The following is a 57,671-nucleotide window of genomic DNA, read 5'->3' on the forward strand; positions in this document are numbered from 1 at the left end:
GCCTTGCGTCAACCCATGCTGCGGCCGGACGTGGCCGTCTTGCAGAAGGAATCCCAGTCCTTTAGGACCGCGAGGACGTCAAGCCCCCATTACCGGCAGCGCTCAATCGCGCTCGAACAGCGCAATCGATTCGACATGCGATGTATGCGGAAACATGTTCACCACGCCCGCGCCCTTCATGCGATAACCGGCGTCGCGCACGAGCAGACCGGCGTCGCGGGCGAGAGTTGCTGGATTGCAGGAGACGTACACGATCCGCTTCGGCAATACTCCCTCGCCACTCTGCGCAATCTCTCCAAGCGCCTTCGACACCGCCAGCGCACCTTCACGTGGCGGATCGATGAGAACTTTGTCGAAGGGGCCTAGCGCGCGAAAATCGTCCGCGGTGATCTCGAAGAGGTTTCGGCATGCGAACGTCGTATGTCCATCGACGCCATTTGCCTTGGCATTCTCGAGCGCGCGTTCGGTCAGGCCCTCGCTGCCCTCTATGCCCACTACCTCGCGCGCCACCCGCGCAAGCGGCAGCGTGAAATTGCCGATGCCGCAAAACAGATCCAGCACCCGATCCGTACGCCGCGCGCCCAGCAGCCGCAACGCGCGACTGACAAGCACCCGGTTGATCTGATGATTGACCTGGGTGAAATCGGTCGGCTTGAACGGCATGCGGATGCCGAATTCGGGCAGCGTGTAAGCCAACTCCTGCCCGAGCGGATAAAACGGATAAGCCGTCTCCGGTCCCTTCGGCTGCAGCCAGAACTGGACGCCATGTGCATCGGCGAAAGTACGCAGCAGCGCTTCGTCCGCCTGCGTCAACGATTCAAGAATCCGCAGCACCAGCGCTGTCACTTCCGCGCCCACGGCCACTTCGATCTGCGGCAGGCGATCGCGAATGGACAAATCGCGGACAAGCGAACGTAGCGGCATAAGCAGCGCCGACACATGCGGCGGCAGCACTTCGCACGTTTCCATGTCGGCGACGAAGCTGCTCTTTTTCTCGTGAAATCCCACCAGCGCCCCGCCCTTTCCCGCGATAAGCCGCACAGCCAGCCGCGCCCGATACCGGTATCCCCACGACGGCCCATGAATAGGCCGGTAAATCGTTTCCGCGCGCAGTTTGCCGATGTGCTGAAGGTTGTCCTCAAGCACGCGCTGCTTGACGGCGATCTGCGCCCGCACGTCGAGGTGCTGCATGGAGCAGCCGCCGCATTTACTGAAATAAGGGCATTTCGGACGCGTGCGCATCACGCTTTCCCGCAGGACCTTGATCAACAGCGCCTGCTCAAACGCGGCCTTCTTGCGAAAGCTTGCATACAAGACACGTTCGCCCGGCAGCGCGCCTTCCACGAAAATAACCTTGCCGTCCGAGCCGTCTTCGGTCGTCGTGCGGCCGACGCCTTGCGCGTCCATATCGAGCGATTTGATTTCGATCTCGAGCGGAGCGGCCGAAGGGTCTAGGGGAACGATTCGAACCGGGAAATTCCGGCGATTACGCGATTTTTTTCGAGCGTGAGACACCTGCGGACTTCCTGGCTAATGTGAAAAACCAATGTGAAAAACGAGCGTAACGACGAAGCGAAACGACGAAGCGAAACGTAGGGGGAAAACCCAGGGGAAAAAAGAGCAGCAAAGGCGAGATTGTAGACGATGCCGGGAGAGCCCCGGCCCGACGCTCAGCGCTCGAACGCCGCGAGATATTCTGCCCAGTGCGCCGCCGGTTCAAGCGCCAGCGCATTCTTCACGAAGCTGATCTCGTCGGCATATTCTTCGGCGGAAAAACCGCCTCGCATCAGTTGGAAACGGCAGTACATCAGGTACGTGTTGACCACGTCCGTCTCGCAATAGTTGCGAATTTCTTCTATGCGCCCTTCCGCATAAGCCTGCCAGACCATGCCGCCGTCCATACCGAGCTTACCGGGAAAACCGCAGAGCTTGGCGAGTGCATCGAGCGGTGCGTTTGCGCGCGCCTGGTACATCGCGAGCACGTCCATCAGGTCGGTGTGGCGCGCGTGGTAACGGCTGATGTAGTTGTTGTAGCGAAACTCGCGGTCGTCGTTGCCGAGGTCCCAGTAACGCGACGCCGTCACACCATGCACCAGCGCCCGATAGTGCAGCACGGGCAGATCGAAACCGCCGCCGTTCCATGAAACGAGCTGCGGTGTGTACTTTTCGATCACGCGAAAAAACGACTGGATCAGCGTTGCCTCGGAGTCCGTCGTAGTGCCAAGCGAGCGTACGCGAAAACCGGTGTTATCGCGGAATACGCACGAAATTGCGGCAACGCGCTGCAGATGATGCGGCAGGAAGTCGTTGCCGACCCGCTCACGGCGCGCGGCGAACGCGTGCTCCGCAACCTCGATGTCGGTGAGCGTGGCGGGAAGGTTGTCGAGACGGCGAATACCGTCGACATCGGGAATCGTCTCGATGTCGAATACGAGAATTGGAGTCATTGTTTTTTGAGGGCAGCGTTACAACCGGCAGCGCCTAAAGCACGGCGTCTTTTCGCACACCGTTCGATGCAAAGAAGCGCTTGAGCCGGACCAGTGCTTCTTGCTGGATCTGGCGAACGCGTTCGCGCGTCAGCCCCATTTCGTCGGCGAGTTCTTCGAGTGTGGCCGGTTCGATATGGTTCAGGCCGAAGCGGCGCTCGATGACGTGCCGGTGTTTGTCGGAGAGACGGGAAAGCCACAGCTTCGTCAGCGTTTCGAGTTCGCGATGCTGAACTTCCGAATCCGGTGACTGGCTGGCGTCGTCGGACAGGAGGTCGAGCAGGCTGCTCGCCGGATCGAGATCCAGCGGAGCGTCGAGCGACGCCGTGTGTTCGTTGAGCGCGAGGATGTCTGTCACTTCCTCGGGCGTTTTCCCGGTGAGATGCGCGATGTCGTCAATACTCGCGTCGCGCCGATCCGGTGCAATGGCTGCCGTCGAATTCGCCGAGCTTTTTTCAAGATGACGTTTCGCGCGCAGCACCTGGTTGAGTTCGCGAATCACGTGCACGGGCAAACGCACCGTGCGCGCCTGATTCATGATCGCGCGCTCGATGCTCTGGCGGATCCACCACGTGGCATACGTCGAAAACCGGAAACCGCGCGTGGGATCGAATTTTTCGATAGCGTGCATCAAACCGAGATTGCCTTCCTCGATCAGATCGAGCAACGGCACGCCGCGATTCAGATAACCCTTCGCGATACTGACCACGAGCCGCAGATTGCGCTCGATCATCACCTGGCGTGCTTCGAATTCACCGGCTTTCGCCAGCCGCGAATAACGCTGCTCTTCCTCCACAGTCAGTAGCGGCTTCACGCTGATGCGGTTCAGGTAATGCTGGATTGTGTCGGCCGTGAGTTCGGCCTGCAGTATCGACTTGAAATCGTCGACGTCGGGCACGGAATCGTTTGCGCCTTCGCCTGGATCCTTGCCGTTCACACCACTTTCTTCGTCGGAATCGAGTTCGGCGTCCGCCGTTTCAGTTTCAGCCTCGTCTGCCTGGCTCGAAGCGCCGTCTTCCACCGTTGTCTGCGTGGGTCGGCTGATTGTCTCAGTCTCGGCTTGCGGCGCGCGGCGCTTCGATTTAGGCATGATGATTTCGCTTATTGCGGCGGCAAATACTTCAGAGGGTCGACAGGTTTGCCCTGCCGGCGAACTTCGAAATGCAACATCACGCGGTCCGAATCGCTGTTGCCCATCTCGGCGATTTTCTGCCCTTTTGTCACCGCGTCTCCCTCTTTTACCATCAAAGCGCTGTTATGTGCGTATGCGGTAAGAAAAGTTGCGTCGTGCTTGATGATGATGAGATTGCCGTATCCGCGCAGACCGTTGCCGGAGTAGACGACCCGTCCATCCGCCGATGCGTTGACCGGTTCTCCGGCCGCGCCGCCAATGTTCAACCCTTTGTTCTTCGCCTCGTCAAACGTGCCGAGAATCGGTCCGCGCGCCGGCCAGATGAACGTAGGCTGAGCTGCTGCGGCACCGTTGTCGACACCCGTTGCCGGCGGCTGCGTCATGGCCAATCCGGGCGCCACGGCGCCGGGCGTCGCCGTCCCCATGCCGGACGACGTGCCGTAGTTCGGCGGCGGCGGAACGCTACCATTCGTGTAGCCATTCGCGCCGGGTTGCGCACCCTGCGTGTTGGTACCGTACGTACTGTTCAGCGGCTGGGCTTGCACACCGCCACCAACAATAGGAGCGGTAGAAACGCCCGGTGTCGCGGCGGCGAGATTGGCGCCCGGAGGCGCCACGCGCAGCAACTGATCGACTTCGATCTGGTTCGGGTTCGTCATGTTGTTCCACGACGCGATATCCCGATAATTCTGGCCGTTTTCCAGTGCGATCCGGTATAGGGTGTCACCCGGCTTCACCCTGTAGTAACCCGGTGGCGGCGGACCCGGCGGTAACACGGACCCGTCCTGAGCGGCTTGCGTGCCGATAGCGGATCCAGTCCGGTCGACGACGGGCGCCTGATCCATCCGGGTCGCGCACGCGGCCAGTGCGGACAGCGCCACGACGCATACACCGCGCTGAACCGCCGTCAAACCGGGGTTCGCGCTCACTTCTCGTTTAGCACGCAACATACTCATCGGTGTCAAATCACTCCGGATTTTAAAGGTACAAAGAAAACCCGATCAAGCTGCGACTCGCGCCATTGAGTGGGCGAAACGCGCTCGACGAGCGTCAGTATCTGCGCTTGCGCCGTCTGCGATCCAACAGGCGCAACAAGTCTGCCGCCGATAGCGAGTTGATCAAGCAACGCCTGCGGAACGTCGAGTCCGGCGCAAGCGATCACGATAGCGTCGAACGGCGCTGCCGCCGGCAGTCCGAGGCGGCCATCGCCGTAATGCAACCGGATGTTCGGCACGCGCAACGGCCGCAAATTCAGCTTCGCACGCTCGGATAACGGCCGGATCCGCTCAATGGAATACACGTCGGTTGCTACCTGCGACAACACCGCCGCCTGATAACCGCAGCCCGTGCCGATTTCCAGCACGCTCTTGAGCGTGCGCCCGGCCGCGACCAGCTCGATCATCCGCGCGACCACCGACGGCTTCGAGATAGTTTGATGATGCCCGATGGGCAGCGCAGCATCCTCATAAGCCTGCGCAGCAAGTCCGGGATCGACGAACATATGGCGGGGCACGACGGACATGGCGGCAAGCACGCGCGCATCCGTAATGCCGTTAGCGCGCAGCCGTTCGACCATGCGCTCCCGTACACGTTCCGATGTCAGCGCGTGGGTGCTCTGCTGTCCCGCCTGGGAAGCGGCTTTTCGGGCGGGGGGCGGTTTGATGTCGTGCTGCGGCGTCTGCTTGATATCCGACTTTGCGTGCGGCGGCTGAAGATCACGCGTTTCGTTCGAACGCGCACCCGAGCGCAGCGCGCCGGGCTGATGATGCGCGACAACCGTCGAAGGCTTCGACGCGGTATGCAATCTTGCAGGCGAACGATGTGCATTGCTCGTCGATGCGGCAGAACTTCCCGCCACGCCTCGCGCCGCCGTGTTGCCCGCCAGCGCGGGCGATTTAGGTTTCGCCGCAGCACTTGCCTTCGTAGCGGAATGCATGGCCGTGGACGGTTTTGCTGCCTTGCCGTCCGCCGGTTTCGTTGTGGCCACGCCAGCCTTGTGCGTGGTCGATGCGGATTTCAAAACACTGCTGCCGCCCGGAATCGCCTTCAATGCCGGCTTGATCGCCGGTTTTGTCCCTGGCTTGCTGCGCGCATCGGGACGCGCAGTCGCCTTGCGCGGCTCGCGCACCAGATCGGCGAGCGCCAGCGGAAAGCGTTTCGCGCGCTCGTCCGTCATGAACGCCGGCTCCGCGCCTCTGCCCACTCGCGCGTGGCGGGCAACAGCTTGGTATGCGTCAGATCGAGTTGCAGCGGCGTGATCGAGATGTGGCCATTCGCCACCGCGTGAAAGTCGGTGCCCTCGCTGGCATCGAGCGCGTCGCCGGACGGCCCGATCCACCAGATCGGATTACCGCGCGGATCGATTTCCCGTATTACCGGCTGCGATGGATGGCGCTTGCCGAGCCGCGTAATACGCCACTCGCCCATCTCGTCATACGGCAGACTCGGAATGTTTACATTGAGCAGCGGATGGCCGGGCATGGGATGCGCGAGATAGTGCGCGACGATGTCCGCGGCCACGCGCGCTGCGTCATCGAGATGCAGCCAGTCGCGGCCGACAAGCGAAAACGCAATCGCCGGCACGCCGAACATGAACCCCTCAGTGGCGGCCGCGACCGTGCCGGAATACAGCGTGTCCTCGCCCATGTTCTGACCGTTGTTGATACCCGATACGACCAGATCCGGCTGCTCCGCCAGCATGCCCGTCAGCGCAATGTGCACCGAGTCCGTTGGCGTGCCGTTCACGTAGTTGAAACCGTTCGGCGCGGTGTGGATGGTGAGCGGCCGCGAAAGCGTCAGCGAGTTCGAAGCGCCGCTGCAGTTTTGCTCGGGCGCCATCACGGTGACTTCGCCAAGCGGCTGCATGGCCGCATGCAGCACGTTGAGGCCGCGGGCCAGATAACCGTCGTCGTTACTGAGTAGGATTCGCATCCGACGATTGTAACCGAGGAAGGAAGGCCCGCGGATCGACGGCGGGGCACTCGGCCGAACGGCCTGCTCCATCGTGTAACGGTCGACGATACGCATGCGTTTTATAGGCCTTTCGGCCAACGACGCGGGCGCAAACGTGCGCTCATGCATCCCTGATCTACACTGCCAGATCACGAAATTTTCATAGGGAGACACCATGCGCGCCATTCGATGCAACCAGTACGGACCACCGGAATCACTCGTTCTGGAGACGCTGCCCGATCTCCAGCCCGGGCCTGGCCAAGTGGTGATCGACGTACGCGCCGCCAGTGTGAATTTCCCCGACGTCCTCGTGATCCAGAACAAGTATCAGATGAAACCCGAACTGCCGTTCACGCCGGGGTCCGAATTCGCGGGTGTGGTACGGGCAGTGGGTCCGGACGTCAAGCGGCTGAAGGCCGGCATGCGGGTCGCCGCCTACACGGCGCAAGGCGCATTCGCCGAGCAGGCGCTGGCGAGCGAGGCGGCCTGCATGTCGTTGCCCGACGACATCGACTTTGCAAGCGCTGCCGCCATCACGCTCGCGTATGGCACGTCTCACCACGCGGTGGTCGACCGGGGGGCGCTGAAGGCCGGCGAAACCATGCTCGTGCTGGGGGCGGCGGGCGGCGTCGGGCTGGCTGCGGTGGAAATTGGCAAGGCGCTCGGGGCGCGTGTCATTGCAGCGGCATCGAGTCCGGAAAAGCTCGCGTTGTGCGTGGAGCATGGCGCGGATGCCACCATCGACTACAAGAGCGAAAACCTGCGCGAACGGATCAAGGCACTGACGGACGGGAACGGGCCCGACGTGATCTACGATCCGGTCGGCGGCGAGTACGCGGAACCGGCTTTTCGCAGCATCGGGTGGCGTGGGCGGTATCTTGTGGTCGGGTTTGCGAACGGCGAGATTCCGAAGCTGCCCCTGAACCTCGCGCTGCTCAAGGGCGCGAGTATTGTCGGCGTGTTTTGGGGTCAGCATATCCAGCGTGAGCCGGAACTGGCGAGCGCCGCACTGCAGCAGATTTTCGGCTGGATCGGGGACGGCCGGGTGCGGCCTCACATCACGAAGCGCTACACGCTAGAACAAACCGCCGAGGCGTTGACCGATATGGCGAGCCGGCGCGTGTCTGGAAAAATTGTGATCGAACCTTGATGAATCGGGACGCGGTGGATGGCACCAAGAAACCGTCCGCCGCGCCTCACATTTTTTCGGTATCGGCCGCGCTCGGCTGCCATTTCATCAGGCGCCGCTCGACCAGCGTGACGATACCGTCCAGCACCAGCGCAAACGCAGTGAGCACGAGAATCCCGGCGAACACCGTGTTGATGTCGAAGGTACCTTCAGCTTGCAGGATCAGATATCCCACCCCGCGCGCCGAGCCCAGGTATTCACCCACAACGGAACCGACGAACGCCAGTCCGACCGATGTATGCAGACTGGAGAACACCCAGCTCGTGGCACTTGGCAAATAGACGTACCGCAGCAATTGTTTGCGATTCGCGCCGAGCATCCGGGCGTTCGCGAGCACGACCGGACTCACCTCCTTCACGCCCTGATACACGTTGAAGAACACGATGAAAAACACCAGCGTGACGCCGAGCGCCACTTTCGACCAGATGCCGAGTCCGAACCACACCGCGAAGATCGGTGCGAGGATCACGCGCGGCATGGAATTGGCGGCCTTGATGTACGGATCGAAGAGCGCGCTCATCACGGGCGCGAGTGCGAGCCATAAGCCAATGCCGAGTCCGAAGACCGTTCCGATCACAAACGCGAGCACGGTTTCTATCAGCGTGACCCACAGATGCACATAGATCTCGCCGGTCGTGAACCACTGCCAGATGCGCAGCAGCACCTTCTGCGGTTCGCCGAAGAAGAACGCGGCCTTGCTGGAGTCGTCGAAATAGAAAGCCGGCAGCAATGTCGGACTGGTCAGGACATACCAGAGCACGAAACAAAGAACGAGCAGCAGCCACTGCCAGAGCACCAGGTTCGCGCGGTTCGGCGCCAAGGTTTTCCACATGATCGATTGACTCTTCCCGGCAATTTAAACGGCTGCGAGCTGTTGCTTGTAGCCCTTCAACACCTCTTCCCGCAGCACACCCCAGATCTGCGCGTGCAACTCGACAAAGCGCGGATGGGTACGGATTTCGGCTACGTCGCGCGGCCGCGGCAGGTCGATGACAAATTCGCCTATCGGATGCGTGCCCGGCCCTGCCGACAGCACCACCACTCGGTCGGACAACGAAATCGCTTCGTCCAGGTCGTGCGTGATGAAAAGCACGGCTTTGCGCTTGTCGGCCCAGAGTTCGAGCAATTCGTTCTCCATGAGCTGGCGCGTCTGGATATCGAGGGCGGAAAACGGCTCGTCCATCAGGATGATGTCGGGATCGAGGATCAGGGTCTGCGCCATGCCCACGCGCTTTCTCATACCGCCGGACAACTGGTGCGGGTAACGGTCGCCGAAACCACCCAGGCCAACGCGCTTCAGCCACTCGTCGCCCTTCGCGCGTGCCTCGTCTTTTGGCACGCCGCGAAACGACAACCCCGCGGTGACGTTGTCCAGTGCCGAGCGCCACGGCATCAGCGCTTCGGCCTGGAACATGTAACCCGCGCGGCGGTTGACGCCGCGCAGCTCTTCGCCAAAAACGCTGACCGTGCCCGAGGAAGGCGCGAGCAACCCGGCGCCCACGTTCAACAGCGTGGATTTGCCGCAACCCGTTGGTCCGACGACCGAGACGAACTCGCCGGGCGCCACGCGCAAGCTTGTGTCCTTGACGGCCGTGTAACGCGAGTTGTGATCGTCGCGCGAGGCGAACGTGCAAGTGACGTTTTCCAGCGCGAGAGCGGGGACTTGGGCAGAAGTGTGCGACATCGATCAGGCCTTGACCGTGGCCAATGCCTTCTTCACGAAGTCGTTGGTCCAGGTCTTCGACAAATCGATCGGCTTGCCTTTTATGGTTTCATCGAAGGCTTGCAGGGTCTTGAGCGACGTGGCGGGACCGTCGGCGGGTATCATTCCATCCGGCGACATCGCTTCCTTCACGTGCTGCCATGCATCGAGATAAAGCGCGCTGTCGCCCAGCAAATAACCTTCGGGCACCGTCGCGATCAGGTCCTTGCCGGACGCGGTCTGCAGCCACTTCAGCGCGCGCACCATCGCGTTGGTCAGCGCCTGCGTGGTGTTCGGATTTTTCGTGATGAAACTCTGCGATGCGTACAGGCACCCGGCCGGCATATTGCCGCCGAACACGGTGCGGGTGTCGTTAAGCGTGCGTGTGTCGGAGATCACCCGGATATCGCCGGAACGCTCCAGCTTGGTCATCACCGGATCGAGGTTCGCAAGCGCGTCGATCTGGCCCGACTGCAAGGCGGCGATCGCGCCCGCTCCGGCACCCACGCCGATGAACGACACATCGCTCGCCGTCAGCCCCGCTTTGGCCAGCACGAAACTCGCCATGATGGACGTCGACGAACCCGGCGCGGTCACGCCGATCTTCTTGCCTTTGAGATCGGCGATGCTCTTGTAGTTGGGCATTGCCTTCTTCGATACCGCCAGCACAATCTGCGGCGCCCGCCCCTGCAACACGAATTCGCGGAACATCTGGCCCTTCGCCTGCAGCAGCAGCGTATGTTCGAACGCACCGGAAACCACATCCGCGCTGCCGCCCACCGCTGCCTGCAACGCTTTCGCGCCGCCGGCAAAGTCGGATATCTCGATATCCAGCCCTTCGTCCTTGAAATAGTTGCGACGCTCGGCAATGGTGAGCGGCAAATAATAGAAAAGATTCTTGCCGCCGACCGCGATCGAGACCTGCGGATGTTCCAGCTTAGCTTGCGCGAACGCGAATGGGGTTTCGATCAGTGCACCGGCGGCAAGCGCCGCACCGCTCGCGATGAATGTCCTGCGTTGCATCCTGTCTCCTTGGCTTTTTATTTTTGGCGGCCTTATTTGCGGCTCGAAGAGTTAAATCGCCTTGTTCGCCCGCAGCCGCGCAATCTCGTCAGGATCATACCCGAGCGATCGCAGGACTTCATCGGTGTGTTCACCGAGTTGCGGGCCGAGCCAGCGTGTCTCGCCGGGTGTTTCCGACAGCTTCGGCGTGACGTTCGGCAGCGGAATCTCCCGGCCGTCCTGCCACGGAAAACGCTGGATCATCTGACGCGCAATGTATTGCGGATCGGTGAACATATCGGCCACACTGTAGATACGGCCTGCTGGAACATCGGCGGCGTTCAGCACGGCGAGCGCCTCATCGATGGACCGGGTACACAGCCATACGCGAATCGCATCGTCTATTTCCCGTGTGCGCGGCACGCGCCCGTCATTCGATGCGAGCGTGGGATCGTTGCCCAGATCCTCTCGGCCAATGGCGAACATCAGCCGCTTGAAGATCGGATCGCTATTGCCGCCGATCACGATGCTGCCGTCGCGGCAAGGATACGTATTCGACGGCACGATGCCCGGCAGCGAGGCACCCGTGCGCTCGCGGATCATTCCGTACACGCCGTATTCCGGCACGACGCTTTCCATCATGTTGAACACGGCTTCATACAGCGCAACATCCACCACCTGTCCCTTGCCGCCATTCGCTTGCTTATGATGCAGCGCCATCAACGCTCCGATCACGCCATGCAGCGCGGCAATGGAGTCGCCAATGGAAATACCGATGCGCGGCGGCGGCAGATCGGGATAGCCCGTGATGTGGCGCAACCCACCCATCGATTCAGCGATAGCGCCAAAACCCGGCCGGTCGCGATACGGCCCGGTTTGCCCGTAGCCGGACAGGCGCACCATCACGAGCCCCGGATTTTCGGCGGACAAAACCTCGTAGCCCAATCCGAGTTTTTCGAGCAAACCCGGCCGGAAATTTTCCACGACGATATCGGCTTCCTTCGCCAGCCGCCGGACGATTTCCTTACCTTCCGGATCCTTGAGATTGACCGTCACCGATTTTTTATTGCGTGCCTGGACGGCCCACCATAGCGACGTCCCGCCCACTTCGGGATAAAGCTTGCGCCATTTGCGCAGCGGGTCTCCGCCGTTCGGATCTTCGATCTTGATCACATCGGCGCCGAACTCGCCCATGAAGCGCGCGGCGAACGGCCCGGCGATCAATGTACCCAGCTCGAGCACCTTGACGCCGGCGAGCGGTCCCGTGGATGCACTCATGGTGTCTCCTTCGTTGTTGTCTTCACAGCGGTTTGCGCAGCGGCTTGACGTAGCTTACTGACGTAGCTGATGGACGTAATTTAAGCAGCCCTTACAGCGCAATATCAAGCGCCTGGAATCGCGGCGAACCGTCGGCAAGCGTGCCGTTGAACAGTTCCGCGGGACGCACCCACAAACCGTGATCGTGCGGCCAGAGATGTTCGTAGACAATCATCGGCTCTTCCGTCTCGGAATGCCGCGCCACGCCAATCACGCGATACAAACCGCCCTTGTAATGCCGGTGCGTGGCGAGCGCCAATGCTTCTGCTTCGGTCATGTCCTTGCCTTGTTGCGGTGTAAATGCGGTCTAAACCGAGGCTGTCTAAACCGAGCGCCGGTCCAGCATCGCACGCGCGATCGTGCCTGCATCGACATATTCGAGTTCGCCGCCCACCGGCACACCGCGTGCGAGGCGCGTCACCTTCAGACCCTTCGATTTGAGCGTCTGCGCGAGGTAATGTGCGGTCGCCTCACCCTCGTTCGTGAAGTTCGTGGCGAGCACGATTTCCTTCACGAGACCGTCGGTGGCACGCTGGATCAGGCGATCGAAATGGATCTCTTTCGGCCCGATGCCATCAAGCGGGCTCAGGCGTCCCATCAGCACGAAATACAGTCCACGGTACGTCAGCGTCTGTTCGAGCATGATCTGGTCGGCGGGCGTTTCGACCACGCAGAGCAGTTCGGGATCGCGTTCGGGGTCACTGCAGAGCTCGCAGATTGCCGCCTCGGTGAATGTGTTGCACTTCTCGCAGTGCTGCAAATGCTCGGTCGCGAACATCAGCGAGCGGCCGAGTTTTTCGGCACCCGGCCGGTCGTGCTGCATCAGGTGATAGGCCATGCGCTGCGCCGACTTGGGACCCACGCCCGGCAACGCGCGCAGCGCTTCGACGAGCGCCGACAAGGCGGAAGGTTGTTTCATGCGCTAAGGCCGTATGCTCTGAGGGTTGTCGTGTTTGGAACGGTTTAGAACGGCAGCTTGAAACCCGGCGGCATCGGCATGCCGGCCGTCATGCCGCTCATCTTTTGCTGCGTGGTGGCTTCGGCTTTACGCACGGCGTCGTTGAACGCGGCGGCGACGAGGTCCTCCAGCATGTCCTTGTCGTCGGCGAGCAGGCTCGGGTCGATCGATACGCGGCGGACATCGTTCTTGCACGTCATCGTTACCTTCACGAGACCGGCGCCGGACTGTCCTTCCACTTCGACGAGGGCGAGTTCGTCCTGCATCTTCTTCATGTTGTCCTGCATCTGCTGAGCTTGCTTCATCAAGCCGGCGAGTTGGTTCTTCATCATGGTCGGGCTCCTTGCGGGAAACGAGGTAAAGAGAATGAATGGCGTGCCGCGCGCTTCAGGGTTAGCTCAAGTCCGCGCTGACTGTGGTTGGATGATGTATCTGCTTTGCGTGCTTTATCTGCTGTACAGCGATATTTCGATGCTCGTTCAAGTCGTCCGGCATGTAAGGGCTTTCTTCACCTTCGCGCTTGCTCGACTCTCTCAATCTGATGCTCAGACTCGTTAGTTCTGCGGGGGTTCTGGCTTTATTGCTTCCTGCCTTCCCACCGCGTCAGCGTCCGTGCGCCAACCCAAAAATCGTCAGTTCATCGATGCCGCATTTTGACCGCCGCCCTTCGCGCTATCCGATGCAAGCGGCTTGATCGAACCCTGCACGATACTCGCGCCAAAATCGCGGATCAGAGACTGCACGAACGGGTTCTGCGTGATCTCCTGCTCTGCCTGCTGCTGGCGCTCGGCGCGAGCAGCAGCGTCGAGCGCGGCGGCCGTACGACGCGTCGGTCCGACACTCACGCTCACTTCGAGCGGCCGGCCGAGCTTATCGGCGAGCGCAGCCTTCAGCTTCGCGACCTGCGCGCTTTCCGCGTATTGCGGAACGGGCACGGTAAGCGTAATGGATGCAGCATCGCAGGCCGTCAATTCGCTATTGAAGGCGAGTTGATAAGCGATCCCCTTCAACGGCAAGTCCACAGCAAGCGATGGCCAGTCACCACTCACACCGATGACATCGAGCGGAACGGCAGGCGGAAGCGGACGTGCATCGACCTTGAGCGCGGGCTTGGCGGCGGGCGCATCGTTAAAGCGCAGGTCATCGGGACCGCTGTCAAACGCCGGCATGAAACCGTCGTCGGGCGGCATGAAATAGCCCTCTTCCGACGATACCGGTTGATAGTCGTCCAGCGGCATTTCTTCCCACGGAGGGGTTGCGCCGCCGGTGTTTCTACTGGCAACAGCACCGCTGCCGCTTGCGTTGCCAGCGCTCGCGCTCTGCTGGTTACTGCCGGACCTGGATTCGCCCGCTGCCGGCGCCGCGCTTCGATCCGGCGAAGCAGCAGGTCGACGGGGCACCGGAACCTGCACGGTAGGCGTGGCCTTCGGGGCCACAGGTTTGCGCACAGGTTCAGGAGCGCGTACACCGCGATCTGACGATACCCGCATGCCGGCGCTGCGCAACACATCGAGCGCTGCGCTGGCGCCGCCCGGCGCCCGTGGCGATACGCTTTTTTCAGCCGGCGGCACGGCCTGGTTTTCCGTCCGATCTGCAACGGCGCGTTCGGCCAGTTCGTGGAGTGGTACGGCAAGCGACGCCGGGTTGGTGTCTGGTTCGAATGCAGGAATAGCCGATTCGTCGACATCGGCTAGTGAAGAAGGGGTATCAGTGGAAGGCTGCGGCGCTGCAGATAAATCGGTCGGTTCAGGCAAGTCGGGGCCAGCGGAAATGACAGTCGACGCACTCGATGCACCAGCAACGCCTTCTTCCGCATTCGCCGTGTCCACGCCGCCAACATCGGCAGCCGCTTCACGCCCGGCGCCAAGGGTTTCTCTCGGCAAAGAAACGGCGGTGTTATCGATAACCCCAGCGGTTTGCGCAGGCGCCGGCTCAACAACGACGCCCTCATTGCTGCTCGCGGCAAGACCCTCGAGCAATTCCGGCGTCGACGCGGAAGCCAAACCGCGTCCCTCTCCGGCGACACTACGCTCGAACACCACAGCCTGACTTGCATCGTTTGAGAGCGGCGTTTTCACCCGATCCGAAGCCGGCGCTGCGGCTCCCTTCGAAGCGACATCGGCTACACGATTCATCACCGGTTTTGCAGCGCCAGCGCTCGAAGAACCCGCGGCGCCAGCTGCGACACCGCTCGGCGTCGATTCACGCGTACCCGCACCAGACGAACCCGCAACCACCGGCCTCACCCGCGCGCCGCCCCCGCCTCCTCCACCCGGTCCACCGGCGGGTTCGAACGCAAGCATGCGCAACAGGGTCATCGTGAAACCGGCGTATTCATCGGGTGCGAGACCCATCTCGCCGCGCCCGATAGTCGCGATCTGATAGAACAGTTGCACGTGCTCGGCGCTGAGCAAGTCGGCGAAACGACGAATGTCCGCGGCTTCCGGCCACTCGTCCAGCACCGAAGCCGGCGCAAATTGCGCCCACGCGATCCGGTGCAACAAGCCAGCGAGATCCTGTAGCGCCGTGGAAAACGACAAACTCCGCAAGGCCATCTCATCTGCGATGCCAAGCACGCCCTGCCCGTCGCCGGCTGCAAGCGTATCGAGCAAGCGGATCAGATAACTCTGGTCGAGTGCGCCGAGCATGCCGCGCACCGCTTCTTCGGTAACCTGGTTCGCCGAATACGCGATGGCCTGATCGGTGAGCGAAAGCGCGTCGCGCATGCTGCCGTCGGCGGCCCGCGACAAAAGTCGCAGCGCCTGCGGCTCGTAAGGAATTTTCTCTTCGCCCAGCACATGCTCAAGATGCCCGACGATATGTCCCGCCGGCATCTGCTTCAGATTGAACTGGAGGCAGCGTGACAGCACGGTGACCGGAATCTTCTGCGGATCGGTGGTGGCCAGGATGAACTTGACGTGCGCGGGCGGCTCTTCGAGCGTCTTCAACATCGCGTTGAACGCATGGTTCGTGAGCATGTGCACTTCGTCGATCATGTAGACCTTGAAGCGCGCGTCGACCGGCGCGTACACGGCGCGTTCGAGCAGCGCCGCCATTTCGTCCACGCCGCGATTACTGGCCGCGTCCATCTCCACATAATCGACAAACCGTCCCTCGTCGATCTCCTTGCACGCCCGGCATACGCCACACGGCGTGGACGTCACGCCGGTCTCGCAATTGAGCGCCTTCGCGAAAATGCGCGACAGCGTTGTCTTGCCGACACCGCGCGTGCCGGTGAACAGATAGGCGTGGTGCAGCCGTCCGCCGTCGAGCGCGTGCGTGAGCGCGCGTACCACGTGCTCCTGGCCAACGAGCGAAGCGAAAGATTTGGGCCGCCACTTGCGTGCGAGAACTTGATAGGTCATGCCGAAATTGTATCAGCAACGTCAAGAGGCAAAAGCGTTTCCCCAAGCTCCGGATGCCGACCGAAGCCGGGCGACGAAACCTGCACTGCATGCGGGCGGGACGGTTTCGTCGAAGGCAAAAACTCCCGGGAAAAGCGCGCGAAAAACGCGGAACTTGAAAGACTTAACACCAGACTTAATGATCCGGAAAGCGGAACCCGAAAGTCGAGAAGTTTGAAACGGGGGACAAAACGGAGGGGACGACGAAGAAACGCTGAGAAGAATCTGGAAAAACGAGGGGAAATAAAACGAAGAAGACTGACGACGAAAAGCGAAGGTGACGAGCCCGACCCTCGGCACTGGTAGAAAACGGCTGTGGCTGCTTCGTTCCCGACCTGACCAGGTTGACCGCGCCACCATGCGAGGAGGCCCGTCACATCGAATCATATCAGAGAAGGATCGCCGCGCCCACCACCAAGCTGCTCGCAATCACGATTCCCGGGCATTGGACCGGGCGGCTCGCTTATGTCCACTATACAAATGCCCCGCTAAATCGCGCTTCGGAAATTCGTCCAGAGGGGACCTATCGGCAACCGGCAACAGATAGCAAAGTAAGCTAAGATGACAATTTGAAGCACCGGTTAGATACCGTGTGACGGGCAAAACGCGGCTTATTCGGCAACGTTTCCGCGCCCACCCAAGCGAGCGGTTCTACACCCCGCAGCGCGGCGAACTATTTTCTGTTTTGGTGTATCGTGGCGAGCATTCCAACGCGGGCCTCGAATTCATAGAGGTATTCTCATAATGAGCGAATCGATCAAACATATTAGCGACGCATCCTTTGACCAGGACGTCACGAAATCGGATAAACCTGTCCTGCTCGACTTCTGGGCAGAATGGTGCGGCCCCTGCAAGATGATTGCTCCGATCCTGGACGAAGTGGCCAAGGACTACGGTGATCGCCTGCAGATCGCGAAGATCAATGTGGACGAGCATCAATCGACGCCTGTGAAGTTCGGAGTGCGCGGCATCCCCACGCTGATCCTGTTCAAGAATGGTGCAGTGGCCGCGCAGAAGGTCGGCGCATTGTCGAAGTCGCAACTGACCGCGTTCCTCGACAGCAACCTGTGATCCTGAGCCGGGACGCCCGCAACGGCGTTTCCGGCTTTCGTGGAACAGTTGCCCTCCGGCACCCCGGCGGTACGACCCGAGGTCTGAGCCGGGTTATCCGGATCGCAGCGGGGTAATACCAGGTAGTACAAGTAAAGACGATAAAAGCAATTAGCTGCGCGTGAGATACCCGCAAAATGTTGTGATGTCACAACATGCATGAATCAGGCTGTCATCACGGCCACCCGAGGCCCTGCCTGCGTGTGCTATGCTAGAATCCTAAGACTGCAAGACGTTTCTTAAGACGGCAAGACGTTTAGGTCCTTGAGCGTTCAGCTCACTTCTCCTCCCAAATTCTCTGTTGTACCTCTTCTCCCTGGCGGGAAATCCGTATGCATTTATCCGAGCTCAAGTCTCAGCACGTCTCCGCATTGATCGAAATGGCCAATGGCCTGGAGATCGAAAACGCCAATCGACTGCGCAAGCAGGAATTGATGTTCGCGATTCTTAAAAAGCGCGCCAAGACCGGCGACACAATTTTCGGCGACGGCACGCTTGAAGTACTACCGGACGGCTTCGGCTTTCTCCGGTCGCCCGAGACCTCTTATCTCGCCAGCACAGACGACATCTACATCAGCCCGTCGCAGATCCGCCGCTTCAATCTGCATACCGGTGACACCATCGAAGGTGAAGTGCGTACGCCGAAAGACGGCGAGCGCTACTTTGCACTGGTCAAGGTGGACAAGGTCAACGGCCAGGCGCCGGAAGCCTCGAAGCACAAGATCATGTTCGAAAACCTGACGGCGCTGCACCCGAACAAACCTATGCCGCTCGAACGCGAGATGCGCGGCGAAGAGAATGTGACGGGCCGGATCATCGACATGATCTCGCCTATCGGCAAGGGCCAGCGCGGGTTGCTGGTGGCATCGCCGAAATCGGGCAAGACCGTGATGCTGCAGCACATCGCGCACGCGATCAAATCGAACCATCCGGATATCGTGTTGTTCGTGCTGCTGATCGACGAACGCCCGGAAGAAGTGACGGAAATGCAGCGCTCGGTGGCCGGCGAAGTGATCGCCTCCACCTTCGACGAACCCGCCGCGCGCCACGTGCAAGTCGCGGAAATGGTGATCGAAAAGGCCAAGCGCCTGGTCGAAATGAAGCACGACGTGGTGATCCTGCTGGACTCCATCACGCGTCTCGCGCGCGCCTACAACACGGTTGTGCCGGCGTCGGGCAAAGTGCTCACCGGCGGCGTGGACGCGAATGCGCTGCAACGCCCGAAGCGGTTCTTTGGGGCTGCTCGCAATATCGAGGAAGGCGGTTCGCTGACCATCATCGGCACGGCGCTGATCGAAACCGGCAGCCGCATGGACGACGTGATCTACGAAGAGTTCAAGGGCACGGGCAACATGGAAGTGCACCTGGAACGCCGTCTCGCGGAAAAGCGCGTCTACCCGTCGATCAACCTCAACAAATCGGGCACGCGCCGCGAAGAATTGCTCATCAAGCCGGACCTGCTGCAAAAGGTCTGGGTGCTGCGCAAGTTCATCCACGACATGGATGAAGTCGAATCGATGGAATTCCTGCTCGACAAGATTCGCCAGACCAAGAACAACGCCGAGTTCTTCGACCTGATGCGCCGCGGCGGTAGTTAAGCTCGACCCTTAAGTTCACCCCTTAAGCTCAAGCCTTAAGCTCAAGCCTTAAGTTCAAGCACCGGTTCAAGAAATGAAAGCCGCCCGCATTCGCGGGCGGCTTTTTTTCGTCTGCCGAAACGGGCGAAGCAATTGACAACATAAACGTGAACGTGAACGTTCATGTTAGTCTATAATTTCGAAACCGTTCCATTCGCCGATAAACCCATCGGCCAGCACCATGTCCAGCGAACTACTAACCGTACGCGACGCCGCCGAACGTCTCGGCGTCACCCCGCGCACGCTGAAGTACTACGAAGAACGCGGTCTCGTTACGCCCAGCCGGAGCGAGGGGCGGTATCGGCTATATGACGAAAATGACCTGGAACGCTTCGGGCGGATTCTGCGGCTGAGATCGCTGGGGTTTTCACTGCATGGCATTGTCGAGATGCTCAAGCGGCCGCTGGAGAAAACCGAAGCGGGCCAGAACCGCTACTCGCCGGATTCGCTGGCGGATATCCGGCAGGGCTTGCAGCAGCAACTCGATTCGATCGATACCCGCATAGAGTCGGTGCGCCGTGAGCTAAAGGAAGCGCAGGCCGTGCGCGCCGAGCTGCGCCTGGATCTGGATTATGTGGAAGCGAGGCTCGCCGGCCAGCCTGCCGACGCCCTGCTCGAGCAGCGAAAGGCAAGCGCCAAAGCCGGGAGCAAGAAGTAATGAGCGCTCGGGCGCCGGTGTTCACCGTCGAACGGTTGCGCGGTGACTTCTTCCCGTGGGTGCTCGCGCTCGTGACCGGGCTGGACTACTTCGACAACGCCATCTTCTCGTTTTTCGCCAGCTACATTGCGGGCGGCATCAATGCATCGCCGGATGAACTCGTGTGGTCATCGAGTGCTTACGCGGTCGCGGCTGTGCTCGGGATCCTGCAGCAACAATGGTGGGTCGACCGTCTCGGGCACCGGCGGTACGTGGCCGGCTGCATGCTGCTGTACGCGTGCGCTGCGATGATGTCGGCGCTCACCGAAACCTCGCTGCAACTGATGTTCACACGCGGTCTGCAAGGCTATTTCATCGGTCCGATGATGGGCGCTTGCCGGATTTTGATCCAGGTCAGCTTTACGCCGCAAAAGCGCGCCGGCGCCACGCGTGCGTTCCTGATGCTGATCGTGGGCAGCAGCGCGCTTGCGCCCTTGCTCGGGGGCTGGCTGGTGTTGCATTTCGCCTGGCGCGCATTGTTCGCCTGCACCGCGCCCGCCGGACTTGCGTTCGCCGTACTGGCAATGCTCGCATTGCCCGATTCGGGGAACGTCGTGCGGGAGGAACGTAGCGCGACGAGTTTCTGGCCGTATCTGTTGTTCGCGTTTGCGCAAGGCGCGCTGCAGATCGTGATGCAGCAAGTGCGCTTCGTGCACTTCAGTACATCGCCGGCGCTCGTGTTGCTCACGGTGGCGGGTATCGGCGCCCTCGCCTGGTTTGCGTGGCACCAGTGGCATCACCCGGCACCGCTCGTGCGCCTTCACGCACTGCGCGAACGCTCGTTCCAGATTGGCCTCGTGCTGTACATGTTCTATTACTTCGAGTCGACAGGTTTCAGCTACCTGATCTCGCGATTCCTCGAACAGGGGCTCGGCTATCCGGTCGAAAACACGGGCCGGCTGGTCGGCATCACCTCGCTGATCTCGGGTTCCGCGCTGTTCCTGTATTTCAGGTACACGAAGTACGTGCCGCGCAAGAAATGGATCATCGTGCCGGGTTTTGCGATCGCGGCGCTGGTCGGATGGCTGATGACGCGAATGTCGCCGGGCGTGGCCCAAAGCGATCTGATCCTGCCCATGCTGCTGCGCGGACTCTTGCTGCTTTTCATCGTGTTGCCCGTCGCCAACCTGACGTTCAGGATCTTCGAGATCGAAGAGTTCACGCACGGCTACAGGCTGAAGAATATTGTGCGGCAGTTGACGCTGTCGTTTGCGACGGCGGCGGTGATTATCGTGGAGCAACATCGGGAAGCGTTGCATCAGTCGCGTCTCGCCGAAGCCGTGAATCCGTACAATCCTGAGTATCAGAACGCCGCAAGCGCGCTCGCGAACGGCTTCGCGGCGGCTGGTCATTCGGCTGTCGATGCCCACGCGCTTGCTATTGCGACCATCGCCCGCACGGTCACGCAGCAGGCGAACTTCCTGGCTTCGCTCGACGGTTTCTATTTCCTGATGGGCGTCGCGATTTGCGGCGGTATGTTCGCTTTGTGGCAAAAACAGATCGATTGAGTTCGACAGAACGGAAAGAACGATACGGACCTCATGGCCAATTTCCTGACCCGGCTGATTAGCGGGAATCGTCGCGAGCGGGCGTTGCGCAAGTACGCCATCGACGACGCGCTCTGGCAAACCACGCTCGATCGCCTGCCGTTTTTCGGCCATCTCGACGATGCCGATCGCGCTCGCCTGCGTGAAAGCACGACGCTTTTTATCGCGGAAAAGGAGTTTTCGACGGCCCACGATTTACCCCTGACCGACGCGATGATCGTCGCCATCGCAGCGCAGGCTTGCCTGCCCGTGCTGAACCTGAGCCTGGAGTTGTATCGCGGCTGGGTGGGCGTGATCGTGTATCCGGGCGAGTTCGTGATCCGCAAGACGGTGGAGGATGAGGACGGCGTGGTGCACGAGATCGAGCAGGATGCGAGTGGCGAAGCGTGGGAAGGCGGGCCGGTCGTGTTGTCATGGGAAGACGCACAGATGACCGATGGCGAGGACGCCTACAACGTGGTGATCCACGAGTTTGCGCACAAGATCGACATGCTGAACGGCGAGGCGGACGGCCATCCGCCGCTTTTTCGTCGCTGGCACGCGCCGCTCGATTCCAACGCCTGGAACGACGTCTTCGATCACGCCTACGACCATTTCTGCGCCCAGGTCGATGCGATTCCAGCCCGCCGCTGGGGGCGGTTCGAACGTGAATCGCTGATCGATCCTTACGCCGCCGATCATCCGTCGGAATTTTTCGCGGTCTGCAGCGAGGCGTTGTTTGTCCAGCCGGCGGCGTTCGAGCGCGAATATCCGGAGTTATACCGCCTGCTCGCGCGCTATTACCGGCAGGATCCGGCGGGCATTGGCGCGCTCACGCAATCGTGAAGGCCGTAACGCCCTGAAAACCCGTAACGCCCTGAAAACATGCCAAACGACTGATTTTCTGGCATAATCGCCGTTTTTCGACCTCAGGCAAGTGGCTCGCGCTCGCAAGATCGGCTTGTAAAAACGCGCAAAACCCGCAATCGGGTGGGCTGGCTACCAACAGATACCAAGGAAAGACCATGAAAGAAGGCATTCACCCGAATTACCGCGAAGTGCTGTTCGTCGACATGTCGAATGATTTCAAGTTCATCACGCGTTCGACCATCAACACGCGCGAAACCGGCGAGTTCGAAGGCAAGACGTACCCGCTGGCAAAGATCGAAGTGTCGTCGGAATCGCATCCGTTCTACACCGGTACGCAAAAGATCATGGACACGGCAGGCCGCGTCGACAAGTTCAACAAGAAGTTCGCAGCGTTTTCGACGAAGAAGTAAGTCGAGTAAATCGATTAGTACCGGAAGACAGCCGCAAAGCTGGATTCGAAGAAAGGCAGCGAAAGCTGCCTTTTTTTCGTCTGTATTTTCGTCCATACCTCGCAGGCCGGTTTGGAGCCAATCCGATGGACTCAGCCCGTCGAACGCACAAGGCAGACACCCGCCGCAATGACGCGCGCGACGCCACCCGTCTACAATGCCGGATTCGGTAAAAATCGCACAACCCCTAAAGCCACGAAAAACGCGCGCCATACAACCATCTGGCGCTGCCACGTCGCTCCATCGCTCCATCAGTCTTGTTCCCTGTCGCCAAACGCATGCGAAATGTCGTCCGTCTGACCGCCTCCGCCACCAGCGCCCTGCCACGCTGGATGCTGCTTGCCATTTGCATCATCTACGCGTCGTTTGGACTGTTCGGCCGCGATCCGTGGAAAAACGAGGACGCGGCGGGCTTCGGCGTGATGTGGACGATGGCCAACGGCGGCGTGAAGGACTGGCTGCTGCCGAACCTGGTAGGCAAGGCGCTCACCGCCGACGGCCCCTTCATGTACTGGTTCGGCGCGGGTTTTATCCGCCTGCTTAGCCCCTGGGTCGATGCAAGCAATGCATCGCGCGTGGTAACCGGATTGTTGTTTTGTATCGCTTGCGCGTTCGTCTGGTATACGGCCTATCTGCTCGGCCGGCGCGACGAAGCGCAACCGTTCAAATACGCATTCGGCGGCGAACCTGAGCCGCGCGATTACGGCCGTACGCTCGCCGATGGCGCACTGCTGATCCTGCTCGCCTGCTTCGGCCTGGCCGAACGCGGGCACGAAACCACGCCCCAGCTTGCCCAGTTCGCCGGCACCGCCATGCTGCTCTACGGCCTCGTGCGCAGTTGCGACAAACCGGTCCAGGGAGCGCTCATCTGGGGCGCGGCGATCGGCTTTGTGGGCTTGTCGAGCAGTCCGGTGCTGGTGCTCGCGCTGCTCCTCTGCACCCTGGCGATGACCGTCATTGTTCGGGAAGTGCGGCCGTACCATATGCTCGCGATCGGCGTGCCGGTTGCGGTGATCATGATCGGCGCCTGGGTGTGGACGGTGCTGCATTTCTATCCCGACGATGGCGAATGGTGGTTGCGCCAATGGTGGCGCAACAGTTTCGACGCCTTCTCCGGCTCGCCGATCCTGGCGCTCGCCTACGCCTTCAAGAACCTGCCGCTGTTCACCTGGCCCGCGTGGCCGCTTGCGATCTGGACGTTCGTCAGCTGGAGCGGTCTGCGGCGTTCGCCCCACGTCGCCGTGCCGGTGTCGGTGATCGGGCCGCTGCTGGTGCTCGTGATTTTGCAGAGCCATCAGTCCAACCGCCTCTTCATGCTGTTGCTGCCGCCGCTGTCCGTGCTCGCCACCTTCGCGCTGCCCACGCTCAAACGCGGCGCGATCAACGCCATCGACTGGTTCGCGATGTTGAGTTTCACCCTGCTCGCCACCTTTGTCTGGCTGGTCTGGAGCGCGGGTCTGTTCGGTTTCCCCGCACCGCTCGCGCGCAATCTCGCACGGCTCGCACCCGGTTTCCAGCCCGAGTTCAAGATCCTGTCGTTCGTGTGCGCGGTAGCGGTGACGGTCTGCTGGTTCTCGCTGGCGCGCTGGCGTCTCGCGCGCCATCCGAAGGTCTTGTGGCGCAGCGTGGTGCTGTCGAGCGCCGGCACGACGCTGATGTGGGTGCTGCTGATGACGCTGTGGCTGCCGGTGGTGAACTACAGCCGGACGTATCGCGACGTGGCGGAACAGATTGCCGATCATCTGCCGGCTGACTACACCTGCATTTCCCCGGTGCGTTTGGGCGACGCGCAGATCGCGACCTTCGCGTATTTCGGCGGCATGCATTTCGCCTTCGATGAAGACTGCGACGTGATCCTGCGCCAGGACACGCAGGACTTCGGCGAGCCGTCGTCTATCTCCGCGTTCGAGTGGAAGCTCGTATGGGAAGGCCGCCGCGTCGCCGACCGTGACGAGCGTTTCAGGTTATATGTGCGCATCGAACGGCCTGTTCCGCCGGTCAAACGGGTGCAGCCGAAGTCGCTGCGCCCGGCCCGCAAATGACCATGTGGCCGGATGTCCGCAAGATCGCGGCCCTCGCGTGGCCGGTGCTGATCGGCCAGTTGGCGATCATCGCGTTCGGTGTGATCGATACGGCCATGGTCGGCCGTTATTCCGCCACCGATCTCGCGGCGCTCGGTCTCGGCTCATCGATCTACATCTCGGTCTATATAGGCTTGACGGGCATCCTGACGGCATTGCAGCCGATCGCCGGGCAATTGTTCGGCGCGCTGCGTGAAGCCGAGATCGGCGAAGAAGTCCGGCAGGCGCTGTGGCTGGCGGCGGTGTTGTCGGTGATTGGCTTTGTCTGCCTGTATTTCCCGCAGCCGCTGTTGAGCATCGCCGATGCCCCGCCCGCGTTGCATGAGCGCACCCTCTCCTATTTGCGCATCCTGTCGCTGGGATTGCCTGCAAGTCTCGCGTTTCGTGTCTATAGCTCGCTCACGAACGCCGTCGGCAAGCCGCGCCTCGTGATGTTCCTGCAAGTGGGCGCGCTCATGCTGAAGATCCCGCTCAACCTGTGGTTCATCTTCGGCGGTTTCGGTGTACCGGCGCTTGGCGGTCCGGGCTGCGCCATCGCCAGCACGCTGATCAACTGGCTGATAGCCATTGTCGGGTTGACGGTGCTTGTGCGTGTCGAGTTCTTCCGGCCGTTCGGCGTGTTTTCACGCTTTTGCTGGCCCGTGTGGCGACGTCAAAAAGCGTTGCTCAAACTCGGCATTCCGATGGGGCTTTCTTACCTCATCGAAGTGACGTCGTACACGTTTATGGCGCTGTTCATCTCGCACTTCGGCACCACCACGCTGGCCGGACATCAGATCACCGGCAATATAGGCGCGGTGCTTTACATGACGCCGCTGTCCATTGGCGTGGCGTCCGCCACGCTCGTCTCGCAAGCGCTCGGCGCGCAACGCTTCGACGCTGCCCGCTCACTCGCGCGCCACGGCATTGCGCTGTCGTGCGGTATCGCATGTGTGTACGGAGTGGCGCTGTTTGTCCTGCGGCCTTATTTGCTTGAGGCCTATACGCCGGACAGCCAGGTGATCGCGGCGGCCATGCCCTTGCTGGCGATTGTCGTGTTCTATCATTTCTTCGATGCCCTTCAGATCACCACGGCGTTCGTGCTGCGCGCGTACAAGGTGGCGGTCGTGCCCACCGTGATCTACGCGGTGGCGTTATGGGGCATCGGACTGGGCGGCGGATATCTGCTTGGCTTCGATGTCGGCGGTTACGCGCCTTCGTGGCTGCAAGGCGCCCGCGGCTTCTGGGTAGCGAACGCGGTGAGCCTGGGCGCAGCGGGCATAGGGCTGTATCTTTACTGGCGGCATGTTAGTACGCGGCATATTCCCAGCGCACGCACCGAGGCCGAGCCGGTTTGACTTCGAGCGCAACAAACATGCATCGGATGCAATCAAGTTGCAACGTCTTGTCGCAAAATGAAAACAACTGGCAAGGATGACGTAACACTCCGGTAAAATCGCCAGCGTTTTGGCCATCCTGGAACGAGTGCGATGATCCGCGTCATAAAAAAACAACGCTGGACGCTGGCGACGCTCACCGCCCTCTCCCTGCTCGCCATTGGTTTTCTGGGCAGCACGCATCGTGCTGACGCCGCCCGCACGCTCAGCGTGTCGCCGCAAGGCAAAGTCACGCAGGCGCGGCAAGTGGTGGTCAAGTTCGACGAAGCCATGATCGCGTTCGGCGACCCGGCCGCCAAAGCACCGGCCCAGGTGCATTGCAGCGGAGGCGCATCGGCAGGTTCCGGCCACTGGATCGACGATAAAACCTGGGCCTTCGATTTCGCGCAAGACCTCACGCCCGGCATGCGCTGTTCGGTGGCGCTGGAAGATGGCCTCAAGTCCACCGCGGGCAACGCACTGACCGGCCCACGCCAGTTCCGCTTCGAGACCGGCGGCCCGTTTGTTACTCGTGTCATGCCCGACGGCGGCGAGATAGAAGAAAACCAGATCTTCGTGCTGCGCCTGAACGGCCCCGCCACCGAAGCGTCCGCGTTGCAGAACATCTGGTGCGAATCGAACGGACTGGGCAACCGGATTCCCGTCAAGACTGTCGATACCAACTCGCGCACCGCCCTCCTCAAACACTTCCGCCTCGAAAAAGACAGCGCACGCGTGCTCACGCTCGCCTGCCAGCAGACGCTGCCGGCCGCCACGAAAACGCAACTCGTGTACGGCGCAGGCGTGACCGGCCCGAGCGGTCTCGCAAATGACGCGGAGAAACGCTTCGACTTCGATGTGCGCGAACCCTTCACCGCGAGTTTCTCGTGCGAGCGCGAAAACGCCAAAGCGCCTTGCACGCCGTTGCGGCCGCTGCGCATCCGCTTCAGCTCACCCGTGCCGCGTGCGGACGCCGCGAAGATCACGTTGCACGGGCCGGGCGGCACAACCTCGCCGCAGTTCGATCCCGATGAAAAAGACAACGACATCACGAGCGTCCAGTTCGCGGCACCGTTGCCTGAACACGCGGATTTATCGATAGAACTGCCGGGCGGGCTGAAAGATTCCAGTGGCCGCACGCTGTCGAACGCCGATCTCTTCCCGCTGAAGACATCGACGGCGCCGATGCCGCCGCTCGCGAAATTTTCATCGTCTACGTTTGGGATCATCGAGCGTTTCGCCGAGCCCAATATGCCCGCCATGCTGCCCGTGACGCTGCGTCACGTGGAAGCCGACCTGAAAGTGAACGGGCTCAATGCGGGCGCGTCGAGCGTGACGAAACTGCGCGTCGATGCCGATACCGAGATCCGCCGCTGGATGAAAACCGTCGATCATTTCGACGGCTTTTCGATGTCCGTCGACGAGATCAAACGGCAAATGCCGCAAGCGCTCAGCAACGGCATCAAGCCGGTCTACACGTCGACCAGCACGGCCAAGGACCCGCAGATCGATATACGTTCGCTGTCGTTGCTGGCGAAGCAGCCCGGTGTCGAAACCCTGAGCGTGCCGCAAACCGATCCGAAGGCCTTGAGGCCCTTCGAAGTAGTCGGTATTCCGCTTGCGAAACCGGGTTTCTATGTGGTCGAACTAGCATCGCCGGCGCTGGGTGCATCGCTCCTCGGCAAGCAACAAGCCATGTACGTGCGCACCTCCGTGCTCGTCACGAACCTTGGTGTGCACTTAAAGCTTGGCCGCGAAAACAGCATCGTCTGGGTGACCGCGCTTGATAGCGGCAAACCCGTGCCGAATGCGCAAGTGCGTATCACGGATTGCAACGGCGACCAGATTGCCACCACCAAGACCGACCTTCATGGCATTGCGACGATCGGCAAACCGCTGGCATCGGCGCGTCCCTGCGATGAAAACAGCATCGACGATTCCGGCTTTTTCGTCTCGGCGCGCGTCGACGATCCGAAGACCGGACCGGATATGGCGTTTGTGCGCTCGGACTGGAATCGCGGCATCGAGTCGTGGCGCTTCAAGGTCCCGACCGACATGAGCCGCGATCAGACCACGCGCGCCACGACCGTGTTCGACCGGACGTTGTTACGCGCGGGCGAAACCGTGTCGATGAAACATTTGATGCGTGAGGAAACGCTGACTGGGTTTGAATTTCCCGCGCATCTGCCGTCGCGCGTGACGATCCGTCACGAAGGCAGCGGGCAAACCTATCATCTGCCGCTTAAATGGGCCGCCGATAAGAGCGCCGACTCCACCTTCCCGATTCCCGCCGCCGCGAAGCTCGGTGAATACAGCGTGACGCTGGATGACGGTTCGGCGGACTCCGATTCTGACTCCGACAGCGGCGACACCGGGTCGGGGCGCACGAGCATCCAGACCGGCAACTTCCGCGTGGAAGAATTCCGCCTGCCGGTATTCAGAGGATCGATCGGCGTCCGTGATCAGAAAACCGGTGCCCTCGTGGGCGCGACCGAAGCGCCGCTCGCCGTGCAAATTGAATATGTATCGGGCGGACCGGCATCGAACCTTCCTGTGCAGGTGTCTGCGTTGATGAAGGACACATCACCGCCTTTTGCTTCGCAATTCGAATCGTTCAGCTTCGCCCCGTACAAGAAACCCGCAGACGATGGCGCAAGCGCACCGGCCGCCGAAGGTGACGACGACAGCTCCAGCGCGCAGGAAGACACCTCCACGTCGAAACTCATCGCCGATAAAACCGCCCTGACGCTCGACCGCAACGGCACGGGAACGCTTACGCTTAAATCGCTGCCGGTGGTGGAAGCGCCGAAGCGGCTTGCGCTGGAAGCGACCTTTGCGGATCCGAACGGCGAGATCCAGACGCTGCGAGGCGACGCCACGCTCTGGCCCGCGGCAGTCGCTGCGGGCATCAAGGCAGGCGACTGGGTGTCGGTGGGCAATGCTGTGCCGGTCCAGGCGCTCGCTGTGGATTTACAAGGCAAGCCACGAGCCGGCGTTGCTCTGGAAATCCGCGGGGTTGCGCGGACCATGACGAGTTCACGCAAACGCATGGTCGGCGGTTTCTACGCCTACGACAACCACACTGAAACGAAAGACCTGGGCACGCTGTGCAGCGGCAAAAGCGACGACCACGGCCTGCTTTCCTGCGACGCAAAGCTGAAGGAAGCCGGCAACGTCGACTTGATTGCAGTCGCGAAGGACGGCGACGGCCGGGTCGCGAACGCGACCACGTCCGTCTGGGTCACGCGTGAAGATCAACTGTGGTTCGGTGGCGAAAACACCGACCGCATCGATGTGTTGCCCGAGAAGACAAGCTATGAGCCCGGTGAAACCGCCCGCTTCCAGGTACGCATGCCGTTCCGCTTCGCGACCGCGCTGGTGGCGGTGGAGCGCGAAGGAATCGTGGAAACAAAGGTCGTGGAACTGGATGGCAAGAACCCGACCGTCGAATTGAAGGTGCAGGATACGTGGGGACCCAACGTGTACGTCTCCGTGCTCGCGATCCGCGGGCGGATTCACGAAGTGCCGTGGTATTCGTTCTTCACCTGGGGCTGGAAAGCGCCGCTCGATTGGGTGCACGCGTTCTGGTACGAAGGCCGGCAATATGAAGCGCCTACGCCGCTGGTCGATTTGTCGAAGCCTGCGTTTCGATATGGACTCGGTGAGATCAAGGTCGGCACGGCCGCGCATAAGCTCGGCGTGACCGTGACGCCGGATGCGAAGTCGTATGCTGTGCGCTCGAAGTCGCATGTGAAAGTGCGCGTAACGCTGCCAGGCGGCAAGCCCGCGCCGGCCGGAACGCAGATCGCCCTCGCCGCCGTCGATGAAGCCCTGCTCGAACTCATGCCGAATCAAAGCTGGAATGTGCTCGACGCCATGCTGCAACGGCGCGCGTATGGCGTGGAGACATCGACGGCACAAATGGAGATCATCGGACGCCGTCACTTCGGGCGTAAGGCCGTGCCCGCAGGCGGTGGCGGCGGACATAGCGCGACACGGGAACTGTTCGATACGCTCCTGCTCTGGAATCCGCGCGTGACGCTCGATGCGAATGGCGAAGCAACGGTCGATGTGCCGCTGAACGATGCGTTGACGAGCTTCCGTATCGTTGCAATTGGCGCCGTAGGTGCGGGGCAATTTGGCACGGGAAGCGCATCGATACGCAGCACGCAGGATCTGCAATTGATTTCAGGTCTACCGCCGCTCGTGCGCGTAGGCGACCAGTTCCGCGCGCTATTCACGCTGCGCAATACGACCGCCCGCAAGATGCAGGTGGTCGTGACGCCCAACGTACCTACGCTCGATTTGAAAGCGCAAAGCGTGGAACTCGCACCGGATTCATCGCGGGAAATCATGTGGGACCTGAAGACGCCCGATGCCATCGGCATGGCTGCGACCGGCGCGTTGAAGTGGCAAGTGAGCGCGGCGGAACAAGGCGGTCCGAAAGCCGCCGATGCCGTCAAACTCACGCAACGCGTGGTGGCTGCAATTCCGGTGACCGTGCAGCAGGCAACGATCACCCAGGTCGACGGCACGTTCGCGTTGCCCGTTGCGCCGCCGGACGCTGCGGTGGCATCGGCGGATGGACAGATTCGCGGCGGTATCGCGGTGACGTTGCAGCCGAAGCTCGCCGACGGTCTGCCGGGCGTACGCCGCTGGTTCGAACGTTATCCCTATAGTTGCCTGGAGCAGCAGACATCGCGCGCGTTGGGTCTCGACGACCTCGCGCAATGGCAGACGGTGATCGCGCGCATGCCTTCGTACCTGGATCGCGATGGGCTCGCCAACTACTTCGCGCCCGCCGACGATTCGCGGCCGTACGGCAGTCCCGCGTTGTCGGCGTATCTGCTCGCCGTCAGCGATGAAGCTTCGAAAGCCGATCCCCGCTTCGCCCTGCCCGACGATCTGCGCGACAAGCTCGCGGCCGCGCTGACCAACTTCGTGGAAGGCAAGATCGAGCGCAAGTTCTGGTCGCCGCGTCAGGATCTGGACTTCGTGAAACTATCGGCTATTGAAGCGTTGTCGCGCTACGGCCTGGCCGCGCCGCGCATGCTCGGTTCGATCACCATCGCGCCGAATCAGTGGCCGACGTCTGCGCTGCTCGATTACTACGCGATCCTTTCGCGTGTCGATGGCATCCCGCAACGCGACGACCAGCGCGCTCAAGTCGAACAGATCTTGCGCGCGCGGCTGACGTATTCGGGCACGCGCCTGACCTTCTCCACGGCCGCCGATGACGATCTCTACTGGCTCATGACTGGCCCGGAATCGAACGCGGCGCGCACGGCACTTCTTTTCGCCGATAACCCCGCGTGGAAGGATGAAATGCCGCGACTGGTCGGCGGTTTGCTCGCGTTGCAGACCAACGGCGCGTGGCAGACCACTACGTCGAACCTGTGGGGCAAGCTCGCCGTGCAGCGCTTCTCGCGCGTGTTCGAAAGCACGCCGATTACCGGCCAGACGCGCATTGCGCTTGGCACGACGGAGAAAGCTGTTGCGTGGAATGCGCCTGTTTCGCCGGCAAACGCGCGTAGCGTCACGTTGCCGTGGGGCACGGGTTCGCTGAATCTCACGCAGGAAGGTAGCGGCAAGCCGTGGGCGACCATCGAAAGCCTTGCGGCCGTTGCGTTGAAAGCGCCATTCGCGGCAGGGTATCGGATCACGAAAACCATCACGCCGGTCGATCCGGCGGTCAAAGGCACGTTCTCGCGTGGCGATATCGTGCGGGTGCATCTGGATATCGATGCTCAAAGCGATATGACGTGGGTCGTCGTCAACGATCCTGTGCCCGCTGGCGCGACGATTCTCGGTTCGGGCCTCGGCCGCGATTCTGAAGCGGCGACCGAAGGCGAAAAGAGTCCACAAGGCGCGTGGCCGGCGTTTGTCGAGCGGGGTTTCGATGGGTATCGCGCGTATTACGACTATTTGCCGAAGGGGAAATTTCAGGTGGAATACACCGTCCGGCTGAACAACGCGGGCACGTTTGGGCTGCCGCCGACCCGTGTGGAAGCGCTCTATGCGCCGTCCGTGTTCGGCGCAATTCCCAATGCGACCGTGGTCGTCGCGCCGCTGGCCGCCGCCAAATAACGCGATGAAACGCGCCGCCCTCGCCCTTCTCGGTTGGGTCGTGTTCGCCAACCCGGCGCACGCGCTGCCGACTTTCGACGAAGTGCGCTCGGGCTGGCGCAGCTCCGACTGGGTGCTGCTCGCGCGCGATGGCGAACCGCTGCAGCGCACGCGTATCGACACGACCGAACGGCGCGGCGACTGGGTCGCGTTGCAAGATGTATCGCCGGCGTTGCGCGAGGCGATCGTCGTGTCGGAGGACAGGCGTTTTTACGAGCACAGCGGCGTCGACTGGCGCGGCGCGGCGGCGGCGGCCTGGGCGAACTTGTGGAATACGCGCACACGCGGGGCATCGACGGTGACGATGCAACTGACCGGTCTGATCGATGAAGATCGCCGGCCGGGACGACGCTCTATTACTGAGAAAGCCACGCAAACGCTCGGCGCGTTGTGGCTCGATCACGCATGGCGCAAGGATCAAATTCTGGAGGCATACCTCAATCTCGTGCCGTTTCGTGGCGAGATCGTGGGGTTATCGGCGTTATCGCAGACTTTATTCGGCAAGCTGCCGTCCGGGTTGAATGAACGCGAAGCGGCGCTCACGGCTGCGCTGGTGCGTGCGCCGAACGCAAACTACGCGAAGGTATCGGCGCGGGCGTGCGGGATTTTGCGCGACATGAATCGCGCAAGGTCATCGGCCATGGATCCTTGCGTCAATCTCGACAGCTACGTGCAGTTGACGCTCACACGCACCGCTTCGGCCTCCCCGCGTTCCTCCGACTATGATGCGCTCGCGCCGCACTTCGCACGCCGGGTCGCCAGCGAACTGCATCCGACGGCAGGCGCTCGCATCCGCTCCACACTCGACTCCCACCTCCAGCGCTTCGCCCGCGACTCGCTCGCGCGCACCCTGCTCGAACTCAACTCGCGCGCGCATCAACGCAACGTGCACGATGGCGCGGCGATCGTCATCGATAACCGCAGCGGCGAGATTCTCGCGTGGGTCGGCTCGGCGGGAGGGTTATCGAATGCACCGGAAGTCGATGCCGTCGTCGCGCTGCGCCAGGCTGGTTCGACGCTGAAGCCATTTCTGTACGCTCAGGCCATCGACGAAAAGCGCCTCACGCCAGCCTCCTTGCTCGACGACGCCCCGCTCGATCTCGCTACCGGCGGCGGCCTGTATATCCCGCAAAACTACGATCACGATTTCAAGGGCTGGGTGAGCATGCGCACGGCGCTGGGGTCCTCGCTGAACGTGCCGGCCGTGCGTACGCTGGTGATGGTCACGCCACACCGGTTCGCGAAAACGCTGGTGTCGCTCGGCCTGCCGCTCACGCAAGCCGGCGATTATTACGGCTTCAGCCTCGCGCTCGGCAGCGCCGACGTGACGCTCGCGACACTCACGAACGCGTACCGGACGCTCGCGAACGGTGGCCTCACCGGGCCGATGTTCGACGTGACGGAGCATGCATCCGCCGCTTTGGACAAGCGCATTTTCAGCCCGCAAGCCAGCTTTATCGTGACGAATATCCTCTCCGATAACAACGCGCGCACCCGTACCTTCGGCTTCGACAGCGTCCTCGCCACGCGCTTTTTCAGCGCCGTGAAAACCGGCACGAGCAAGGACATGCGTGACAACTGGGCGGTCGGCTACACATCGCGTTATACGGTCGGCGTGTGGGTGGGCAACGCGGACGGCGCGCCTATGTGGGACGTGTCCGGTGTCACGGGCGCCGCGCCCGTGTGGGCCGCGCTGGTGAACTACCTGCACCGGCAATCGCCGAGCCGGGCGCCGGGCGCGCCAGCGGGCGTGGTGCGTACGAAGATCGTTTATCAGAACGATATCGAACCGTCGCGGGACGACTGGTTCCTGAGTGGCACGGAGATGTCGCGGATCGCTTTGTCGGCGAACGCGGAGGGCGCGAGCGCGCGCAACGGCGCGGCCCGGATCGCCACGCCCACCGACGGCACTATTTTCGCGCTCGATCCCGATATCCCAGCGGCGCGCCAGCGGGTCTGGTTCGAAAGCGCGCAAGGTGCGCCGGCGGGCAGCGTGTGGCGGCTGGACGGCAAAGTGGCGGGGCCTTCTGCCTGGATGGCACGAATGGCGTGGCTTCCGTGGCCGGGGCATCACACGCTGGAACTAGTCGATGGCCACGGCCTGGTGGTCGATTCGGTGAAGTTTGAAGTGCGCGGCGCGTTTGCAAAAATCAAAACAAAGGGTTAATGAGAATCAAAGCTGGAAGCGCAAATCTGAGAAAGCAACAAATTCGACACGCTTATATCCGGGAAAGGTTAAATCTGAACCGATCCGCCCCCATCCGCCATGAGTCTGGTGATAATCGCTAAATGGAATCGAAACTGGACAGCGGATTGGGCTCAACCGGCAAAATAATAGCCGGCGATGTTGTAAAAAATAATCCCGTCCGTGCCGGCCGAGCGTCGCTGCCATTATCCTTACCCGCATTTTGTCCTATGCTTGTTGGGCTTCCTGGCCAGGCTTCCAGTAAGGCCGGCATCGATTCCTCCTTCTTGTTTTTCAACCTGGAGCACTTGTCATGCTGAAAAAGCTGCTGATGTTATTCGTGGCCCTTGCGTTGTCGATGGGAGTCGCGTTTGCGGCCGTCGATGTGAATACGGCGGACCAAACCTCCCTCGAAGCAGTTAAGGGGCTTGGGCCGGTGAAGTCGAAGGCGATCATCGACGAACGGACGAAGAATGGCCCGTTCAAGGATGCCGACGACCTCGCCAATCGCGTGAAAGGACTCGGCACGAAGTCCGTGACGAACCTGGAGCAGGCCGGGCTGACCATCGGTGGCTCATCCACGCCGCCGACCGGCACGAAGGCCAGCAAGACGCCGGCCGCCACAAGCGCAGCGCCTGCGGCAAAATCGACAATGAAACCATCGACGGCCGCGACCCCCGCCACGCCGCCTGCCGCGACCACGGCGATGACACCGGCGACGACGCCGGACGCGGCTTCAGCGGCAACGGGCAAGAAGGGTAAGAAAGCCAAGGCCAGCGCGGCAGCAAGTTCCAGCGCCGCGACCACGGCTACGGCCGATGCTGCGTCGGGTGCAAGCGGCGCCAAGGCATCGAAGAAATCCAAGAAAAAGAAAGCCGCGAGCGACGCGGCAGCAACCTGAGGACGGCGACGCACTACGGCACTGAATCGTGAGCGTGGAATGGCCATTTACGCGCAGCTCAAATTCAGGCGGCCCGGTCGCTCTGCAGCAGAAACACTCTAGCCGTTCCTCACGGGACGGCATGTTTTCCGTTCGGCGCAGGCAAACCAGCATGACGCCGGACGGCATCTAACCAGCATCGTTTCCAAGTGAGACAGCCATGAGCCTACTCGATACCCTCGCCTCCTCCTTCGGCAATTCGTCGTCTCAAGGCGGCGGCGCGCAGTCCGGCCTCATCGCCGCTGCGATGGAGTTCGTCAATAACCAGCCCGGCGGCCTGAGCGGCCTGATTCAGCGTTTTCACGAGAACGGCGCGGGCGACATCGTCTCGTCGTGGGTCGGCACCGGCGAAAACAAACCCATCAGCTCGGACACCGTAACCAACGTGCTCGGCTCGGACGCAGTTAGCCAGATCGCGCAGAAAGCGGGTCTTTCGGGCGACCAGGTGTCCGGCATGCTCGCTACCGTGCTGCCGCATCTCGTGAACCAAGCGACGCCGAACGGCGAAGTGCCGGCGGATGGCAAGCTGGACGTGGGCAGCTTGCTGGGTTCGCTCGGCGGCCTCGGCGCTCTGGCAGGCATGTTCGGCAAGAGCGAAGAACCGAAGGCGTAAGCGTCTTTCGTCCTGGTTTTCTGCAATTGCAAAAAGGGGCAACGGAGTGATCCGTTGCCCCTTTTTTGGGTGAAACCGGGTTAAGCCCGGCAAGCGTCTTAATGCACGACGCGATCGAACACGAACTCACCCTCGCGGATATCGACGGGAATCACGTCCTTCGGTCCGAACTTGCCGGCCAGAATCAGCTTCGCGACAGGATTTTCGATTTCCTGCTGGATCGCGCGCTTCAATGGCCGGGCACCGAACACCGGGTCGTAACCCACCTTGCCGATCTGCTCGAGCGCTACGTCCGAGACATCGAGTTCCATTTCCAGCTTCGCCAGCCGTTCACGCAGCCGCTGCAACTGGATCTTCGCGATCGACTGAATGTTGGCGCGGTCGAGCGAATGAAACACCACGACATCGTCGATGCGGTTCAGGAATTCCGGCCGGAAGTGCAGCTTGACTTCCTCCCAGACGGCATCTTTCACCGCTTCGTGCGGTTCACCGACCATCGACTGGATCACGTGCGATCCCAGGTTCGACGTCATCACGATCACCGTGTTCTTGAAGTCCACGGTGCGCCCTTGCCCGTCGGTCATACGGCCGTCGTCGAGCACTTGCAGCAGCACGTTGAACACGTCCGGGTGCGCCTTCTCGATTTCGTCGAGCAGAATCACGCTGTAAGGCTTGCGGCGCACCAGCTCGGTCAGATATCCGCCTTCCTCATAGCCAACATAACCCGGCGGCGCGCCGATCAACCGCGCGACGCTGTGTTTCTCCATGAACTCGCTCATGTCGATACGGATCAGATGATCCTCCGAATCGAACAGGAACGCGGCGAGCGCCTTGCACAACTCGGTCTTGCCCACACCCGTCGGCCCGAGGAACAGGAACGAACCATACGGCCGGTTCGGATCCGACAAACCCGCGCGCGAACGGCGAATAGCATCGGCCACCGCGCCGATCGCTTCGTCCTGCCCGACCACGCGGTCGTGCAACTTCGCTTCAATCTGCAACAGCTTCTCGCGCTCACCCTGCATCATCCGCGACACCGGAATCCCCGTGGACCGCGACACGACTTCCGCGATCTCCTCGGCGCCCACTTGCGTGCGCAAGAGCCTTGGCCGCGTCGGATTGCTCTGTTCCGCGGTCTCGGCCTGCGTGACCTGCTTCAGTTGCGACTCGAGTTCAGGCAGCCTGCCGTACTGCAATTCGGCGACCTTATCGAGCTTGCCTTCACGCTGCAAACGCACGATATCCGCACGCACTTTCTCGATCTCTTCCTTCAGCGTCGCGCTGCCCTGCACGGCAGCTTTCTCCGCCATCCAGATTTCCTCGAGGTCGGAATACTCGCGATCGAGCCGCTCGATTTCCTCCTCGATCAACTGCAAGCGCTTCTGCGACGCCTCGTCTTTTTCCTTCTTGACAGCTTCGCGCTCGATCTTCAACTGGATCAGGCGGCGATCGAGCCGGTCCATTTCTTCGGGCTTCGAATCGATTTCCATCTTGATCTTCGACGCGGCTTCATCGATCAGATCGATGGCCTTGTCCGGCAGGAAACGGTCCGTGATATAGCGATGCGACAACTCCGCCGCCGCCACAATAGCCGGATCGGTGATCTCCACGCCGTGATGCAGTTCGTACTTTTCCTGCAAGCCGCGCAGGATTGCGATGGTCGCCTCCACCGACGGTTCATCGATCAGCACTTTCTGGAAGCGCCGCTCGAGCGCCGCATCTTTCTCGATGTATTTCCTATATTCATCCAGCGTAGTCGCGCCGATGCAATGCAGCTCGCCGCGCGAGAGCGCCGGCTTCAGCATGTTGCCCGCGTCCATCGCACCTTCGGCCTTGCCGGCGCCGACCATGGTATGGATTTCGTCGATGAAAACGATGGTCTGGCCTTCGTCCTTCGCGATATCGCTCAGCACGGCCTTGAGCCGCTCCTCGAATTCCCCGCGATACTTGGCGCCGGCCAGCAACGCGGCCATATCGAGCGACAGCACGCGCTTGCTCTTGAGCGATTCCGGCACTTCGCCGTTCACGATCCGCTGCGCGAGTCCTTCCACAATGGCGGTCTTGCCCACGCCCGGCTCGCCGATCAGCACCGGATTGTTCTTCGTCCGGCGTTGCAAAATCTGGATGGAACGCCGAATTTCGTCGTCGCGGCCGATCACCGGATCGAGCTTGCCGGCGCGCGCGCGTTCGGTCAGGTCGACGGTGTATTTCTTTAGCGCGCCGCGCTGGCTTTCGGCGTCCTGGCTGTGCACCTGACCTCCGCCGCGCACCGCGTTGATCGCGGCTTCGAGCGCTTTACGCGTGAGACCATGCTGCTTGGCAAGCCGGCCGGCTTCGCCCTTGTCGTCTGCAATGGCGAGCAGATACATCTCGCTCGCAACGAAAGTATCGTTGAGCTTTTGCGCTTCCTTGTCGGCGCTGTTGAGCAAGCCGGCGAGATCGCGGCTGACCTGGACGTTGCCGTCGGTGCCCTGGACTTGAGGCAGACGCGTCATGGCGTCCTTGAGCGCGGTTTGCAATGCCTGGACCTGCACCCCTGCCTGCGACAGCAGCGAGCGCGCCGAACCGTCCTGTTGCTCGATCAGCGCAGCAAGCAAGTGGATCGGTTCGATATATTGATTGTCATTGCCGACGGCGAGACTTTGCGCGTCGGCCAGTGCTTCCTGGAACTTCGTTGTTAGCTTGTCGATTCTCATTGAGACCTCCAAATCGGGATGTGTTCAAAATGAGGCGTGATCCGGCACTTTCAAGCGCACTGACGGCCAAAAACCGCATTTTTCTGCGTAATCAATGGTTGATCGGTCTGGTGGCGTCGGGGCGGTTGAGGATGCGGAAGAACGGGCGCGTTGGAAGTTAAAACGTATGTTGCCGCACGTCGGGTGCGTGCGTCGCGGAACCGTTGTGAACAGATTGCGGTTGGGGCGGCTTGGCCAGGTTTGCGGGACGAGTGTGAATCGCTCAGATCGGTCAGCTGTGTCCGGTGATGCCGTTCACTATGTTTGCTGCCGGCGTGAAACGCACGATTCCGAGCAACCCCGCGAGCTCGCCAGCCGGCGATGCCAGATCGCCGACCGTATGCTGGTCGAGCTCCTCGAGGAACGCATCGCGCGCCTTGGCGAACACGCCTCGCAGACGGCAGTGGGACTGGATCACACAATGCCGGTGAGGCTCGCTTGCATTGGCGAAACAACCGACTATCGAAAAGTCGTTCTCCGTCTTGCGGACGACTTCGCCGACGGTGAGCAGCGGCGTACGCGCTTCGAGCCTCAGGCCGCCGTTACGGCCGCGCACGGTTTCTACCCAACCCAGTTCCCCAAGCCGCTGCACCACTTTCATCAGATGATTTTTGGAAATCCCGTAGGCATCGGAAATCTCCTGGATGGTCGATAACCCCTCAGGCCGCACGGCCAGATAGAGCATGACGCGCAGTGAATAATCGGTGTAATCGGTCAGTCGCATGGGGGTATTCGCGTAATCAGTCGCGTGACTCGGTCGCGTGACTCGGTCGCGTGCTTCAATCGCACGGGTATATGGGCACAACTCAAGGCAGCATCAATGGCCGGGTAAACGCTCACCCTGCCTGACCCATGCGTGCCTGGCCTAACCGGCGTTCCCGGCTACCAGATAACAACGGCAACCGTTACAAACCATCGGGCAAGCGGCCACTCCCGCCACCAACAGCTTCACGATTAAACGTCGATTATCATGGGAAGCTATCAACGGGAAGTCAATGAAACATCATTCTGCTTATTGGCCCTACTTATTGGCCCTGCTTATCGCCCTGCTTATTGGCCCCATTTAATGGTCCCATTTAATGGTCCCATCTAACGGCCGTGGCTCTTATGAAAGCTAGTCCGCAATAGGTTCGTTGTTTCTTCAGTTTCCGTCAAATGCCCTCCGCATAGGGCATTTTCCTAATATCCGGCGAGTCGATCGCGCGCGGCAATTCGATGGGCGCACTCAGCTTTGCCGCCCGGACTAATTTCACACCCGAATGCTGTCATCGAATCCCATGATTGAGCCTTTGATTGAGCCTTTGATTGCCCCCTCGACTGAACCCGTGATCGAGCCAAACACACAGGCGACGCCATTTGTCCGCGCCACGGAACCCGACGAAGCCAATATCCGGCAATTGGTCGACGCATTCTACCGGCGGGTCGACGATGACACGCTGCTCGGCCCGATCTTCGCCCGCGAACTGGCTGGCCGCTGGGACGCGCATCTGGCGAAAATGACGACGTTCTGGTCAAGCCTCGTGCTCGGAACCAAGGCGTACCGGGGCAACGTCCAGGAAGCGCACCGCCCGCTCGGCGACATCGAACCCCAGCACTTCGCCCGCTGGCTCACGCTTTTCCTCGATACCGTCAACACCCGCTACGAACCAGCCGCCGCCGTGCAGTTCATGGAACCGGCGCTACGCATTGCGCAAAGCCTGCAATTGAGCAAGTTCGGCTGGGACTATGCCATTCCTGATGCTCAGGTCGATCTGCTCGCATCCCTCAAGCGCCTGCGAACGGGTCGTAGCGAGAATGAATCTTCGGCGGAGTTACCCGCCCGGAGCCGCGGCGAGCCGTTTCCAGTCAAGCTGTCGGGCGTTGAAAGCGAGGAATCCTAGACACATGCGGTGCGGGCAAACGGACCACGCCTCGCTTACGTCCCCGCCCCTTTCTTCGACTCCGGATCCCATCGCGCCCGAGCGGCATCGTCGGATTCGCGGGCATCGACCCATTTTTCGCCGTGTTCCGTCTTTTCCTTCTTCCAGAATGGCGCCTGCGTTTTCAGATAGTCCATTACGAACGCGCACGATTCGAACGCCTCTCCCCGATGCATGGCGGTAGTTGCCACCAGCACGATCTGGTCGAGCGGCAAGAGTTTCCCCACGCGATGCACGATCAGCACGTCGGAACCCGGCCAGCGGTCGCGCGCCTGAGCCGCGATCGCCTCCAGCGCCTTTTCGGTCATGCCGGGATAGTGTTCCAGCTCCATCGCCTGGACCGTATTGCCTTCGTTCAGATCACGCACCGTGCCCACAAAACATGCCACCGCGCCGACCTTGGGATTGTCGGCGCGTAGCGCGGCAACTTCCGTGCTGATATCGAAATCAGTTTCCTGCACGCGTACGCGGGTCATCTCAGCCGCCCGTGACTGGCGGGAAAAACGCGACTTCGCAGCCTTCCGTGATGCGCCGCGACGGGTCGGTCATTTCGTGGTTGCACGCCATTCGCAACGAGCGGCCTTCGGCGAGCGTTTCCGCCCACGCGCCGCCGCGCGTACGCAGCCAGGCCCGCACGTCGCCGACGCTGGCCACGCCGTCCGGGACCTCCACGCTCTCGTTCGCTACGCCCAGCGCTTCACGCACGCCCGCAAAAAACCTCAATTCGACTTTCATGATTGCCTTCAACGCATCAGTTCTGAAAACGGCATGAAACGCACAGTCTCGCCGGCCTGGATGGCGTGATTCGGCGGGTTATCGATCAGTCCGTCGCCCCATACCGTCGATGTCAACACTGCCGAGCTTTGATTCCCAAACACCTCCAGACCACCGGCGTCGTTCACGCGGGCGCGCAGGAATTCGTTGCGCCGGTCACCCTTTTTCTGGGTGAAATCGGCACGCATTGAATACGCGCGCGGCTCAACCGCCTCGACGCCCGCCAGCCGCAGGATAAAGGGGCGCACGAAGAGCAAAAACGTGCAGAAACTGGACACCGGATTACCCGGCAAGCCGATAAAAAACGCCTCGTCACCATTTTGAGCCGTCGCCTCACGCCGCACCGCGCCAAACGCGAGCGGCTTGCCGGGTTTCATCGCGATCTGCCACATGGAAATCCGCCCTTCGGCTTCCACGGCGGGTTTCACATGATCTTCCTCGCCCACCGATACCCCGCCGCACGTGAGGATCAGGTCGTGATCGAGCGCTGCCCGCCGCAGCATTTCGCGGGTTGCGTCCAGCCGGTCGGCCACGATACCGAAGTCCGTCACGTCGCAGCCCAGCTTCGCGAGCAACGCACGCAGCGTGAAACGGTTTGAGTTGTAAATCGCGCCGGGACGCAACGGCTCGCCGGGCATGGTGAGTTCGTCGCCGGTAAAAAACACCGCCACGCGCACCTTGCGCACGACTTCAAGCGCAGCGCTTCCCACCGATGCCGCCAGCCCCAGCGCCTGCGGCGTAAGCCGCGTGCCGGTAGGCAGAATCACGGAGCCGCGACGGATATCCGCGCCTTGCTGCGTGATCCACTCCCCTTCGGGCGGCACTTGCGTGAACGTCGCGCCGGCTTCGTCGAGACGAACCATCTCCTGCATCACGATGGCGTTCGCACCCGGCGGCACGGTTGCTCCGGTGAAGATGCGCGCCACCGTGCCGGCGGCGAGCGGCTCGGCGGTCTGGCCGGCCGGCACGCGTTGCGAAACGGGCAGCGTCACGCCGCGCGCCTCTGTCGCCGCGGCGAGATCCGCCGCCCGCACCGCATAACCGTCCATGGAGCTGGTGCGCATGGGCGGGACGTCGAGCGGCGACACGACCGCTGTCGCCAGCACGCGCCCGAGCGCGTCGAAGGTATCGACGGTTTCAACGCCGTCCACCCGGCGCGCGGCCGTTAGCAAAGTGGCGCGTGCGTCGGCGGTGGACAGCATTGGCGGGCGTGAAGCGGCGGGCGTGGTGGACATCGTCGGGAATGTGGGTTGGCCGTGAAATGGGCAGCGCTAACAGGGTCGCCACCGAAGCACTTATTGTAGCGAGAAGCGAGCGCCAACCGGTCGGCTGCTCCCACCCGATCCGGGCTCGTCGGCCATCAGGACAAGTGTTCGGCCACCCCGTCCCCTCGCTTCGCGACCCCTTTTTCGCCTTCCGCCCGCGCTGCCGCGCGGCCCGGGCTCGGTGATACACTCGCACGACACTTTCAGACTTCTCCCCTATGAAATTCTGTTCCGTCTGCGGCCACGAGGTCGGCCTGAGCATCCCGCCCGGCGACAACCGCCCGCGCTACGTTTGCGGTAATTGCGGCACGGTGCACTATCAGAATCCGCGCAACGTGGTCGGGACCGTGCCCGTCTGGGACGACAAGGTGCTGCTGTGCCGGCGCGCGATCGAACCGCGCTACGGCTACTGGACCTTGCCCGCGGGTTTCATGGAGATGGACGAAACCACCAGCGAAGGCGCTGCACGCGAGACGCTCGAGGAAGCCGGCGCGCGTGTCGAAATCCAGAGCCTGTTCACGCTGCTGAACGTGCCGCATGTGCATCAGGTGCACCTTTTCTACCTGGCGCGGCTGCTGGATCTCGACATCGACGCAGGCGAGGAAAGTCTCGAAGTGCAGCTCTTCGACGAGAGCGACATCCCCTGGGACGAAATCGCCTTCCCGACGGTCGCCCAGACGCTGCGCTTCTTTTTCGCCGACCGCGCCGCCGGCAACTACGCGCTGCACACCGGCGACATCTTCCGCTCACTGCGCGAAGGCTGAGCGCGCCCGAGAATCATGGTTCCATGGCTCGCCTCCGACGATCCGTTCCCCCCCGTCGAGCGCGCGCTCGGCGAGGCGAGCGGCGCGCCGGGATTGCTCGCGGCAAGCGCCGAATTGCAGAGTAGCCGTCTCGTGGATGCGTATCAGCGCGGCATTTTCCCGTGGTATTCCGACGGCCAGCCGGTGCTCTGGTGGAGTCCCGATCCGCGCATGGTGCTGATTCCCGACGAATTCAAAGTTTCCGATTCACTGCGTAAAACGCTGCGGCGCGTATTGCGCGAGCCGACGTGGGAAATCCGCGTGGACCACGATTTCGCCGGCGTGATGCGTGCCTGCGCGCAGACGCCGCGCGAAGGTCAGCGCGGCACGTGGATCACGGCGGATATTGTGGAAGCGTATTCATCACTGCATCGCGAGGGCCGGGCGCACAGCATTGAAACGTGGTTCGAGGGCAAGCGCGTGGGCGGTCTTTACGGCGTGTCGTTCGGACGCATGTTTTTCGGCGAATCGATGTTCGCGCATCGCACCGATGCCTCGAAAATAGCGCTCGCGGCGCTCGTCGGACACTTGCGCCACCATAAAATAGAGATGATAGACTGCCAGCAGAATACGTCGCATCTGGCGTCGCTGGGCGGCCGCGAGATCCCGCGCAAGGCATTTGTGAGACATCTGCGCGGGGCAGTCGGTGAGCCGCCAATACCCTGGCAGTTCGACAAGTACGCGCTGCTTGAGACGCTCCAGCCACGCGTACTTCCGTCAACGTGAACGAGGCCGGTTGCGAACGCCAGGCGGATATACCGCGTGATGTACATTAAGCGGTGACTGGCAAACCGCGATTCACCCTTTGATATTCGCGAACACATCTAGCACCATTGAACACAATCGAACGTGATGTATAGCTGGCAATATAGCGATACGACCGAGGCTTTCCGCCCTGCATCGAACCGCCGCGGCACGGTTGGGGTGGTAAGCAAGATAGACGCTTAAAACGAGAGCTGCCAACGTGACTCACCCCAATGAGCTGCCGCTTTCACCGCTTTCGGCGTTGCAATTCTATGCAACGGCGCCGTATCCCTGCAGCTATCTGGACGGGCGCATCGCGCGCTCGCAGGTGGCGACCCCCAGTCACCTGATCAACTCCGACGTCTACACCGAACTCGTCAAAGCGGGTTTCCGGCGCTCGGGGGTGTTCACCTACCGCCCGTATTGCGACGGCTGCCGCGCGTGCGTGCCGGTGCGCGTACCTATCGACCGCTTCATGCCGAACCGTACCCAGCGGCGCGTCTGGAAACTGCATGGCGGCCTGGTGGCGAGCGTCGCGCCGCTTCACTACGACGAAGAGCATTACGCGCTCTATATGCGCTATCAGTCGGCGCGGCATGCCGGCGGCGGCATGGATCGCGACAGCCGCGACCAGTACGAGCAATTTTTGCTGCAAAGCCGGATCAACTCGCGCCTGGTGGAATTCCGCGAACCCGTGCGCGCAGGTACTGCGGGGGACCCCGGTGCACTTCTTGGGGGAAATCTCGTAGACGATCCCCCCGCGCCGGGCACGTTGCGCATGATCAGCATGATCGACATCCTCGGTGACGGCCTTTCGTCGGTCTACACCTTCTTCGAACCCGGCCTGCCGCACACTAGCTTCGGCACTTACAACATCCTGTGGCAAATCGAACAGGCACGAAGCCTGGATCTGCCTCACGTCTATCTCGGCTACTGGATTCGCGAGAGCGACAAAATGGCGTACAAAGCCAATTTTCGGCCGCTGGAGGGCTTGATCGACGGTCGATGGGACTTGCTCAACCCCGCCACGATGCACTCCGCCGGAACGCCTCCCATGCCCGGCAAGATGCCAGCGGACAAGCCGCGGCGCTGACGATGCGGCTGGCTGTTTCGGCGCCGCTTTCACACCTGTGTCACAGCTTTTCGGCCGTCGCCGTTAAAGCCGTTAAAATGGCGCGTCTCAATTTACGCCGCCTCGGCCTTTCCTCGTGTTCAGCTCCCTCTACCCGCTCGCCCGCGCGCAACTTTTTCGCATGGATGCGGAAGATGCCCATCACCTGACGCTACGCATGCTTGGCGCCGCCGGCCGTACCGGGCTCGCCGGCATGCTCGCCGAGCGCGCCCCCGATTCGCCGCGCACCGTCATGGGCCTGAGTTTTCGCAATCCGGTCGGACTCGCTGCGGGGCTGGACAAAGATGGCGCGTGCATCGACGGATTGGCGTCGCTTGGGTTTGGTTTCATCGAAGTGGGAACGGTCACGCCGCGCGCGCAGCCCGGCAACCCGCGCCCGCGCATGTTCCGGCTGCCCGACGCGCAGGCGCTGATCAACCGGCTCGGCTTCAACAACCGCGGCGTCGATCAGTTCGTCGAGAATGTGCAGGCCGCGCGGTATCGCGGCATCCTGGGCTTGAATATCGGCAAGAACGCCGACACGCCCATCGAACGCGCCGCTGAAGATTATTTGTATTGCCTCGAGCGCGTGTATCCGTTCGCGAGCTACGTGACCATCAACATCTCGTCGCCGAATACGAAGAACCTGCGCCAGTTGCAAGGCGCCGGTGAGCTCGACGCCCTGCTCGGCGCGCTGAAGGACAAACAACAACGTCTCTCCGATATGCACGGCAAGCTCGTGCCGCTCGCGCTCAAGATTGCCCCCGATCTCGACGACGAGCAGATCAAGGAGATTGCCGCGACCTTGCTGCGCCATAAAATAGATGGCGTGATCGCGACCAACACCACGCTCTCGCGCACGGCCGTGAACGGCATGAAACACGGCGATGAAGCCGGCGGCCTGTCGGGCAAGCCGGTGTTCGAGGCGTCGAATGCGGTGATCCGCAAGTTGCGCGCGGAGCTCGGTGACGAGGTGCCGATCATCGGTGTTGGCGGCATCATGTCGGGTAACGACGCGCGTGAAAAGCTCGCAGCGGGCGCATCGCTCGTGCAAATCTACACCGGCCTGATTTATCGCGGCCCGGCGCTCGTGACGGAATGCGTCGAAGCGCTGGCCAGTACCAGTACCAACGCGGCAAGCGCCGCGGCATGAAACTACGTACGCTCATATCCACATGAGCAAACGATCTGAAGACAGCATTGCGTTTTAGCTATCATCGCCGCACTTCAGATCACTGACAAAAACCAGGACAAAGGCAAATAACTCATGAAACTGTCTCTCTTCAAAAAAGTGCTCGTTGCCGGCCTGATCGGCGCATCGCTCTCGGCTGTCGCCCACGCTGAAGACCTGCTGGATTCGGTCAAGCAACGCGGCACGTTGCGGATTGGCCTGGAGGGCACTTTCCCCCCGTTCAACTCGAAGTCGCCGCAAGGTGAGCTGGTTGGTTTCGATGTGGATATCGCCAAGGCGGTTGCTGCGAAGCTCGGCGTGAAGCCGGAGTTCGTGACCACCGAATGGAGCGGGATCATTGCGGGCTTGCAGGCTGGCAAGTTCGACGTGATCGTGAACCAGGTCGGCATTACCGATGCACGCAAGCAGACGCTCGATTTCTCGCCGGCTTACACGTATTCGAATGCGCAACTGATTCAGCGCAAGGACGACACGCGGGACTTCAAGACGCTTGAAGACCTGAAGGGCAAGAAGCTCGGCGTCGGTCTGGGCACGAACTACATGGACATGGCGAAGGCCGTGCCGGGTATCGATGTGAAGACGTATCCGGGCGCGCCGGAGTACTTGCGCGATCTGGCGTCGAACCGTCTGGACGCTGCGTTGAACGATCGACTGATGCTTGCGTACCTGATGAAGAATTCGCAGTTGCCGCTGCGCACCGGCGCGAATGTGGGCCCGGGCAATCCGTCGGGGATTCCGTTCAAGAAGGGCAATCCGAAGTTCGAGAAAGCCATTGACGACGCGATGACCCAGCTCGAAGCCGATGGTACGTTCACGAAGATCTCGGAGAAGTGGTTCGGTATCGACGTGACGAAGCCGGCTAAATAAAACCCGGACCCTCACGCGTTCGGCATCGGGGCGGCGTCTTGGAGATGCCGCCCTTTGCATTTGATGCCTGCCTCGTACGTTAAGCCTACTTTATTCCTTCATGTCCACGACATCCCTGCTCGTTCAATCCGTACCGGCCCTTGCACAAGGCGCTGTCCTGACGATCAAGTTCGCGGTCTATTCGATGTTCTTCGGCCTGATCGCGGGCACGATACTCGCGACGATGGGCATCAGCCGAAGCCGCGTGCTGGTCGGTATTGGTCGTGCTTACGTGAGCGTGATGCGCGGCACGCCGTTGCTTGTGCAGATCTTCGTGATCTATTACGGGCTGCCGAGTCTGGGTATTTCGCTTGATCCGACGCCAGCCGGAGTGATTGCGTTGTCAGCGAACGTGGCAGCTTATCTTTCCGAAAGCATGCGGGGGGCGATTCTCGGGATTCAGAGTGGGCAGTGGCTTGCGGCTTATAGTTTGGGCTTGTCGAGGATGCAGACGCTGCGGTATGTGATCGGTCCGCAGGCATTGCGGATTGCTGTGCCAAGTCTTTCGAATAGCTTGATCAGCTTGATTAAGGATACGTCGCTGGTGTCTGTGATCACGGTGACGGAATTGCTACGGAGTGCGCAGGAAGTTATTGCCGCTACGTATCAGCCTTTGCCGTTGTATCTCGCTGCGGCGGTGGTTTATTGGGTGCTGTGTAGTGTGTTGGAGTTTGTGCAGCGGCTGTTCGAGCGGAGATTGGCGTTGCCAGGGCGGCATTAGGTTTTTCGTTCGCACTCGGGGTTCTGGTTGGGGGGGTTTGGGTTAGTGGTCGGGGGTGGTGCTGGGTTGCTGCTTTCTGCGTCCCGTGGCCGGTCTATGCTGGCTGTTCAATACAGCTAACTCACGCAGACCACTAACACCGAAAGCACCAACCCGGCATTGACCCCGACCACCCGCCCCAGCAAAACTACCCCCCCGAGTGCGAACGAACAGCAACGCCCACCCCGTCCAACCTCGCTCCGAACCTATCCATCCGCGGGAAATGATGCCGGTCCGGATCCAGCGAATACGCTACCCGTGTCGCCCTCCCCATCAATTCACTGCGTGGGAAAAAACCAAAATACCGCGAGTCCGCACTGTCGTCGCGGTTATCGCCGAGCATCAGATATTCACCCTTCGGCACCGTCACTGGCCCAAACGAGCGCCGCGGACTCGGCGCCAGCACCGACAACCGCACCATGTGCGAAACATGCCCAAACTTCTCGTCCAGATACTCGCCAGGCGAAGACGCATCGCCCGCGACACCCGTTATATCGACCGGCTGATAATCCGCCCGCTTGCCATCGATATACAACACGTTGTCGCGCATGGCGACAACATCGCCGGGAAGCCCAATCAGCCGCTTCACAATCAACTCATGCGCCGCCGATGAATCCACCGTCACGATATCCCCGCGCCGCGGATCATGCAGATGCGCAACCGCCACGTGCGTGAACGGAATACGCAAGTCGTACGCCATCTTGTCGACGACAATCCGGTCACCCTCGCGAATGGTCGGCAACATGGAACCGCTAGGCACTACATTCCAGTCAGCAATGGCACTGCGGAACAGCGCCATCAACACCAGAAACGCGATCAGGCTCCGATATTCGCGCCAGAGTCGAGGTAACAGTCGCATGATGGAGGATGCCAGCGTATGAGGACGACAAAGCTTAACGTCGAAACCTGAAATGACGCTTAAGCAGGCCAGCCAAGCCGGCCATCCCGCGCTTATTCGGTTTCGAAAGGGAAACGCACGCCAAGGTCGCGGCGGGCAGCATCCATGATGGAAATCATCTGCATGGATACTGCATGCCGCATGATCGGACTTTCAATAACGCCGTCGCGCAGCAGCTCGCAAAAGTGCGCTGTCTCGTAGTTCAACCCACCGCCTTCGAACGGCGCATCCAGCTCTACGGTGCGGCCATCCAGATAGCGAACGGTCGCTCGCGCGGGATTCCACCAGTTCTCATGGATCGTCACCGTGCCGCCGGTCGCGGCAAGCAAGGCATCACCCTTTCCCTGCAGGTCCAAGCCGCAGAACAACTGCGCGACACCGCGCTCATGCCGCACATTCAGGCTCGCGAAGGTATCCACGCCCGTCTGCCCAACCCTTCCAAATGTCTGCACTTCGAGCGGCTCACCGAGCCAGTCTACCGCAAGAAACGCCTCGTAAATACCGATATCGAGCAATGCGCCGCCGCCCATTTCCATCGAATACGAGGGATGCGAAAGCGGCACGTTCGCGATCGAACAACCGGCGCGCACCAGCCCGATCTCCCCAACGGGATCGGCCGCGAGATGATCGCGCAACTGCCGGTAAAGCGGATAGAACGGCGGTTTCATCGCTTCCATGAACAGCAGCTTCGACGAACGCGCCGCGTCGATCATCTCCTGCAACGCGCGCGCGTTGACGGCCGCCGGTTTCTCGCAAAGCACGGCGCGGCCGGCTTCGAAAGCACGCAACGCATACCCGGGATGGCTGTCCTGCATGGTCGCGATATACAGCGCGTCGATGTTGTCGAGCAACGCATCGAAGCTTTCATACGCCCGGGTATGAAACTGCGCGGCGAAGGCCGACGCCGGCTCGGGCCGCCGCGACCAGACGCCGCTCAGTGTCGCGCCCGGCACAAAGGCAAGCCCTTCGGCGAACCTGCGCGCAATATTCCCCGCGCCGACAATGCCCCAACGGATCGTGCTCTGTGCGCTCATCTGTCCCGCTCCCTGCTTGATGGTGAATAGTCGGCCACGGCCGGCGAATGGGCACATTGTCCACTACGGGAGCGCTCGCCGTGAAGCCTGAACGATGAATGAACCATCACGCAGCGCGTCGCGGCTCTGTCACAAAACTCAAGGGAGACCAACGGGAGATCGACATCCGGCGCAAACATCATCAGGCGTCGAAGTCAGGCGGGAAGGGAAAGTGAAACGTTTGCGTAGGGAGGAACCCGAATAGGGCGCTCGTCGCGCCCGGCCACGAATAACGTGACCAGAAACCTCGGGCCAGCTTCGCCACGCCGGAACCGTCCCGGACGCGAAGCTTCAGGCACGCACGTGTGTCAGGCGCCGGCCGATTCCGATGCGCCGATCGGCGGTGACGAATTGTCCTCGCGACGTTCGAGCGAAAAGGCCCGCCCGACCTCCTCCGCGGTGACATCGATCAGCGTGCTCATCGCGCGCTCTGCCGTACCGGCGTCGTGTGCCTCGATCGCTTCCACCACGTGGCGCTGCGCGTCGAGCGTCGCGTCACGCATGGTCGCAATGCCCGCCACGATCGGATAGACCGTCACCAGCGCACCCCGCACGATAGCCGTCATCTGCTGGAAGAACTGGTTGCCGCTCGCGGCGACAATACGCGTATGCAACGCAACATCGGCGGCCTGGTACTCGGGCTCGCTGCCGTTGAGTGACGCAAGCGCGTCGAACGCGTCGCGAATCCCGGCCACTTCGTCGGGCGTTGCGCGAGTTGCCGCCAGCGCGGCCGCACGCGGCTCGATCAGCATTCGAAACTCGATCACGTCGCGCAGGAACGCCTGATCCGGCGTCGCCCGAAAGCGCCAGCTCACCACGTCCTCGTCGATCAGCCGCCAGTCGCTCATCGGCCGGATCCGCGTGCCCGTCTTCGGGCGCACGTCCAGCATGTGACGCGCGAGCAACATGCTCAAGGCCTCGCGCATCACGGTCCGACTCACGTCGAACTCCTTCGACAAGACGTCCTGCGGTGGCAGAATCGCGCCGTACTTCTGTTCGACGATGCCCGATACGAGCCCGTCCATCACCTTAGCCACTAGTGATCGCTCTTTGTTTTCGTCCATCACCCCTCTCCCCTTGCGCCCTACATTGTGTCCCTGCGCATCCGGCGTGCTTCCCCAAGCTCACCGGAAGGCCCGGTGAGCGCCACTGATCGATCAGATCAATCTGCGGCACTGCACCGTGCACGATAAATTGCGTGTTCAATACCGCGGACGCCAGTCGGAATGTCCCTCTCAAGGGTTATCCCTTTACCGTCTCACGGTGCTGCTTCGGCAACCGCTGTATTAAGTACTTCGTGATGCTTGTGATTTAAGTGCTTCGTGATTCTATGTCTGCCTGCTCAATGCACTGCGGGTGCGTCCCTTGCCTGTCCGGGCTTTCAGCCCGGTGTCTTCTTTTCGGTCACGCGTCCATATTGGTCGTCGAAACGCACGATGTCATCCTCGCCCAAATACGTCCCCGATTGCACTTCGATCATTTCGAGCGGCGTTTTACCGGGGTTTTCGAGCCTGTGGGTCGTACCGAGCGGAATGAACGTGGACTGGTTTTCGCTCACCAGGAAGGTTTCTTCCCCGCGCGTGACGAGCGCCGTGCCGCGCACGACGATCCAGTGCTCCGCGCGATGATGATGCATCTGCAACGAAAGCCGCGCGCCTGGTTTCACCACAATACGCTTTACCTGAAAACGCTCACCGTGATCGATGGAATCGTAGAAACCCCAAGGCCGCTGCACCTTTCGATGATCGTGGGCCTCGGCGCCCTTGGCGGCCTTCAGGCGGCCGACCATCGCCTTCACTTCCTGCACGCGATCCTTCGATGCCACCAGGATCGCATCGGCGGTTTCCACGACCACTACGCCGCTCACGCCAACGCACGCGACCAGCCGTCCGTCTGAATGCGCGAAGCTGTCCGCTGAACCTTCGAAGATCACGCGGCCGCGCGCAACGTTGCCATCTTCGTCCTTGTTCGACATGTCCCACACAGCGTCCCATGCGCCGACGTCGGACCAGCCTGCTGCAAGCGGCACCACGACTCCCGGAAAACGGGGCTCGTGCGTGATGCGCTCCATGACCGCGAAATCGATGGAATCCGACGGGCACGATTCGAATGCGTCGACATCGAGTTGCGTGAAGCCGTCCTGATGCAGGCCGTGGTCGAACGCGATCAGGCACGCGGCGTGTATGGCCGGCTGAAAGTGTTCGATAGCCGCAAGCCAGACAGACGCGCGGCACACGAAAATTCCGCTGTTCCACCAGTATTCGCCGGACGCCAGATACTGCTCCGCGATTTCCCGGCGCGGCTTTTCAACGAAACGTTCAAGCACGCGCGCTTGAGGCACGCCATCACCCGCCGGCCCCAGCGCCGCACCGGCCTTGATATAGCCGTATCCCGTTTCAATCTTGTCCGGCACGATGCCGAGCGTGACAAGCGCACCGCTCACGGCATGTTCGATCGCCTTCGCGATTGTGCGCCGGAACGCGTCGAGGTCGGACACGGCGTGATCGGCAGGCATCGCCACCATCACGGGATCGTCGCCAGGTACGGCAGCCAGTGCGGCCAATGCCGCAAGCGTGAGCGCGGGCGCAGTGTTACGGGCACACGGTTCCAGCACGATGCGCGCACGACGTCCGTTCCGCTCGATCTGCTGGGCCGTTAGCAATTTGTGTTCCGTGCCGCAAACCACGATCGGTTCATCGGCAGTGGCGAAGTGCACGGCGTCGTGGCCGTGGGTCGCATCGAGTCCGTCGAGACGGCGCAGCGTCGCTTCGAGCAGCGACTCCGAGCCCATGAGTTCGATGAGTTGTTTGGGGAACTGCTGCCGCGACAGCGGCCAGAGCCGCGTGCCGGAGCCGCCGGCGAGAATGACCGGTTGTACGCGAACACTCACGGCGCCCGTCTTGGCAGCGCCGTTAAGCGGATTGTGGGACACGTCCACGGTGACTCCTGAAGCGTTAAAGCTGATTGAGGGCCGAACGCGTCTGACAGGTGCGGACGCGTGAAACACACGCATCGATTGATGCGCTATTTAAGCAGGCAAATCCAATTTGTTGTGTGCGCGCGCGAACGCCCGCACGCTGTTCGGTCAATCCACCTTTCGCGGCGCTTTATGCATCGCTTTATGCATCCTTACCCGGCACTAGGCAGCAATCTTTGCCGGACCCGCGCGGCGACCTCGCGCAATTCACTCGATTCGCAGAACGACCATGCGAGATTGCCCGCAAGCAGCCCGACGGCAATCGCGGCCATGCCGCTGAGCGAATCCATGGAGTCGGCGCACACCGTGGCAATCACCAGGAAAGCCAGATGTCCGGCCATGTTGCGCACGATCGGCCGTGGCTTGAGCTTCGAGAAATAAAGGAACGCTGCATAGTCGAAGAAAGCTTTCGCGACCACCGCCACGCCTGCACCCAGCAGCCCATACCAGCGGATACTCAGCCACAGCACGAGCGCGAAGATCGGCAAACCGATCCAGCCAACCCGCGCGACCTGCGCCGGATTCGCCTTGGCCTGGATCAACACGCCGATGATGCTCGACTGCCCCGCCAGCCATACGCCAATCACAAGGATGCGTCCGACAGGCGCCGACTGCACCGCCATCTCATGGCCAAGCCAGATATTCAGGAACGGCGCCAGCGCGAACAACGCAACCACCACGCACGGCGTGAACGCGCAATTCAAAAACGCGAGCGCCTGATGCGAGAGTTCGTCGGCGTGATCGCTGGCGGAGGCCGAAAAACGCGGGAACAGCGTGCGCAGCATGGCGCTCGGCAGCAGATTCATGCGCGTAACCAGGTTTTGCGGCGTGGCGTAGTACGCCACGTATTTGGCGCCGAGCATTGAACCGATCACGACCCGGTCGAGCGTTGTCGCGATCATGCTCGCGCCCGAGAACAGCAGCAGCCAGCGGCCGTAGTTGAAGAGTTCGCGAATCAGCGGCCATTCCGGCTTCGAGATGCCCGTGATACCAATTGCGCGGAACGTGCCGTAGCCAAGCAGCAGCGCCGCGAGAAACCGCGCAATGACTGCTGCCGGCACGACCACCGCCAGCGACGGCGAGATCAGGTACAGCGCGGCAAGCGGTAACAACTGGAACAGGAACGTGCCGATAGTCTGGTTGGTGTTGAACAGCGCGAACTTTTCCATGCCGCCGATCGCTCCGCTGAACACCCACGAAATGTTGGCGATCGGCACGGCCAATGCAATCCACGGCAGCGCATGCAGCACTTCGCGCTGGAACGCCGGTTCGATGGTTGCGATATGCACGACGTAGACGTACGCGCCGAACCAGATCAGCACCGCGCCGACGAGACCCGTCGCGAGGTTGAGAAAGAATGCACTCCAGAAGATACGCTGGATGGTGCCGTCGTTGGACTGGCGCGCCTTGGCGATATGATTTTCGGTCGCCATCGAAATGCCGAGATCGAGCACGCTGAAATAACCGATCAGCGCCCACACCAGGTTGATGACGCCATAGCGCTCGATCCCCATGCCATGAATGTAGGCCGGTACCGTCGCAAGCGAGACGAACACGGGCAGGATGAGCCCGGCGAAATTGATCGCTATGTTCTTGAGAAGACTTTTTTCCATTGAGCAACGGGCCGATTACAACAAACACACACAGGATGAATCAAGGCACCGCGCACAGCTTGCGGTGAATGCAGGCACGTTGCAGCGCACGGGTGATGCACGTTTGAGTGCACGCAACGGGTGCCTGCCCGAAGGTCAGACGAATTACACGCCAGAGTAGAGCCACGGTATTTCAGGGTCTGTACGCAGACGAACGCATCGCGCCGCGGCTCTTGATCTCTTGCAATCCTTTACATTCTTTCGGCTTATCGCGATTCGAGCGCTTCAGCGCGCATGTCGCCGTGCATGTTGGTGTGCATCTCGTCGGGCCGGCTTGCACGGGGCGCGAAACGCGGCAGCAACGCGCGCAGGCGCGCCCAACTGAGGCCGCCACATGCCGCTTGCGGCGCCTCTCCCTGCACGAACTGAATGAACGACGCCATCATTTCCTCGCGTGCCGAATAGGAAAAGCACGCGTGATCGAGCCTGTCGTGGCGAACAGTTTCCACGTTGCGCCACTTGCGCATCCGCCGTCCGCCCGCTCCGAAAAACACCGCAAACTCGTCCATGCCCGGATCTCCCGCGCCGTAGACGAAGCGAACCTTCACGCCACGCTCACTCAGGCCACGGACCATTGCACGCACACGCGAACCCGCCGAATCCACGCCGATAGCCCGCTCGGCGAGATAGGCCACGCTGGCCGTGAGGCGTGCGCTCATGCGCCACGCCAGCTCCTTCACGATCGGCGTCAGGTGCCGTTGGCCGCGCAACACGCGCTTCCATTTGCGCGCGGTCTTGAAAGAGCGCATGAACGTGCTGGTAGCGGTCTTAGGCCGGTTGTCGTTCGCGGCGAACGACATCGGATCTTCGGGAAAGCCGAACTTGGGCGCGTTCACGAGCACCAGCGAACGAATGTGGGGACTCACCGGCGCCGCGTGCAGGCAAACGTATGCGCCCGAACAGACCGCGAAACACGAGACATCGTCGAAACCGCGCAAAGCCAGGTACGCGGCGGCGGTCACTACGTCGTCGCAGCCTGTGCGTGAAAACAGCATCGAGAGCGGGCGTTTATCGACGGCGCCCACGCTGTCGCCGAGCGTGCCGACATCGAATCGCAGCGAGGCGACGCCCTGGCGCGCGAGCCGCCGCGCAAGCGTGACGGAGATACGCGCGTCGCCTATGCGATGCGTCGCGCCAGGGTTGACGAAGACGACCGAGCGGCGCACCGGCGTGCCCTCTTCCGGTTCGCAGAGGATGCCGAACAGGCGGCCGTTATCGAAGATCACGGGCGTTTCGCGCGCACCGTCGGCAATAAGCACCTGTGTTTCCGCCGGTCCGGTAAGCGCTGCAATGTCCTTCGATTCGGCCAGCGCAGGCGCTCCCAGCCAGTCGACAATGCGTGCAATCGCCCGTCGCGGTGTCTCGGTCACGCCGGATTCCTGCATGAACGCGGCACATTCGTCGAAGGCCTCGAACACCGCGTCCGAACCGGCGGCGCGACACGCATCGACGAATTTCTTCGCGCGAACGGGGTCGTAGGAATCGAGCACGAGCAGGCGACGCGGCGGGTGTTCCGCCAGTTGCGTATCGCGCAGCAGGTCGAATTTGCTCAACGTGGCGACGCTCGACGCGATCAGGCGATGCCCGACCGCCTCCGCATAATCGGCGTCAACCGGTGTGGGTTCGACATGAATGCCGCCCGTTTCAAGCCAGTTCTGTTGCAGCAGGCGCAGTTCGCGCAGATATTGCCGGCCCGACAACACCGGTGCGAGCAGTACCAGCTCATCGATTTCTTCCTCGGCAGCCACCAGCGCGGCGAGCGTTGCGCCCAGACGCAAGCCGCACAGGACCACTTGTGTCACGCCAGTCGTTTGCTTCAGGTAAGCAATTGCCGACCGGATGCTTCGCAACCACTGCCCGATCTGCTCGCCGTCTTCCGATTCGCCAGCCGAGTCGCCGGTGCCCGCGTAGTCGAAGCGAAGCGTCGGCGAGCCTGCGGCCGCAAGTGCCTCGGCGAATACACGCCAGCCCTTGTGGACCCACATTGCCTCGCGGCCGAACGGCTGGCAGAGCACCACCCCGCGCGCGGCGGCTGGCTCACCCTCGTGCAGCCAGCCAAAACACTCGTCGAAAATTACAGGCTTCATCTCGATGTCGCGCCCGGAAGAGCGTCGTTATTAAGTTGTCTGCGCATTACACTTTTCCTACGCCGTTCATTCCGTGCGCCCGCACACACTGCACAAGCGCACCCTGATTTTTCCGCCATCGCGAGCGCCTTTGTCCACCGTTGTTTCCCCGGTGTTCGATGTCCAACAGACGGTTTTTCCCTTGCCAAGTCAAATAGCGCATCACGCCGTGTCGTGCATGCGCGGCACAGAACAAAAAATGCCGGGGAAAACACATGGTCACCGCTGTTCACGAACCCAGTCCGTCTGCTGCGCCGCGCTTTTCAGTTTGCATCTGCACTCGCAATCGTCCGAGGGATCTCGCCCGCGCATTACGTTCGGTCGAAGCCTCCACGTATCCGGCGCACCAGATCGTGGTGTCGGATGACAGCACCGATACCCTCACGCGCGAGATGATCGCCGCGGATTTCCCGCAGGTTGTCTTTCTGGAAGGGCCGCGCCGCGGACTGGGCGCGAACCGCAACTGCGCGCTCGACGCGGTGACCGGCACGCATGTGGCGTTCATCGACGATGACGCCACGTTGAGCATCGACTTCCTTGCGCGCATGGCCGACTCGTTGCACCACGGCGGCCAGCATCCGGAGAAGCTGATTGTTACGGGCTACGAACTGAATCGCGGCAAGCGCGTGTATGCGAATGCGACTACGTTCCTCGGTTTCCAGTCACGGCCCTATCGGACCGGTGACAGTCACGACACTGTCGTCATCAACAGCACCGTGTTCCCCGCCTGGCTCTTCAAGCTGATTCGCTTCGACGAACATCTGGTCTACGGTTATGACGAAGTGGACATCGTCATGCGCGCCACACTACAGGGAAAGTGCGTGGTGCGGCTTCTGCCGGAAGTGTTCAACTCGCATTTTCCGTCGACGGTTAATCGCGACTACTACGCGGCGTTCATCGAAGCCTCGCGTATCTACGTGACGCATAAACGCTACCGCTGGTTCGAGCGCAACCGTTCGAAAGCCGCGCTGTACCTCACGCTCGCCGTTGCGCACAATCTGCTGC

Annotated in this window: 46 protein-coding genes and 1 other RNA gene (1 of these 47 running past the window's edge); 21 read left to right on the plus strand and 26 right to left on the minus strand. The window is 61.5% G+C overall.

Going from position 1 to position 57,671, the window contains the following annotated elements; translation table 11 throughout:
• Positions 1-102: 102 nt before the first annotated feature.
• The 6 genes from rlmD to surE all read right to left on the minus strand — a co-directional run bounded on the left by rlmD (position 103) and on the right by surE (position 6,549).
• A complete protein-coding gene (gene rlmD, locus M0D69_RS29515) occupies positions 103-1,464 on the minus strand; it encodes a 23S rRNA (uracil(1939)-C(5))-methyltransferase RlmD (protein WP_301785435.1) in 1,362 nt (453 codons plus the stop codon).
• 206 nt (positions 1,465-1,670) lie between these two features.
• Positions 1,671-2,447, minus strand: a complete 777-nt coding sequence (locus M0D69_RS29520; protein WP_301785395.1) for a 3'-5' exonuclease — start codon at positions 2,445-2,447, stop codon at positions 1,671-1,673.
• Positions 2,448-2,481: 34 nt separating this feature from the next.
• The gene (rpoS, locus tag M0D69_RS29525) at positions 2,482-3,576 is read right to left on the minus strand and encodes an RNA polymerase sigma factor RpoS (protein ID WP_301785396.1); all 1,095 of its coding nucleotides are present in this window, start codon (positions 3,574-3,576) and stop codon (positions 2,482-2,484) included.
• An 11-nt stretch (positions 3,577-3,587) separates the two neighbouring features.
• Complete coding sequence (locus tag M0D69_RS29530; protein WP_301785397.1) at positions 3,588-4,574, minus strand: peptidoglycan DD-metalloendopeptidase family protein; 987 nt, start codon at positions 4,572-4,574, stop codon at positions 3,588-3,590.
• A gap of 5 nt (positions 4,575-4,579) precedes the next feature.
• Positions 4,580-5,794 (minus strand): protein-L-isoaspartate(D-aspartate) O-methyltransferase, encoded by a 1,215-nt coding sequence (locus M0D69_RS29535; RefSeq protein WP_301785398.1) that lies wholly within the window; start codon positions 5,792-5,794, stop codon positions 4,580-4,582.
• Complete coding sequence (surE, locus tag M0D69_RS29540; protein WP_301785399.1) at positions 5,791-6,549, minus strand: 5'/3'-nucleotidase SurE; 759 nt, start codon at positions 6,547-6,549, stop codon at positions 5,791-5,793. The genes M0D69_RS29535 and surE overlap by 4 nt, the downstream gene beginning before the upstream one ends.
• Positions 6,550-6,745: 196 nt before the next feature.
• On the opposite strand from surE, the gene M0D69_RS29545 reads away from it, so the two are divergent.
• The gene (locus tag M0D69_RS29545; protein WP_301785400.1) at positions 6,746-7,720 is read left to right on the plus strand and encodes an NADPH:quinone oxidoreductase family protein; all 975 of its coding nucleotides are present in this window, start codon (positions 6,746-6,748) and stop codon (positions 7,718-7,720) included.
• Positions 7,721-7,766: 46 nt separating this feature from the next.
• On the opposite strand, the gene M0D69_RS29550 is transcribed toward M0D69_RS29545, so the two are convergent.
• The 9 genes from M0D69_RS29550 to ffs all read right to left on the minus strand — a co-directional run bounded on the left by M0D69_RS29550 (position 7,767) and on the right by ffs (position 16,517).
• Positions 7,767-8,591 (minus strand): ABC transporter permease, encoded by an 825-nt coding sequence (locus tag M0D69_RS29550; protein ID WP_301785401.1) that lies wholly within the window; start codon positions 8,589-8,591, stop codon positions 7,767-7,769.
• 24 nt (positions 8,592-8,615) lie between these two features.
• Positions 8,616-9,443, minus strand: coding sequence for an ABC transporter ATP-binding protein (locus tag M0D69_RS29555; protein ID WP_301785402.1), 828 nt, complete (start codon positions 9,441-9,443; stop codon positions 8,616-8,618).
• A 3-nt stretch (positions 9,444-9,446) separates the two neighbouring features.
• Complete coding sequence (locus M0D69_RS29560; protein ID WP_301785403.1) at positions 9,447-10,484, minus strand: ABC transporter substrate-binding protein; 1,038 nt, start codon at positions 10,482-10,484, stop codon at positions 9,447-9,449.
• A gap of 51 nt (positions 10,485-10,535) precedes the next feature.
• Positions 10,536-11,741 (minus strand): CaiB/BaiF CoA-transferase family protein, encoded by a 1,206-nt coding sequence (locus M0D69_RS29565; protein ID WP_301785404.1) that lies wholly within the window; start codon positions 11,739-11,741, stop codon positions 10,536-10,538.
• Between the two features lie 91 nt (positions 11,742-11,832).
• Positions 11,833-12,057 carry a DUF1653 domain-containing protein gene (locus M0D69_RS29570; RefSeq protein WP_301785405.1) on the minus strand — a complete coding sequence of 75 codons (225 nt, stop codon included), beginning with the start codon at positions 12,055-12,057 and terminating at the stop codon, positions 11,833-11,835.
• Positions 12,058-12,102: 45 nt separating this feature from the next.
• Positions 12,103-12,699: a recombination mediator RecR gene (recR, locus tag M0D69_RS29575; RefSeq protein ID WP_301785406.1), complete on the minus strand. Its 597-nt coding sequence runs from the start codon at positions 12,697-12,699 to the stop codon at positions 12,103-12,105.
• Between the two features lie 44 nt (positions 12,700-12,743).
• On the minus strand, positions 12,744-13,070 hold the full coding sequence (locus tag M0D69_RS29580; RefSeq protein WP_047897655.1) for a YbaB/EbfC family nucleoid-associated protein: 327 nt from the start codon (positions 13,068-13,070) through the stop codon (positions 12,744-12,746).
• A 300-nt stretch (positions 13,071-13,370) separates the two neighbouring features.
• The gene (locus M0D69_RS29585) at positions 13,371-16,103 is read right to left on the minus strand and encodes a DNA polymerase III subunit gamma/tau (protein ID WP_301785407.1); all 2,733 of its coding nucleotides are present in this window, start codon (positions 16,101-16,103) and stop codon (positions 13,371-13,373) included.
• Positions 16,104-16,418: 315 nt separating this feature from the next.
• Positions 16,419-16,517, minus strand: an RNA gene (gene ffs, locus M0D69_RS29590) — signal recognition particle sRNA small type.
• A 369-nt stretch (positions 16,518-16,886) separates the two neighbouring features.
• Here ffs and trxA point away from each other — a divergent pair.
• From trxA to M0D69_RS29650, 12 genes are all read left to right on the plus strand, one after another.
• Entirely contained in the window at positions 16,887-17,213 is a 327-nt protein-coding gene (gene trxA / locus M0D69_RS29595) for a thioredoxin TrxA (RefSeq protein ID WP_031356443.1), read from the plus strand.
• 371 nt (positions 17,214-17,584) lie between these two features.
• Positions 17,585-18,850, plus strand: a complete 1,266-nt coding sequence (rho, locus tag M0D69_RS29600) for a transcription termination factor Rho (protein ID WP_047897660.1) — start codon at positions 17,585-17,587, stop codon at positions 18,848-18,850.
• A 220-nt stretch (positions 18,851-19,070) separates the two neighbouring features.
• The gene (locus M0D69_RS29605; RefSeq protein WP_301785408.1) at positions 19,071-19,547 is read left to right on the plus strand and encodes a MerR family transcriptional regulator; all 477 of its coding nucleotides are present in this window, start codon (positions 19,071-19,073) and stop codon (positions 19,545-19,547) included.
• Complete coding sequence (locus tag M0D69_RS29610; RefSeq protein ID WP_301785409.1) at positions 19,547-21,094, plus strand: MFS transporter; 1,548 nt, start codon at positions 19,547-19,549, stop codon at positions 21,092-21,094. Before M0D69_RS29605 ends, M0D69_RS29610 begins: the two co-directional genes overlap by 1 nt.
• A gap of 33 nt (positions 21,095-21,127) precedes the next feature.
• A complete protein-coding gene (locus M0D69_RS29615) occupies positions 21,128-21,958 on the plus strand; it encodes a M90 family metallopeptidase (protein ID WP_301785410.1) in 831 nt (276 codons plus the stop codon).
• A 179-nt stretch (positions 21,959-22,137) separates the two neighbouring features.
• Complete coding sequence (locus M0D69_RS29620; RefSeq protein WP_047897664.1) at positions 22,138-22,392, plus strand: type B 50S ribosomal protein L31; 255 nt, start codon at positions 22,138-22,140, stop codon at positions 22,390-22,392.
• A 317-nt stretch (positions 22,393-22,709) separates the two neighbouring features.
• Positions 22,710-24,473, plus strand: a complete 1,764-nt coding sequence (locus M0D69_RS29625) for a glycosyltransferase family 39 protein (protein WP_301785411.1) — start codon at positions 22,710-22,712, stop codon at positions 24,471-24,473.
• 2 nt (positions 24,474-24,475) lie between these two features.
• On the plus strand, positions 24,476-25,849 hold the full coding sequence (locus M0D69_RS29630; protein ID WP_301785436.1) for an MATE family efflux transporter: 1,374 nt from the start codon (positions 24,476-24,478) through the stop codon (positions 25,847-25,849).
• 132 nt (positions 25,850-25,981) lie between these two features.
• The gene (locus tag M0D69_RS29635; protein WP_301785413.1) at positions 25,982-31,954 is read left to right on the plus strand and encodes an Ig-like domain-containing alpha-2-macroglobulin family protein; all 5,973 of its coding nucleotides are present in this window, start codon (positions 25,982-25,984) and stop codon (positions 31,952-31,954) included.
• Between the two features lie 4 nt (positions 31,955-31,958).
• Positions 31,959-34,160 (plus strand): penicillin-binding protein 1C, encoded by a 2,202-nt coding sequence (gene pbpC, locus M0D69_RS29640; protein ID WP_301785414.1) that lies wholly within the window; start codon positions 31,959-31,961, stop codon positions 34,158-34,160.
• A 331-nt stretch (positions 34,161-34,491) separates the two neighbouring features.
• On the plus strand, positions 34,492-35,079 hold the full coding sequence (locus M0D69_RS29645; RefSeq protein ID WP_301785415.1) for a helix-hairpin-helix domain-containing protein: 588 nt from the start codon (positions 34,492-34,494) through the stop codon (positions 35,077-35,079).
• A gap of 199 nt (positions 35,080-35,278) precedes the next feature.
• Entirely contained in the window at positions 35,279-35,731 is a 453-nt protein-coding gene (locus tag M0D69_RS29650) for a YidB family protein (RefSeq protein ID WP_301785416.1), read from the plus strand.
• 98 nt (positions 35,732-35,829) lie between these two features.
• Here M0D69_RS29650 and clpB read toward each other — a convergent pair whose 3' ends face one another.
• Positions 35,830-38,427 (minus strand): ATP-dependent chaperone ClpB, encoded by a 2,598-nt coding sequence (clpB, locus tag M0D69_RS29655; RefSeq protein WP_301785417.1) that lies wholly within the window; start codon positions 38,425-38,427, stop codon positions 35,830-35,832.
• Positions 38,428-38,698: 271 nt separating this feature from the next.
• A complete protein-coding gene (locus tag M0D69_RS29660; RefSeq protein ID WP_301785418.1) occupies positions 38,699-39,190 on the minus strand; it encodes an Rrf2 family transcriptional regulator in 492 nt (163 codons plus the stop codon).
• Between the two features lie 604 nt (positions 39,191-39,794).
• On the opposite strand from M0D69_RS29660, the gene M0D69_RS29665 reads away from it, so the two are divergent.
• Positions 39,795-40,346, plus strand: a complete 552-nt coding sequence (locus M0D69_RS29665) for a group III truncated hemoglobin (protein WP_301785437.1) — start codon at positions 39,795-39,797, stop codon at positions 40,344-40,346.
• A 35-nt stretch (positions 40,347-40,381) separates the two neighbouring features.
• Here the strand turns inward: M0D69_RS29665 and moaE are convergent, their stop codons facing one another.
• The 3 genes from moaE to glp are packed head-to-tail and all read right to left on the minus strand — an operon-like array spanning position 40,382 to position 42,394.
• Positions 40,382-40,861: a molybdopterin synthase catalytic subunit MoaE gene (gene moaE / locus M0D69_RS29670; protein WP_301785419.1), complete on the minus strand. Its 480-nt coding sequence runs from the start codon at positions 40,859-40,861 to the stop codon at positions 40,382-40,384.
• A 1-nt stretch (position 40,862) separates the two neighbouring features.
• Positions 40,863-41,120: a molybdopterin converting factor subunit 1 gene (gene moaD, locus M0D69_RS29675; RefSeq protein ID WP_047897675.1), complete on the minus strand. Its 258-nt coding sequence runs from the start codon at positions 41,118-41,120 to the stop codon at positions 40,863-40,865.
• A gap of 8 nt (positions 41,121-41,128) precedes the next feature.
• Entirely contained in the window at positions 41,129-42,394 is a 1,266-nt protein-coding gene (gene glp / locus M0D69_RS29680; RefSeq protein WP_301785420.1) for a gephyrin-like molybdotransferase Glp, read from the minus strand.
• A gap of 248 nt (positions 42,395-42,642) precedes the next feature.
• On the opposite strand from glp, the gene M0D69_RS29685 reads away from it, so the two are divergent.
• From M0D69_RS29685 to M0D69_RS29710, 6 genes are all read left to right on the plus strand, one after another.
• A complete protein-coding gene (locus M0D69_RS29685; protein ID WP_301785421.1) occupies positions 42,643-43,188 on the plus strand; it encodes an NUDIX hydrolase in 546 nt (181 codons plus the stop codon).
• A 15-nt stretch (positions 43,189-43,203) separates the two neighbouring features.
• The gene (gene aat / locus M0D69_RS29690) at positions 43,204-43,953 is read left to right on the plus strand and encodes a leucyl/phenylalanyl-tRNA--protein transferase (RefSeq protein ID WP_301785422.1); all 750 of its coding nucleotides are present in this window, start codon (positions 43,204-43,206) and stop codon (positions 43,951-43,953) included.
• Between the two features lie 238 nt (positions 43,954-44,191).
• On the plus strand, positions 44,192-45,064 hold the full coding sequence (locus M0D69_RS29695) for an arginyltransferase (protein WP_301785423.1): 873 nt from the start codon (positions 44,192-44,194) through the stop codon (positions 45,062-45,064).
• A 115-nt stretch (positions 45,065-45,179) separates the two neighbouring features.
• Positions 45,180-46,235, plus strand: coding sequence for a quinone-dependent dihydroorotate dehydrogenase (locus M0D69_RS29700; RefSeq protein ID WP_301785424.1), 1,056 nt, complete (start codon positions 45,180-45,182; stop codon positions 46,233-46,235).
• A gap of 114 nt (positions 46,236-46,349) precedes the next feature.
• Positions 46,350-47,141 (plus strand): cystine ABC transporter substrate-binding protein, encoded by a 792-nt coding sequence (locus M0D69_RS29705; protein ID WP_301785425.1) that lies wholly within the window; start codon positions 46,350-46,352, stop codon positions 47,139-47,141.
• A 100-nt stretch (positions 47,142-47,241) separates the two neighbouring features.
• Positions 47,242-47,901: an amino acid ABC transporter permease gene (locus M0D69_RS29710; protein WP_301785426.1), complete on the plus strand. Its 660-nt coding sequence runs from the start codon at positions 47,242-47,244 to the stop codon at positions 47,899-47,901.
• A 187-nt stretch (positions 47,902-48,088) separates the two neighbouring features.
• Here the strand turns inward: M0D69_RS29710 and lepB are convergent, their stop codons facing one another.
• From lepB to M0D69_RS29740, 6 genes are all read right to left on the minus strand, one after another.
• Complete coding sequence (lepB, locus tag M0D69_RS29715) at positions 48,089-48,799, minus strand: signal peptidase I (RefSeq protein WP_301785427.1); 711 nt, start codon at positions 48,797-48,799, stop codon at positions 48,089-48,091.
• Positions 48,800-48,891: 92 nt separating this feature from the next.
• Positions 48,892-49,872 (minus strand): Gfo/Idh/MocA family protein, encoded by a 981-nt coding sequence (locus M0D69_RS29720; protein WP_301785428.1) that lies wholly within the window; start codon positions 49,870-49,872, stop codon positions 48,892-48,894.
• Positions 49,873-50,219: 347 nt separating this feature from the next.
• Entirely contained in the window at positions 50,220-50,975 is a 756-nt protein-coding gene (locus M0D69_RS29725; RefSeq protein ID WP_301785429.1) for a FadR/GntR family transcriptional regulator, read from the minus strand.
• A gap of 317 nt (positions 50,976-51,292) precedes the next feature.
• A complete protein-coding gene (locus M0D69_RS29730; RefSeq protein ID WP_301785430.1) occupies positions 51,293-52,849 on the minus strand; it encodes a mannose-1-phosphate guanylyltransferase/mannose-6-phosphate isomerase in 1,557 nt (518 codons plus the stop codon).
• Positions 52,850-53,040: 191 nt separating this feature from the next.
• Entirely contained in the window at positions 53,041-54,501 is a 1,461-nt protein-coding gene (locus M0D69_RS29735; RefSeq protein WP_301785431.1) for a flippase, read from the minus strand.
• 245 nt (positions 54,502-54,746) lie between these two features.
• Positions 54,747-56,627, minus strand: coding sequence for an alpha/beta hydrolase (locus tag M0D69_RS29740; protein WP_301785432.1), 1,881 nt, complete (start codon positions 56,625-56,627; stop codon positions 54,747-54,749).
• Between the two features lie 254 nt (positions 56,628-56,881).
• Between M0D69_RS29740 and M0D69_RS29745 the strand changes: the two genes are divergently transcribed.
• On the plus strand, positions 56,882-57,671 hold the 5' portion of the coding sequence (locus tag M0D69_RS29745) for a glycosyltransferase family 2 protein (RefSeq protein WP_301785433.1). It continues 170 nt past the right edge of the window; the window shows 790 of its 960 coding nt (coding positions 1-790); its start codon is at positions 56,882-56,884; its stop codon lies beyond the right edge, outside the window.

The sequence above is a fragment of the Caballeronia sp. SEWSISQ10-4 2 genome, from assembly GCF_030464885.1.
In the GTDB taxonomy this organism is placed as follows: Bacteria; Pseudomonadota; Gammaproteobacteria; order Burkholderiales; family Burkholderiaceae; genus Caballeronia.

What these genes read in the sequence shown, in the direction of transcription:
- M0D69_RS29605 (WP_301785408.1), top strand. Translation starts at nt 19,071, where the DNA reads ATGTCCAGCGAACTACTAACCGTACGCGACGCCGCCGAACGTCTCGGC.
- moaD (WP_047897675.1), bottom strand. Translation starts at nt 41,120, where the DNA reads ATGAAAGTCGAATTGAGGTTTTTTGCGGGCGTGCGTGAAGCGCTGGGC.
- clpB (WP_301785417.1), bottom strand. Translation starts at nt 38,427, where the DNA reads ATGAGAATCGACAAGCTAACAACGAAGTTCCAGGAAGCACTGGCCGAC.
- M0D69_RS29705 (WP_301785425.1), top strand. Translation starts at nt 46,350, where the DNA reads ATGAAACTGTCTCTCTTCAAAAAAGTGCTCGTTGCCGGCCTGATCGGC.
- M0D69_RS29735 (WP_301785431.1), bottom strand. Translation starts at nt 54,501, where the DNA reads ATGGAAAAAAGTCTTCTCAAGAACATAGCGATCAATTTCGCCGGGCTC.
- rpoS (WP_301785396.1), bottom strand. Translation starts at nt 3,576, where the DNA reads ATGCCTAAATCGAAGCGCCGCGCGCCGCAAGCCGAGACTGAGACAATC.
- M0D69_RS29560 (WP_301785403.1), bottom strand. Translation starts at nt 10,484, where the DNA reads ATGCAACGCAGGACATTCATCGCGAGCGGTGCGGCGCTTGCCGCCGGT.
- M0D69_RS29585 (WP_301785407.1), bottom strand. Translation starts at nt 16,103, where the DNA reads ATGACCTATCAAGTTCTCGCACGCAAGTGGCGGCCCAAATCTTTCGCT.
- M0D69_RS29630 (WP_301785436.1), top strand. Translation starts at nt 24,476, where the DNA reads ATGTGGCCGGATGTCCGCAAGATCGCGGCCCTCGCGTGGCCGGTGCTG.
- M0D69_RS29570 (WP_301785405.1), bottom strand. Translation starts at nt 12,057, where the DNA reads ATGACCGAAGCAGAAGCATTGGCGCTCGCCACGCACCGGCATTACAAG.
- lepB (WP_301785427.1), bottom strand. Translation starts at nt 48,799, where the DNA reads ATGCGACTGTTACCTCGACTCTGGCGCGAATATCGGAGCCTGATCGCG.
- glp (WP_301785420.1), bottom strand. Translation starts at nt 42,394, where the DNA reads ATGTCCACCACGCCCGCCGCTTCACGCCCGCCAATGCTGTCCACCGCC.
- surE (WP_301785399.1), bottom strand. Translation starts at nt 6,549, where the DNA reads ATGCGAATCCTACTCAGTAACGACGACGGTTATCTGGCCCGCGGCCTC.
- M0D69_RS29620 (WP_047897664.1), top strand. Translation starts at nt 22,138, where the DNA reads ATGAAAGAAGGCATTCACCCGAATTACCGCGAAGTGCTGTTCGTCGAC.
- trxA (WP_031356443.1), top strand. Translation starts at nt 16,887, where the DNA reads ATGAGCGAATCGATCAAACATATTAGCGACGCATCCTTTGACCAGGAC.
- recR (WP_301785406.1), bottom strand. Translation starts at nt 12,699, where the DNA reads ATGAAACAACCTTCCGCCTTGTCGGCGCTCGTCGAAGCGCTGCGCGCG.
- M0D69_RS29530 (WP_301785397.1), bottom strand. Translation starts at nt 4,574, where the DNA reads ATGAGTATGTTGCGTGCTAAACGAGAAGTGAGCGCGAACCCCGGTTTG.
- M0D69_RS29710 (WP_301785426.1), top strand. Translation starts at nt 47,242, where the DNA reads ATGTCCACGACATCCCTGCTCGTTCAATCCGTACCGGCCCTTGCACAA.
- M0D69_RS29740 (WP_301785432.1), bottom strand. Translation starts at nt 56,627, where the DNA reads ATGAAGCCTGTAATTTTCGACGAGTGTTTTGGCTGGCTGCACGAGGGT.
- M0D69_RS29565 (WP_301785404.1), bottom strand. Translation starts at nt 11,741, where the DNA reads ATGAGTGCATCCACGGGACCGCTCGCCGGCGTCAAGGTGCTCGAGCTG.
- M0D69_RS29685 (WP_301785421.1), top strand. Translation starts at nt 42,643, where the DNA reads ATGAAATTCTGTTCCGTCTGCGGCCACGAGGTCGGCCTGAGCATCCCG.
- M0D69_RS29550 (WP_301785401.1), bottom strand. Translation starts at nt 8,591, where the DNA reads ATGTGGAAAACCTTGGCGCCGAACCGCGCGAACCTGGTGCTCTGGCAG.
- M0D69_RS29625 (WP_301785411.1), top strand. Translation starts at nt 22,710, where the DNA reads ATGCGAAATGTCGTCCGTCTGACCGCCTCCGCCACCAGCGCCCTGCCA.
- M0D69_RS29545 (WP_301785400.1), top strand. Translation starts at nt 6,746, where the DNA reads ATGCGCGCCATTCGATGCAACCAGTACGGACCACCGGAATCACTCGTT.
- M0D69_RS29645 (WP_301785415.1), top strand. Translation starts at nt 34,492, where the DNA reads ATGCTGAAAAAGCTGCTGATGTTATTCGTGGCCCTTGCGTTGTCGATG.
- pbpC (WP_301785414.1), top strand. Translation starts at nt 31,959, where the DNA reads ATGAAACGCGCCGCCCTCGCCCTTCTCGGTTGGGTCGTGTTCGCCAAC.
- M0D69_RS29635 (WP_301785413.1), top strand. Translation starts at nt 25,982, where the DNA reads ATGATCCGCGTCATAAAAAAACAACGCTGGACGCTGGCGACGCTCACC.
- M0D69_RS29555 (WP_301785402.1), bottom strand. Translation starts at nt 9,443, where the DNA reads ATGTCGCACACTTCTGCCCAAGTCCCCGCTCTCGCGCTGGAAAACGTC.
- rho (WP_047897660.1), top strand. Translation starts at nt 17,585, where the DNA reads ATGCATTTATCCGAGCTCAAGTCTCAGCACGTCTCCGCATTGATCGAA.
- M0D69_RS29660 (WP_301785418.1), bottom strand. Translation starts at nt 39,190, where the DNA reads ATGCGACTGACCGATTACACCGATTATTCACTGCGCGTCATGCTCTAT.
- M0D69_RS29520 (WP_301785395.1), bottom strand. Translation starts at nt 2,447, where the DNA reads ATGACTCCAATTCTCGTATTCGACATCGAGACGATTCCCGATGTCGAC.
- M0D69_RS29720 (WP_301785428.1), bottom strand. Translation starts at nt 49,872, where the DNA reads ATGAGCGCACAGAGCACGATCCGTTGGGGCATTGTCGGCGCGGGGAAT.
- M0D69_RS29650 (WP_301785416.1), top strand. Translation starts at nt 35,279, where the DNA reads ATGAGCCTACTCGATACCCTCGCCTCCTCCTTCGGCAATTCGTCGTCT.
- M0D69_RS29535 (WP_301785398.1), bottom strand. Translation starts at nt 5,794, where the DNA reads ATGACGGACGAGCGCGCGAAACGCTTTCCGCTGGCGCTCGCCGATCTG.
- M0D69_RS29615 (WP_301785410.1), top strand. Translation starts at nt 21,128, where the DNA reads ATGGCCAATTTCCTGACCCGGCTGATTAGCGGGAATCGTCGCGAGCGG.
- moaE (WP_301785419.1), bottom strand. Translation starts at nt 40,861, where the DNA reads ATGACCCGCGTACGCGTGCAGGAAACTGATTTCGATATCAGCACGGAA.
- M0D69_RS29725 (WP_301785429.1), bottom strand. Translation starts at nt 50,975, where the DNA reads ATGGACGAAAACAAAGAGCGATCACTAGTGGCTAAGGTGATGGACGGG.
- aat (WP_301785422.1), top strand. Translation starts at nt 43,204, where the DNA reads ATGGTTCCATGGCTCGCCTCCGACGATCCGTTCCCCCCCGTCGAGCGC.
- M0D69_RS29580 (WP_047897655.1), bottom strand. Translation starts at nt 13,070, where the DNA reads ATGATGAAGAACCAACTCGCCGGCTTGATGAAGCAAGCTCAGCAGATG.
- M0D69_RS29610 (WP_301785409.1), top strand. Translation starts at nt 19,547, where the DNA reads ATGAGCGCTCGGGCGCCGGTGTTCACCGTCGAACGGTTGCGCGGTGAC.